General features: G+C 53.7%; 61 protein-coding genes and 1 pseudogene. 44 read left to right on the top strand and 18 right to left on the bottom strand.

Features of this window, described 5'->3' with window-relative positions; translation table 11 throughout:
• Window positions 1-73 precede the first annotated feature (73 nt).
• Entirely contained in the window at window positions 74-1,525 is a 1,452-nt protein-coding gene (locus PM3016_RS16445) for an IS1182 family transposase (RefSeq protein ID WP_014370190.1), read from the bottom strand.
• Between the two features lie 304 nt (window positions 1,526-1,829).
• Here PM3016_RS16445 and PM3016_RS16450 point away from each other — a divergent pair, with 304 nt between their 5' ends.
• Window positions 1,830-3,230, top strand: coding sequence for an MATE family efflux transporter (locus PM3016_RS16450; protein ID WP_014650984.1), 1,401 nt, complete (start codon window positions 1,830-1,832; stop codon window positions 3,228-3,230).
• Window positions 3,231-3,380: 150 nt separating this feature from the next.
• Here the strand turns inward: PM3016_RS16450 and udk are convergent, their stop codons facing one another.
• On the bottom strand, window positions 3,381-3,995 hold the full coding sequence (gene udk, locus PM3016_RS16455) for a uridine kinase (RefSeq protein WP_013916810.1): 615 nt from the start codon (window positions 3,993-3,995) through the stop codon (window positions 3,381-3,383).
• A gap of 248 nt (window positions 3,996-4,243) precedes the next feature.
• On the opposite strand from udk, the gene PM3016_RS16460 reads away from it, so the two are divergent.
• The 8 genes from PM3016_RS16460 (at window position 4,244) to PM3016_RS16495 (ending at window position 12,508) form a co-directional block, all read left to right on the top strand.
• The gene (locus PM3016_RS16460; protein WP_014370192.1) at window positions 4,244-5,059 is read left to right on the top strand and encodes an SDR family oxidoreductase; all 816 of its coding nucleotides are present in this window, start codon (window positions 4,244-4,246) and stop codon (window positions 5,057-5,059) included.
• A gap of 275 nt (window positions 5,060-5,334) precedes the next feature.
• The gene (locus PM3016_RS16465; RefSeq protein WP_014370193.1) at window positions 5,335-5,730 is read left to right on the top strand and encodes a hypothetical protein; all 396 of its coding nucleotides are present in this window, start codon (window positions 5,335-5,337) and stop codon (window positions 5,728-5,730) included.
• Window positions 5,731-6,129: 399 nt separating this feature from the next.
• Window positions 6,130-7,887, top strand: a complete 1,758-nt coding sequence (locus PM3016_RS16470; protein WP_014370194.1) for a glycoside hydrolase family 13 protein — start codon at window positions 6,130-6,132, stop codon at window positions 7,885-7,887.
• Between the two features lie 51 nt (window positions 7,888-7,938).
• Window positions 7,939-9,108, top strand: a complete 1,170-nt coding sequence (locus tag PM3016_RS16475; protein ID WP_014370195.1) for an iron-containing alcohol dehydrogenase — start codon at window positions 7,939-7,941, stop codon at window positions 9,106-9,108.
• Window positions 9,109-9,650: 542 nt separating this feature from the next.
• Entirely contained in the window at window positions 9,651-10,865 is a 1,215-nt protein-coding gene (locus PM3016_RS16480; protein ID WP_014370196.1) for an MFS transporter, read from the top strand.
• Window positions 10,866-10,968: 103 nt separating this feature from the next.
• Window positions 10,969-11,277: a hypothetical protein gene (locus PM3016_RS16485; RefSeq protein WP_014370197.1), complete on the top strand. Its 309-nt coding sequence runs from the start codon at window positions 10,969-10,971 to the stop codon at window positions 11,275-11,277.
• A gap of 265 nt (window positions 11,278-11,542) precedes the next feature.
• Entirely contained in the window at window positions 11,543-11,983 is a 441-nt protein-coding gene (locus PM3016_RS16490) for an HIT family protein (protein WP_014370198.1), read from the top strand.
• Window positions 11,984-12,076: 93 nt separating this feature from the next.
• A complete protein-coding gene (locus PM3016_RS16495) occupies window positions 12,077-12,508 on the top strand; it encodes a GNAT family N-acetyltransferase (protein WP_014370199.1) in 432 nt (143 codons plus the stop codon).
• A gap of 234 nt (window positions 12,509-12,742) precedes the next feature.
• Here PM3016_RS16495 and PM3016_RS16500 read toward each other — a convergent pair whose 3' ends face one another.
• Entirely contained in the window at window positions 12,743-13,432 is a 690-nt protein-coding gene (locus PM3016_RS16500; protein ID WP_014370200.1) for a DUF6022 family protein, read from the bottom strand.
• Window positions 13,433-13,583: 151 nt separating this feature from the next.
• Between PM3016_RS16500 and PM3016_RS16505 the strand changes: the two genes are divergently transcribed.
• Window positions 13,584-14,240, top strand: a complete 657-nt coding sequence (locus tag PM3016_RS16505) for a TetR/AcrR family transcriptional regulator (RefSeq protein ID WP_238540520.1) — start codon at window positions 13,584-13,586, stop codon at window positions 14,238-14,240.
• Between the two features lie 329 nt (window positions 14,241-14,569).
• On the opposite strand, the gene bglS is transcribed toward PM3016_RS16505, so the two are convergent.
• Window positions 14,570-15,301 (bottom strand): beta-glucanase, encoded by a 732-nt coding sequence (bglS, locus tag PM3016_RS16510; RefSeq protein WP_014370202.1) that lies wholly within the window; start codon window positions 15,299-15,301, stop codon window positions 14,570-14,572.
• Window positions 15,302-15,858: 557 nt separating this feature from the next.
• Here bglS and PM3016_RS16515 point away from each other — a divergent pair.
• The 3 genes from PM3016_RS16515 to PM3016_RS16525 are packed head-to-tail and all read left to right on the top strand — an operon-like array spanning window position 15,859 to window position 18,876.
• A complete protein-coding gene (locus PM3016_RS16515; RefSeq protein ID WP_014370203.1) occupies window positions 15,859-16,323 on the top strand; it encodes a tripartite tricarboxylate transporter TctB family protein in 465 nt (154 codons plus the stop codon).
• Window positions 16,324-16,339: 16 nt separating this feature from the next.
• Complete coding sequence (locus PM3016_RS16520) at window positions 16,340-17,857, top strand: tripartite tricarboxylate transporter permease (RefSeq protein WP_014370204.1); 1,518 nt, start codon at window positions 16,340-16,342, stop codon at window positions 17,855-17,857.
• Window positions 17,858-17,877: 20 nt separating this feature from the next.
• On the top strand, window positions 17,878-18,876 hold the full coding sequence (locus tag PM3016_RS16525; protein ID WP_014370205.1) for a tripartite tricarboxylate transporter substrate binding protein: 999 nt from the start codon (window positions 17,878-17,880) through the stop codon (window positions 18,874-18,876).
• 305 nt (window positions 18,877-19,181) lie between these two features.
• On the opposite strand, the gene PM3016_RS38700 is transcribed toward PM3016_RS16525, so the two are convergent.
• Together PM3016_RS38700 and PM3016_RS38705 are read right to left on the bottom strand one after the other, a co-directional pair.
• Window positions 19,182-19,340, bottom strand: coding sequence for a hypothetical protein (locus PM3016_RS38700; RefSeq protein ID WP_013916827.1), 159 nt, complete (start codon window positions 19,338-19,340; stop codon window positions 19,182-19,184).
• A 63-nt stretch (window positions 19,341-19,403) separates the two neighbouring features.
• Window positions 19,404-19,541: a hypothetical protein gene (locus PM3016_RS38705; RefSeq protein ID WP_014370207.1), complete on the bottom strand. Its 138-nt coding sequence runs from the start codon at window positions 19,539-19,541 to the stop codon at window positions 19,404-19,406.
• A gap of 200 nt (window positions 19,542-19,741) precedes the next feature.
• Between PM3016_RS38705 and PM3016_RS39720 the strand changes: the two are divergent.
• The 4 genes and pseudogenes from PM3016_RS39720 to PM3016_RS16545 all read left to right on the top strand — a co-directional run.
• A pseudogene (locus PM3016_RS39720) lies at window positions 19,742-20,171 on the top strand (class I SAM-dependent RNA methyltransferase); the annotation flags it as partial.
• 165 nt (window positions 20,172-20,336) lie between these two features.
• Window positions 20,337-20,477: a hypothetical protein gene (locus PM3016_RS16535; protein WP_014370208.1), complete on the top strand. Its 141-nt coding sequence runs from the start codon at window positions 20,337-20,339 to the stop codon at window positions 20,475-20,477.
• A gap of 12 nt (window positions 20,478-20,489) precedes the next feature.
• Window positions 20,490-20,771 (top strand): barstar family protein, encoded by a 282-nt coding sequence (locus PM3016_RS16540; protein ID WP_274380022.1) that lies wholly within the window; start codon window positions 20,490-20,492, stop codon window positions 20,769-20,771.
• A complete protein-coding gene (locus PM3016_RS16545; protein ID WP_238540521.1) occupies window positions 20,728-21,165 on the top strand; it encodes a hypothetical protein in 438 nt (145 codons plus the stop codon). The genes PM3016_RS16540 and PM3016_RS16545 overlap by 44 nt, the downstream gene beginning before the upstream one ends.
• Before the next feature lie 101 nt (window positions 21,166-21,266).
• Here PM3016_RS16545 and PM3016_RS16550 read toward each other — a convergent pair whose 3' ends face one another.
• The gene (locus PM3016_RS16550; protein WP_014370209.1) at window positions 21,267-22,199 is read right to left on the bottom strand and encodes an AraC family transcriptional regulator; all 933 of its coding nucleotides are present in this window, start codon (window positions 22,197-22,199) and stop codon (window positions 21,267-21,269) included.
• Window positions 22,200-22,451: 252 nt separating this feature from the next.
• Between PM3016_RS16550 and PM3016_RS37395 the strand changes: the two genes are divergently transcribed.
• The 8 genes from PM3016_RS37395 (at window position 22,452) to PM3016_RS16585 (ending at window position 29,857) form a co-directional block, all read left to right on the top strand.
• Window positions 22,452-22,985, top strand: coding sequence for a hypothetical protein (locus PM3016_RS37395; RefSeq protein ID WP_236628706.1), 534 nt, complete (start codon window positions 22,452-22,454; stop codon window positions 22,983-22,985).
• Window positions 22,986-23,118: 133 nt separating this feature from the next.
• Window positions 23,119-23,850, top strand: a complete 732-nt coding sequence (locus tag PM3016_RS16555; protein ID WP_014370211.1) for a FadR/GntR family transcriptional regulator — start codon at window positions 23,119-23,121, stop codon at window positions 23,848-23,850.
• Window positions 23,851-24,115: 265 nt separating this feature from the next.
• Window positions 24,116-25,450, top strand: a complete 1,335-nt coding sequence (locus PM3016_RS16560) for an MFS transporter (RefSeq protein ID WP_013916835.1) — start codon at window positions 24,116-24,118, stop codon at window positions 25,448-25,450.
• Window positions 25,451-25,834: 384 nt separating this feature from the next.
• Window positions 25,835-26,671, top strand: coding sequence for a transketolase (locus tag PM3016_RS16565; RefSeq protein WP_014650997.1), 837 nt, complete (start codon window positions 25,835-25,837; stop codon window positions 26,669-26,671).
• The gene (locus tag PM3016_RS16570) at window positions 26,668-27,621 is read left to right on the top strand and encodes a transketolase family protein (protein WP_014370213.1); all 954 of its coding nucleotides are present in this window, start codon (window positions 26,668-26,670) and stop codon (window positions 27,619-27,621) included. Before PM3016_RS16565 ends, PM3016_RS16570 begins: the two co-directional genes overlap by 4 nt.
• Window positions 27,622-27,673: 52 nt before the next feature.
• Window positions 27,674-28,432, top strand: a complete 759-nt coding sequence (locus PM3016_RS16575) for an SDR family NAD(P)-dependent oxidoreductase (protein WP_014370214.1) — start codon at window positions 27,674-27,676, stop codon at window positions 28,430-28,432.
• A 221-nt stretch (window positions 28,433-28,653) separates the two neighbouring features.
• Window positions 28,654-29,103 (top strand): hypothetical protein, encoded by a 450-nt coding sequence (locus tag PM3016_RS16580; RefSeq protein WP_014650998.1) that lies wholly within the window; start codon window positions 28,654-28,656, stop codon window positions 29,101-29,103.
• Between the two features lie 292 nt (window positions 29,104-29,395).
• Window positions 29,396-29,857 carry a hypothetical protein gene (locus PM3016_RS16585; protein ID WP_014370215.1) on the top strand — a complete coding sequence of 154 codons (462 nt, stop codon included), beginning with the start codon at window positions 29,396-29,398 and terminating at the stop codon, window positions 29,855-29,857.
• 87 nt (window positions 29,858-29,944) lie between these two features.
• Here the strand turns inward: PM3016_RS16585 and PM3016_RS16590 are convergent, their stop codons facing one another.
• Window positions 29,945-31,330, bottom strand: coding sequence for a calcium-binding protein (locus PM3016_RS16590; protein WP_014370216.1), 1,386 nt, complete (start codon window positions 31,328-31,330; stop codon window positions 29,945-29,947).
• A 419-nt stretch (window positions 31,331-31,749) separates the two neighbouring features.
• Here PM3016_RS16590 and PM3016_RS16595 point away from each other — a divergent pair, with 419 nt between their 5' ends.
• On the top strand, window positions 31,750-32,823 hold the full coding sequence (locus tag PM3016_RS16595) for a Gfo/Idh/MocA family protein (protein ID WP_014370217.1): 1,074 nt from the start codon (window positions 31,750-31,752) through the stop codon (window positions 32,821-32,823).
• Between the two features lie 126 nt (window positions 32,824-32,949).
• Here PM3016_RS16595 and PM3016_RS16600 read toward each other — a convergent pair whose 3' ends face one another.
• The 6 genes from PM3016_RS16600 to PM3016_RS16625 form a co-directional block, all read right to left on the bottom strand.
• On the bottom strand, window positions 32,950-33,756 hold the full coding sequence (locus tag PM3016_RS16600; protein ID WP_013916846.1) for an ABC transporter ATP-binding protein: 807 nt from the start codon (window positions 33,754-33,756) through the stop codon (window positions 32,950-32,952).
• Window positions 33,757-34,788: a FecCD family ABC transporter permease gene (locus PM3016_RS16605; RefSeq protein WP_014370218.1), complete on the bottom strand. Its 1,032-nt coding sequence runs from the start codon at window positions 34,786-34,788 to the stop codon at window positions 33,757-33,759.
• On the bottom strand, window positions 34,785-35,825 hold the full coding sequence (locus PM3016_RS16610; RefSeq protein ID WP_013916848.1) for a FecCD family ABC transporter permease: 1,041 nt from the start codon (window positions 35,823-35,825) through the stop codon (window positions 34,785-34,787). The genes PM3016_RS16605 and PM3016_RS16610 overlap by 4 nt, the downstream gene beginning before the upstream one ends.
• Window positions 35,818-36,921 (bottom strand): iron-siderophore ABC transporter substrate-binding protein, encoded by a 1,104-nt coding sequence (locus tag PM3016_RS16615; RefSeq protein WP_014370219.1) that lies wholly within the window; start codon window positions 36,919-36,921, stop codon window positions 35,818-35,820. The genes PM3016_RS16610 and PM3016_RS16615 overlap by 8 nt, the downstream gene beginning before the upstream one ends.
• 140 nt (window positions 36,922-37,061) lie before the next feature.
• The gene (locus PM3016_RS16620) at window positions 37,062-37,724 is read right to left on the bottom strand and encodes a YczE/YyaS/YitT family protein (RefSeq protein ID WP_014370220.1); all 663 of its coding nucleotides are present in this window, start codon (window positions 37,722-37,724) and stop codon (window positions 37,062-37,064) included.
• The gene (locus PM3016_RS16625) at window positions 37,721-38,167 is read right to left on the bottom strand and encodes a GNAT family N-acetyltransferase (protein WP_014370221.1); all 447 of its coding nucleotides are present in this window, start codon (window positions 38,165-38,167) and stop codon (window positions 37,721-37,723) included. The genes PM3016_RS16620 and PM3016_RS16625 overlap by 4 nt, the downstream gene beginning before the upstream one ends.
• A gap of 133 nt (window positions 38,168-38,300) precedes the next feature.
• Between PM3016_RS16625 and PM3016_RS16630 the strand changes: the two genes are divergently transcribed.
• From PM3016_RS16630 to PM3016_RS16670, 9 genes are all read left to right on the top strand, one after another.
• Window positions 38,301-38,753: a MarR family winged helix-turn-helix transcriptional regulator gene (locus PM3016_RS16630; protein WP_013916852.1), complete on the top strand. Its 453-nt coding sequence runs from the start codon at window positions 38,301-38,303 to the stop codon at window positions 38,751-38,753.
• Between the two features lie 369 nt (window positions 38,754-39,122).
• On the top strand, window positions 39,123-39,587 hold the full coding sequence (locus tag PM3016_RS16635; RefSeq protein WP_014370222.1) for a hypothetical protein: 465 nt from the start codon (window positions 39,123-39,125) through the stop codon (window positions 39,585-39,587).
• 263 nt (window positions 39,588-39,850) lie between these two features.
• Window positions 39,851-40,273, top strand: a complete 423-nt coding sequence (locus tag PM3016_RS16640) for a DoxX family protein (RefSeq protein WP_014370223.1) — start codon at window positions 39,851-39,853, stop codon at window positions 40,271-40,273.
• A gap of 83 nt (window positions 40,274-40,356) precedes the next feature.
• The gene (locus PM3016_RS16645) at window positions 40,357-40,686 is read left to right on the top strand and encodes an ArsR/SmtB family transcription factor (RefSeq protein ID WP_014370224.1); all 330 of its coding nucleotides are present in this window, start codon (window positions 40,357-40,359) and stop codon (window positions 40,684-40,686) included.
• Window positions 40,683-41,102 carry an SRPBCC family protein gene (locus PM3016_RS16650; protein ID WP_014370225.1) on the top strand — a complete coding sequence of 140 codons (420 nt, stop codon included), beginning with the start codon at window positions 40,683-40,685 and terminating at the stop codon, window positions 41,100-41,102. Before PM3016_RS16645 ends, PM3016_RS16650 begins: the two co-directional genes overlap by 4 nt.
• Window positions 41,103-41,139: 37 nt before the next feature.
• A complete protein-coding gene (locus PM3016_RS16655) occupies window positions 41,140-41,730 on the top strand; it encodes a YdeI/OmpD-associated family protein (protein WP_014370226.1) in 591 nt (196 codons plus the stop codon).
• Between the two features lie 161 nt (window positions 41,731-41,891).
• Window positions 41,892-42,974 (top strand): DUF4037 domain-containing protein, encoded by a 1,083-nt coding sequence (locus PM3016_RS16660; RefSeq protein ID WP_014370227.1) that lies wholly within the window; start codon window positions 41,892-41,894, stop codon window positions 42,972-42,974.
• 56 nt (window positions 42,975-43,030) lie between these two features.
• A complete protein-coding gene (locus tag PM3016_RS16665) occupies window positions 43,031-43,438 on the top strand; it encodes a MerR family transcriptional regulator (protein ID WP_014370228.1) in 408 nt (135 codons plus the stop codon).
• The gene (locus PM3016_RS16670) at window positions 43,435-44,034 is read left to right on the top strand and encodes an NADPH-dependent F420 reductase (protein ID WP_013916860.1); all 600 of its coding nucleotides are present in this window, start codon (window positions 43,435-43,437) and stop codon (window positions 44,032-44,034) included. The genes PM3016_RS16665 and PM3016_RS16670 overlap by 4 nt, the downstream gene beginning before the upstream one ends.
• 85 nt (window positions 44,035-44,119) lie before the next feature.
• On the opposite strand, the gene PM3016_RS16675 is transcribed toward PM3016_RS16670, so the two are convergent.
• Complete coding sequence (locus PM3016_RS16675) at window positions 44,120-44,668, bottom strand: TetR/AcrR family transcriptional regulator (protein ID WP_013916861.1); 549 nt, start codon at window positions 44,666-44,668, stop codon at window positions 44,120-44,122.
• A 225-nt stretch (window positions 44,669-44,893) separates the two neighbouring features.
• Between PM3016_RS16675 and PM3016_RS16680 the strand changes: the two genes are divergently transcribed.
• The 6 genes from PM3016_RS16680 (at window position 44,894) to PM3016_RS16705 (ending at window position 48,800) form a co-directional block, all read left to right on the top strand.
• The gene (locus PM3016_RS16680) at window positions 44,894-45,943 is read left to right on the top strand and encodes an NAD(P)-dependent alcohol dehydrogenase (protein WP_013916863.1); all 1,050 of its coding nucleotides are present in this window, start codon (window positions 44,894-44,896) and stop codon (window positions 45,941-45,943) included.
• An 85-nt stretch (window positions 45,944-46,028) separates the two neighbouring features.
• Window positions 46,029-46,505 (top strand): cyclophilin-like fold protein, encoded by a 477-nt coding sequence (locus PM3016_RS16685; protein WP_013916864.1) that lies wholly within the window; start codon window positions 46,029-46,031, stop codon window positions 46,503-46,505.
• A complete protein-coding gene (locus PM3016_RS16690) occupies window positions 46,502-46,810 on the top strand; it encodes a hypothetical protein (RefSeq protein WP_041619140.1) in 309 nt (102 codons plus the stop codon). The genes PM3016_RS16685 and PM3016_RS16690 overlap by 4 nt, the downstream gene beginning before the upstream one ends.
• Entirely contained in the window at window positions 46,807-47,238 is a 432-nt protein-coding gene (locus PM3016_RS16695) for a glycerophosphodiester phosphodiesterase family protein (RefSeq protein ID WP_041619142.1), read from the top strand. The genes PM3016_RS16690 and PM3016_RS16695 overlap by 4 nt, the downstream gene beginning before the upstream one ends.
• 77 nt (window positions 47,239-47,315) lie before the next feature.
• The gene (locus tag PM3016_RS16700) at window positions 47,316-47,522 is read left to right on the top strand and encodes a hypothetical protein (RefSeq protein ID WP_013916866.1); all 207 of its coding nucleotides are present in this window, start codon (window positions 47,316-47,318) and stop codon (window positions 47,520-47,522) included.
• Window positions 47,523-47,630: 108 nt separating this feature from the next.
• Window positions 47,631-48,800, top strand: coding sequence for a DUF4317 domain-containing protein (locus PM3016_RS16705; protein WP_014370230.1), 1,170 nt, complete (start codon window positions 47,631-47,633; stop codon window positions 48,798-48,800).
• Here the strand turns inward: PM3016_RS16705 and PM3016_RS16710 are convergent.
• Both PM3016_RS16710 and PM3016_RS16715 read right to left on the bottom strand, forming a co-directional pair.
• On the bottom strand, window positions 48,797-49,351 hold the full coding sequence (locus PM3016_RS16710) for a hypothetical protein (protein WP_014370231.1): 555 nt from the start codon (window positions 49,349-49,351) through the stop codon (window positions 48,797-48,799). The genes PM3016_RS16705 and PM3016_RS16710 overlap by 4 nt on opposite strands.
• A gap of 88 nt (window positions 49,352-49,439) precedes the next feature.
• Window positions 49,440-50,267 carry an AraC family transcriptional regulator gene (locus PM3016_RS16715; protein ID WP_013916869.1) on the bottom strand — a complete coding sequence of 276 codons (828 nt, stop codon included), beginning with the start codon at window positions 50,265-50,267 and terminating at the stop codon, window positions 49,440-49,442.
• Between the two features lie 124 nt (window positions 50,268-50,391).
• Between PM3016_RS16715 and PM3016_RS16720 the strand changes: the two genes are divergently transcribed.
• Window positions 50,392-52,698 carry a glycoside hydrolase family 2 gene (locus PM3016_RS16720; protein WP_014370232.1) on the top strand — a complete coding sequence of 769 codons (2,307 nt, stop codon included), beginning with the start codon at window positions 50,392-50,394 and terminating at the stop codon, window positions 52,696-52,698.
• 226 nt (window positions 52,699-52,924) lie between these two features.
• The gene (locus PM3016_RS16725) at window positions 52,925-54,208 is read left to right on the top strand and encodes a cellulase-like family protein (RefSeq protein ID WP_014370233.1); all 1,284 of its coding nucleotides are present in this window, start codon (window positions 52,925-52,927) and stop codon (window positions 54,206-54,208) included.
• Between the two features lie 55 nt (window positions 54,209-54,263).
• Here PM3016_RS16725 and PM3016_RS16730 read toward each other — a convergent pair whose 3' ends face one another.
• A complete protein-coding gene (locus tag PM3016_RS16730; protein ID WP_014370234.1) occupies window positions 54,264-55,190 on the bottom strand; it encodes an AraC family transcriptional regulator in 927 nt (308 codons plus the stop codon).
• Window positions 55,191-55,270: 80 nt separating this feature from the next.
• Here PM3016_RS16730 and PM3016_RS16735 point away from each other — a divergent pair, with 80 nt between their 5' ends.
• Window positions 55,271-56,053, top strand: a complete 783-nt coding sequence (locus PM3016_RS16735) for an SDR family NAD(P)-dependent oxidoreductase (protein ID WP_014370235.1) — start codon at window positions 55,271-55,273, stop codon at window positions 56,051-56,053.
• Window positions 56,054-56,066: the final 13 nt, after the last annotated feature.

Below are 56,066 nucleotides of genomic sequence, written 5' to 3' on the forward strand. Positions count from 1 at the left end.
GCCATCTACCCCCATTTTTAGGGTCAGATGGCTTTTTTATAGGCTTAAAATTGGTCTGCTCGATACGTTTTTTTCAATCTACCAGCTTCAGTATACGCTTAAGATTTACAGCGAATATGGCCATTGCACCTTGCATTTCTATGCCAATCAGACCCGAAGATGTGGCAACATCATACCCGTGTCTATGTTTGAGTTCGCTGTTTTTCGCTTCGATCTTGTAGCGCTCTTTGGATTTCGCCTTGAAATATTCCGTTTCCTGGAACGCCATCTGTTCCGCGTGTTCATCAGATTTAATCGTTACGGAATAAGTTTTACTCTTGGCGCCTTCTTTGTAACAGCCCTCCTTGAGCGGACAGCTCTTGCAGATCTCTACGTCAAAATAATAGGTATCCTGTTGGTTTTTACCGACGCCTTTTTTGCCTTGCCGGGCCTTTCGAGTCGCCATGTGACCAGCCGGGCATACGTACATGCCGGCATCTTTGTTGAATAGAAATTCCTCTTCTTTCTTACGGCTGCCTTGCGTGATCAGCGGATTGAGTTTTGCTACAAGTTCAATCTCATTGTTCGTTGTGTACAAAATATTATCCTTCTCGGAGTAGGCGGTATCGCCAATGACGGTCTTAACTTGCATTCCTGCTGCATTGCTTTTTTCGATGAGCGTCTGCAGCTGCTTGCCGTCATTCTTCTCGCCTGTTGTAATGACAGCTGCCGTTATGATGCGCTCCTCCGTCATGGCCAGATGAGTTTTATATCCAAAGAATGCAGAATCGGCGCTTTTATGTCCCACTCGAGCATCCGGATCCGCCGTTAGACGAAGCTGTTCGATGTCATCCTCCACCGTTTCCTTCAGCAGGTGTAACGGATTCAAAACCTTTGGTACTTGCGCGATCCCGGATTCCAACTCGATGAAGGTCACAAGCTTTTGACAATACTCGATTTCGTCTTCGAGTACGTCGCTCGTGTTCTTTGCGGGCATTTTGGCTTTGAGCGATTCATCCATCGTGTAAACGGACTTTCGCAGCTTTCGTGCACGGTCTCGCAGAATTTCTAGCGGCGACTTCTGATTGTAGCGCGCTTTTGTATGCGTAGCGTCGACGATTATGGAGTTGCTCTTCAGGATTTTCAGTTCGATAGCGAGGTCTACCGTCTTACCAATGAGCATGTCCAATAAGTTGATGTCTTTGAGCCGCAGTTTGCGGAATTTTGTCAGAGAACTCGGGTCGATGACCGGATCCTCCGGTGCCATGCCCAGGAAATACTTAAACGACAGGTCATACTTAGAACGCTCGACAATATCTACGTCAGATAGTTCAAAGATGGCTTTCAGCAACAAATATTTAAACATTCTGATGGGGTCAATGGCGTTACGTCCGTTGTCCAAACAATATTTTGTCTGCAGTTCTTCAAAGATAAAAGTGAAGTTCACCAGTTCGTTGATTTGACGGAGCATGTTGTCCTTCGGCACGACGATATCATACAGAGCCGCGTAAGGGCTCAGAACCAAGCTTTGTTGTTGTTGAATCATCCGTCTCACCCGCTTTTCGAGATGACTCCATTATACGTCAAAAAAAGCACAGCCTCTTCAATTTTCTTGAAGGGCTGTGCTTTTTTAAGACGGACTTTTTCAGTGGCCTCCCGTGCGGAGGGGGCTTTTTTCGTTGGGAGAGAGTCCATCCGTTCTGGAAGCATGGCCGGATTTGTCAGGGACGCTGTTTCAGCGTTATAATTTTAGGATTAAAACGTTTCATGATGAAATCTTTACAGAGACGGCCGGGCGGGAGGCCTTGCTGGGCGCCTGCAGTGTTCGCAATAACGGGGGAGGGAAGTTGATGGCAAAGGAAATGCCGGCCAAGGCCAACCTTACCGAGGGGCCGATCGGCCGTAATCTGCTGCTGTTCGCGCTGCCGGTGCTGATGGGCAATGTGCTCCAGTCGCTGAACGGAACGATCAATTCGATCTGGGTTGGCAATTATCTGGGGGAGAGCGCTTTCGCGGCGACCTCCAATGCGAACAACATCATGTTTTTTCTGCTCAGTCTCGTGTTCGGGATCGGGATGGCTTCGACGATTCTGATCGGACAGAGCGTCGGGGCGGGGGATGAAGCGAAGGCGAAGCGGGTCGTCGGCACGAGCGCGCTCTTTTTTACCTCGCTGTCGATCGTGATCACAGCGGTTGGCATGCTGTTCTCGGAAGCGATCCTCCGGGGCATGAGCACTCCGGCGGACGCCATGCCGTATGCGGCGGCCTACCTTCGGATCATTTTTCTCGGCGTGCCGTTCATGTTCTTCTATAACTTCGTCATGATGATTCTGCGCGGGGCGGGGGATGCCAAGACGCCGTTCTACTTCCTGCTGCTCTCGACGGTGCTGGATATCGTGCTCAATCCGGTGTTCATCTTCGGCCTCGGGCCGCTGCCCCGGATGGATACGGCAGGCGCCGCGCTCGCATCCGTCATCGCCCAGCTGGTTGCGCTCGTCGGGCTGGTGTGGCATCTGTACCGGCGCAAGCACTTCCTGCGACTTACGGCGGCCGACCGCCACCTGCTCCGCTTCGATCCGCAGATCGTGGGAGCCCTGGTGAAGAAGGGCATCCCGATGGGCCTGCAGATGATGATCGTCTCGACCAGTGCGATCGCCATCGTGCAGCTCGTCAACTCGTTCGGTTCCGTGGCGACGGCGGCTTTCGGGGCGGCGATGCAGATCTCGAGCTACGTGCAGATGCCGGCGATGGCGATCGGCGGGGCGGTGTCCACCCTGGCGGCCCAGAATGTGGGTGCCGGAAAGTGGGACCGCGTGCACAAGACGACGCTGCTGGGCATCCTGTTCAACTTCGTCATGACAGGAACGCTTGTCGGGGTGATCTATCTGTTCAACCGGCAGGCACTCGGGCTGTTCTTACAGGACGAAGCGGCGATCGCGATCGGGATGACGATCAATCACATCACGCTGTGGGCGTTCATCCTCTTCGGCATCACATTCGTCGTATCCGGTGTCGTCCGGGCGACGGGAGCGGTGATGATCCCTCTGCTGACCACCTTCCTGGCCCTCTGGTGCTTCCGCGTACCTCTGGCCTATTATCTCGGCCATGCGTACGGGCTGGATGCGCTCTGGTGGAGCTTCCCGGTCGGTTTCGGCGTGGGGATCGTGCTTTCCTCGATGTACTATCTGTGGGGGAATTGGCGCCAAGCGAAGATGCTGGAGCCGGCAGCGGGAGCCCCTGCGGTCGAGTAGGACGGGGACGAAGCGGATTTCATATGCGGAACAGCGGCAGCAAAAAAACATCCCCGGCTAGTCATAGGACAGCCGGGGATGTTTTTTGGGGGGGTACAGCGGCACCGGAGTGATCTTAAGCTTTCTTTTGCCAAGACCGGTGTCAGTGCGTTAAGCCATCAGGTACTTCTCGGTAAGAATCGAGAGAAGCTGGATGCCGACTTCGTTGTGGCCGCCCTCCGGAATGATGAGATCGGCGTACTTCTTCGACGGCTCGATGAACGCTTCGTGCATCGGCTTGACCGTACCGAGGTACTGGTCATAGACCGACTGGATCGAGCGCCCCCGTTCATTGATGTCGCGCAGCACGCGGCGGAGTATGCGGACGTCGGGGTCCGTGTCCACGAACACCTTGATGTCGAGAATCTCGCGGAGATGCTCGTCCGACAGCACATGCAGCCCTTCGATGATCACGATCTTGTTCGGCCGCAGCTCCACCGTCTTGTCGGCGAACCGGGCATGGTTGGCGAAGTCATAGACCGGCGCGTGAACGGTATCCCCGTTCTTCAGTGCTTTGAGGTTCGCGAGCATCAGGCCGTTGTCGAACGCCAGCGGATGGTCGTAGTTGATCGTCTCCCGTTCTTCCAGCGGAAGATGGGAGTGATCTTTATAATAATTGTCCTGTGAAATAAAAGTAACTTTCTTCGAACCCAGACGGTCGATAACCGAGCGGGCTACCGTAGTTTTGCCGGAACCCGTTCCCCCGGCGATTCCAATAATGAGCATGGTTAAGATGAAGCCTCCCGGTGATTGATGCGATGAACAGATGATGTGGAAATCCCGTGATGCGGATTGATTTTGATATTGTAGCACAATCGCCGTAAGGACAAAAGTCCCACCTCCGCCAAGCAGGCCTTCTCCCCTTAGCTGAGGGAGCTGCGCGTCTTTCTTTTGTCACATATTCTTTGAAGCTTTCGGCAAAATAATCCGGTACATCCAAATCTCCGGGAATTCCCCGAAGGAGCGATTCCATCATGAGTACGCAGACGATTGAAGTGCCGGGCCTGATGCTGCCGGACCTCAAAGATAAAGTGGCCGTGGTAACCGGAGCCGGGTCCGGCATCGGCCGGGCGGCGGCCTTGGAGCTCGGCCGGCAGGGAGCCAGGCTTGTGCTCGTGGACCTCAAGGACGAGCGGAGGGAGCAGGTGAAGGCGGAGCTCGCCGCCATGAAAGCGGAAGCGGTCACCCTGGATGCGGACCTGTCCGACCCGGTGCGGGTGCAATGGGCGTTCGACGAGGCGGCCAGGGCGTGGGGGCGGCTCGACATCGTGTTCGCCAATGCCGGGATCAACGGCGTGCTGACCCCGATCGAGGATATGAAGCCCGAGGACTGGGATCATACGATGTTCGTGAACCTCAAGGGTACGTTCCTCAGCGTGAAGTACGCGATTCCCCATATGAAGGAAAAAGGGGGAAGCATCATCATCACCTCCTCGATCAACGGCTCGCGGGTGTTCTCGAACTTCGGCATGTCCGCCTACAGCACGTCGAAGGCCGGACAGGTCGCCTTTGCCAAGATGGCGGCGCTCGAGCTCGCCCGCTACAAGATCCGCGTCAACGTGATCTGCCCGGGGGCGATCACGACCCATATCGGGGAGAATACGCACTCCACGCCGGAGCTGCGCAAGATCAAGATTCCGGTCCAGTATCCGGAAGGCAGCATGCCGCTCGAGCACGGTCCGGGCAAGCCCGAGCAGGTGGGGGAGCTCGTCGCGTTCCTCGCCTCCGGTGCCTCCAGCCACATCACGGGCACAGAGCTGTTCATCGACGGGGCGGAATCGCTGCTGTAAGGCAGGAAGGATCAAGATTCCGGTAGGGCAGCCGGGGGAGGAAGCATACCGTTCGTGTACGGTCCCCGGGCAGGCCGGAGCATGTGCCGGCCTCGGTGCTTCGGGACACAGGAAGCTGCCTGGAAGCAGGTTCCTAAGGACCCGGGAGTTCATGAAGTGGCGTGTCCCCTCCGAAACATGGTATGCTCTCTTCAAGGTCAGGGAGACATCTGGGCCCCAAGGCCCGTACCACATGCAGGCGTTCGCCCATGACTTGCCAAGGGGAGGGAAGCCGGATGAATGATGATTTTATGCAGATCAAGTCGATGCAGGGGGAACTGAAGATTTCCCACAAGAAGCGGCACTTCGGGCTGACGGTGTCAACCCAGGAGCTCATCTACCAGAAGCCCCATGCGAATTTTTATATCAAGCTTCAGGATATCCTCTCGATCACGCCTTTCGAGGTGCCGGTCGGTTCGCGTCCGATGAGGCTCAGCGCAAGCTCCTCCACCGCCAGCGAAACGGTCTACATGCAGGAGGGCATGCCGCATTACCGCTTTTACGTCAAGGAGGCCCACGTGCATAACCGGAGCGGGATCTTTCATATGGGTCCCTCGCAGTTCATTCTGCCGGTGCATGAGGACCTGCTCCGTGCCATATCGAAATACGGCGGGATGGATGCGTTTGAATAAGACGGAGGGAAGGTGACAATCCGCAGGGGCTGCCCATGTGGCTCCGAACAGTACGGTGTCCCGTCAAGACGGCCCCCGGATCGCTTTTGGCCCTGCAGTACACCTAGGTGTGCTGCGGGGTGTTTTCTTTAAGATATAAGAATGGCCCCGTTTTTCTTACGATTTGATTTTGTTCTCATCCAGGCTCGATGCATCATCGTATATTTCTAATCATCGCTTGTTCTTTATTAAGAACAATCATCTGGGCTCTAACGCATGCTTTATTGCCGCGGCTGGAGGGATAAAACAATTTCCGACACCCTTTTGGTCAATCCTGTCGGTGTTGCCGGCCGTTCCCCGGGGGTACCATGGAGGATACATAGACTCAACCAATCCGCAACCGAAGGAGATCTGATATAGATGAAAACCACATGGTGGAAAGAAAGCGTCGTATACCAAATTTATCCGCGCAGCTTCATGGACGGCAACGGGGACGGGATCGGCGACCTCAGCGGCATTCTCTCGAAGCTGGATTACCTCAAGGGTCTCGGGGTGGACGTTCTCTGGATCTGTCCGATCTACAAATCGCCGAACGACGACAACGGCTACGATATCAGCGACTACTGCGACATCATGGAGGAGTTCGGCACGATGGCCCAGTTCGACGAGCTGCTGGCCGAGGCGCACAAGCGCGGCATCAAGATCATCATGGACCTCGTCATCAACCATACCTCCGACGAGCACCCGTGGTTCGTGGAATCACGCAGCTCCAAGGATAACCCGAAGCGCGATTACTACATCTGGAGACCGCCGGGCAAAACCGGGGAGGAGCCGAACAACTGGGAGTCGATCTTCGGCGGCTCGGCATGGCAGCTGGATGAGTCGACGGGCGAGTACTACATGCACCTGTTCTCGACGAGACAGCCGGACCTGAACTGGGAGAACGAGAAGGTGCGCCGCGACCTCTACGACATGATCAACTGGTGGCTGGACAAAGGCATCGACGGCTTCCGGGTGGACGCCATCACGCACATCAAGAAAATCCAGGCGCTGCCGGATCTGCCGAACCCGCTCGGCAAGAAGTACGTCACTTCCTGGGAGGGCCACCGCAACCGGGAGGGTATCCTTGATTATCTGCGCGAGCTGCGCGATGAGACGTTTGCCAAGTACGACATCATGACCGTAGGGGAAGCCAACGGCGTCGAGCTCGAGCAGGCGGAGGACTTCGTGGGCGAGAAGAACGGCGTGTTCAACATGATGTTCCAGTTCGAGCATATGTCGGTGGATCACGGCCCGGGCGGCAAGTGGGACTACAATCCGGACTGGAAGCTGACGGACCTGAAGGACATTCTGAGCAGGTGGCAAAATGGCCTCGAGAACCGCGGCTGGAATGCACTCTTCCTCGAGAATCACGACGTGCCGCGGTCGGTCTCCCGCTTTGCCAATGACAAGGAGCATCATGCCGCCTCGGCCAAAATGCTCGCAACGCTCTACATGCTCATGCAGGGCACGCCGTACATCTACCAGGGCCAGGAGATCGGGATGACGAACGTGAGCTTCGCGTCGATCGAAGACTACCGCGACGTGGAGATCATGAACCTGCACCGTGACGCTTCGGCCGAAGGCTGGTCCGAGGAGAAGATTCTGGCCGCCGTCGAAGCACAGGGCCGCGACAACGCCCGTACGCCGATGCAGTGGGATGTGAGCGCGAACGCGGGCTTTACGACCGGCACGCCATGGATCGGGGTGAACCCGAACTATACCGAGATCAACGTGCAGGCGCAGATCGGGGACGAGGACTCGATCCTGAACCACTACCGCCGTCTGATTGCGCTGCGCAAATCGTACCCGGTCGCCGTTCACGGCTCCTATGAGCTTCTGCTGCCGGAAGACGAGCGGATCTTCGCTTACCTGCGCCGCCAGGGAGACGAAGCGCTGCTGGTGGTATGCAGCTTCTCGGAGCTGATCACGGCCGGCTCCATGCCGGAAGAGCTTGCGGGCTGCAAGGCCCAGCTGCTGCTGGACAGCGGCAATCCGGCCGCCCAGCTGGCGGATACCGGCGTGCTGCCGGAGGTGCTTCCCCTGCAGCCGTACGAGTCCCGAGTATACTTACTTACCTTGACGAAAGCTGCTCAACCTTTTTTCAGTCATTCTCAATCCTCCGCCGGCACGGTATAATGGGTCCTGTACCCAATTGAAGACCTTAATGGCCAAGGAGGAATCTCCGTAATGAATGCATTCTCTTTTGTGAACCCGACCCGTATTCTCTTCGGCGAAGGGATGGTTGACAAACTTGGCGAGCAGGTGCAGGCGCAGGGCGCCCGCACTGTGCTCCTCGTATATGGCGGCGGCAGCATCAAGAAGAGCGGCCTGTATGACCGCGTGCTCACCCAGCTGGAGCAGGCCGGCGCCCGCGCCGTCGAGCTGCCCGGCGTCGAGCCGAATCCGCGTGTGACCACCGTGCGCAAAGGGATCGAGCTGGCCCGTGCCGAAGGCGTGGACCTGATCCTTGCCGTTGGCGGCGGCAGTGTGCTGGACGCGGCCAAGGCCGTCGCGGTAGGCGTACCGTATGAAGGCGACGTCTGGGACTTCATGATGCGCAAGGCGGAGATCAAGAGCGCTCTGCCGCTCGGCACCGTGCTGACGCTGTCGGCGACGGGCTCCGAGATGAACGGCAACTCCGTCATCACGAACTGGGAAGAGAATCTCAAGAAATCGTTCGGCAGCATCCATGCCTATCCGAAGTTCTCGATTCTCGATCCGACGCTGACCTACTCGGTACCGCGCGACCAGACCGTGAACGGCATCGTCGATACGATGTCCCACGTGTTCGAGCAGTACTTCTCCCCGACCCAGGACACGCCGCTGCAGGAGCGCTTCTGCGAAGGCGTGCTGCAGACGGTCATCGAGAACGGCGAGAAGGCGCTGGCGAAGCCGGATGATTACACGTCCCGCGCCAACCTGATGCTGAGCAGCACGTTCGCGCTGAACGGCGGCCTGATCTCCGTCGGCATGCAGAACGACTGGGCAACGCACATGATCGAGCATGAAGTCAGCGCGATCTACGACATTGCCCACGCGGCCGGCCTGGCGATCCTGTTCCCGAACTGGATGAAGTACGTGTACAGCGAGCGCATCGACCGCTTCGTGCAGTACGCCGTGAGAGTATGGAACGTCGACCCGTCCGGCAAGTCGGACGAGGAAGTGGCGCTGGCCGGCATTCAGGCGACCCGCGATTACTTCACCCGCATCGGGGCGCCGGCGCGTCTGGCGGATCTTGGCATCGGCGAGAAGGACATCGACCGCATGGCGAAAGAGACGGTCCGCTTCGGCCCGGTCGGCGGCTTCAAGCAGCTGAACGAGGAAGACGTGAAGGCGATTCTGCGCCTGAGTCTGTAATGAATAGGAGCCGCAGCTCCCTGCCTGGTAAGGGAGGGGCGCGGCAGTGCGAAATAGCGATGGCTTCCATCGCTATTTCGTGTTGTTTTGGGGCGGCGCCGGGAGCGCGCCCGGTGGGGGCGAGGCGTGGAGCGGGGCCAGGCAGAGGCACGGCAAGAGCCGGCTTGAGTGAAGCGCGATCAGCGATGCTGCGAAGGCGCAGCTGGCACGGTAAAACCGTGCCAGCGTAGGAGAGGAGTGAGCTGTGCAAGTTTGCGCGGTCGTTTAACACGGAAAAACCGTGTTAAATGAGTCCCTAGCGCCGCGAAGCAGCAAATAGCACGGAAAAACCGTGCTATCACAGGCGAGGAGTGGGCTGCGTAAGGCAGCATCGTCATCTAACACGGAAAAACCGTGTTAAATGAGTCCCCTAGCACCGCGAAGCAGCAAATAGCACGGAAAAACCGTGCTATCGCAGGCGTGAACATGTTACCCAAGGCTGCGCGGACCTGTAACACGCGGACCAACGGTTCCCAAAGGAACGAAAGGAGGGCTGTGCCCCGATGAAAACGACGGGCTCGTCCGACCGCATCAATCATGGGCTGTTTGTGGGCGTTACGCTGCTCTACTGGTGTTCGCTCTATGTCTATGTCCCGATCTTGTCTCCCTACCTTGAGCATCTCGGGGCTTCCTACAGTCTGGCCGGCATCGTGCTCGGCAGCTACGGCCTGACGCAGATCCTGCTGCGGCTGCCCCTCGGCATCGCCTCGGACCGGATGAAGCTGCGCAAGCCGTACATTCTGCTCGGCATGCTGGCGACGGCGCTGAGCTGTCTCTGCTTCGCCTGGGGCGAGCAGATCGAGTGGGCGCTAGCCGGCCGCATCCTCTCCGGTGTGGCGGCTTCCACCTGGGTCGCCTTCACCGTTATGTACGCCGGCCTGCACCGGGAGGGCGGGGCGACGCGGGCCATGGGCACGATCTCGCTGCTCACGGCCGGCGGCCAGCTCCTCGGGATGCTGCTGAGCGGCTATCTGCTGAAGACAGGCGGCTGGGCAGCCTCCTTCTGGACGGGCGCACTCATCGGAGCCGCCGGTCTGCTGCTGGCGCTCTTCCTGAAGGAGCCGCGCGGAGGCATCGACCGCACGCCGATGCGGTACGGCGACCTGCTGCCCGTGATGAAAGACGGGCTGCTCTGGCGAGTCTCGACACTCTCCATCCTGGCGCACGGCGTTCTGTTCATCACGATGTTCGGCTTCACGCCGTCCTACGCGCTGCAGCTTGGGGCGGATGAGGCCGGCCTGACGCTGCTCGTCGCCGCCTTCATGGTGCCGCACGCGGTCAGCTCTTATCTGACCGGCCGCGTCCTGGCGCCGAAGTTCGGTGCTTGGAACGTGGTGCTGGCCGGCTTCGTCATTTCGGCGCTGTGCTCAGCGGCCACCTCGGTGGTGCCGACCTTCGGCCTCCTGCTGCTGACGCAGGCGCTGAACGGATGGTTCCAGGGCCTGCATTTTCCGCTGCTGCTCGGGCTCTCCATCGACCATATCGACGAACGCAAACGGGCGACGGCCATGGGCTTCTACCAGGCCGTCTATGCGGTAGGCATGTTCGCAGGGCCTTTCGTCGCCGGTACGCTCAACGAGTGGAGCGGGCTCAAAAGCGGCTTCTATCTGGCCGGTGTGCTGGGGGCCGCCGCTGCCGCATTGACGGTGTTCTGGTTCAAGCGGGAGCGCAGGGCGGAGTCACGGCTGGCCGCAGAAGGACGGACCGACAGCCTGTAGTTCCTTCCGTCCTGCACAAGGCACCACGACAGGCGGCAGAGCGACAGCGACTCATTCTTCCGGGAAACGGGTAAAATATGGAGTACCCAGGAAAAATGAGGTGATGACGCTGTTCCTTCTACTGCTTGCCGTTTCGCTGATCACCCCGGCTTTGATGCTGGCGCTCCGCTTTTTTGTTCCCAAATCCGCCTTCTGGTTCGATGCGGCCGCCCTCGTCAGCATGTATGCTTTCGGCGTCATTGCCGCCGATGCGGTGGCCGGCATCCTGCTCCGCAATACGGTGATGATGACGGAGGTGCACCGCATCTTCTACAATCCGCTGTTTCTTGCGGCCGGCGGCTATCTGGGACTCTACGGGTTCTATCGCAGCTGGAGCGGACTCTTCCGGTACAGCGGCCGCTGGAACGGATGAAAGGGGCCATGGTGCACAACGCGGCCGATCCGCAGTCCCTGTATTCATTCGCAAATCCGCAGTAAATCGGGTACAATGGAACATTCCGTGTGGAATATCAGTTGAAGGTGAGCCCCTGGAAACCCGCGGCAGCGCGGGTTTTTGCCATGTTCTTCCGGAAGTGCGGCGCCGCTCTCCCCAAGGTCTTCCTCCATATGGTAAGGTATACGTAGTAAGGCCGGCGTCCAAAAGGGGAATCTGCCGGTAACGAAGGAGGAAGCGGAGGATGGAGAGGAAACAGGAGGAGAATCATGCTTCGTGTCTTGGCTGCCGGCTTGCCGGTGGACAGGAGCCGGCGGAAATCGTATATGAGGATGAGAGGATCACGGCTTTGCTGGACATTGCCCCGCTCAACGGAGGGCATGTGCTCCTGCTGCCGAAGCGTCATGCCTTGGATCTGGACGGGCTTCACCCGGAAGACCTGCAGGCGCTCAACGAGACCTCGGTACGGATCGCCCGGGTGTTGAAGCGGATGTATGCGCCGGACGGCATCACGACCATGAGCAATGGAGGCCTGTTCAACGATCTGGGCCATGTTCATCTGCATGTATTCCCGCGTTATCAGGGGGATGGCTTCGGATGGAGGGAGCCGGCCGCCCCTCGGGGGACGGACGTGCCCAACCGCGTCATTCGCGACCGGTTGGCGGAGCTCCTCGCATCCGAGTGAGGCGGCAAGCAGGTACTCGTCCTTCCTTTTCCATATCTGCCCAAGGTAAACCGACATACATATCCAGCAAATAGCAAAGGAGCAATGGTCCATATGACGACATTCATTAACCTCAAACCGCGCATCGGTGAAGAAGCGCTGCAGGAACTGCTGTCTTACTCCATGTTTCCCGATCCGGACATGATCGAAGCGGCCATCACGGCATACCATGAGGATCCGACATGGGAGCTCTACGGGCTTGAACAAGAAGGGACCGTTGTGGCGATGATCGGGTTCACGGAGGAAGAGGGCCGTGTGCTGCATATCCGCCATCTCGTGGTTCATCCGGAATTCCGCCGTATCGGCTACGGCCGGGGCGTGATCCTCGAGCTGCTCGAAGCGCGCAAGCCCTCCGCGCTCCGCGCCGAGACGGATGAGGAAGCCGTTGATTTTTATCGGGGGAACGGGTTCTCGGTCGTTTCGCTAGGGGAGCAGTACCCCGGTGTGGAACGGTTCGCCTGCACCTATGATGCGGAAGTGGGCTGATCTTCAAGGAGCAGCAGGCTGACTTGACTATCGCCCTGAGCAGGTTCGGATATCACACAGGGATGAGGCTGAGGGCTGCCTGGTAACTGCAGGGGGAACCAGCTTCCAGTCGAAGGACCAGTCAAGAATCCGAAGAGGTGTCTCCTGCCTTGTATCCCTTCCAAACAACCGACCTCTAAGCAGGTCGGTTGTTTGGCTTCCGGGTGAGCTGGAACGAGTGCCCCCGCCGATCCTTCAGGGAAGGCATGAATCCTGATAGGGCCGCTTGAAGTAGGCGATGGTTTTAGCTCCTGAGGGGACAACGGAAACAAGCTCCCAGCCATATCGGCCCCAGTGGGACAGGGCTTCATCAAGTGCCCAGCTGCTGTGGTCCCCTTCCGTACCGTTCAAGCAGTCGCCCAGAGACACATCGGATGCGTACTCCCACTTCACTGCACCGGACCATTGGCCTTCTGCAGGAGGCAATCGTTCTTCCTTACGGTCCCATCTTACGCGTGTAGAGGCACGGGAGAGCAGAGATAGGATTTCTTCCCGTTCAACCGTCTCCAATTCCAGAAGCCGGGGAGGCCGGGGGATATGGAAGGCGCGATGGGAATGATACACCTGCAGCATCAGGGACCCGATCGGGGCTCCGTCATTCGCGGATAAGGTATACCAGATGCAGCGTTCCCGCTCCTCCGGCGGGCCCCAATTTTCTATGGAGTTCTTGAGTTGAAATCCCGATTTTAACGTGATGCCCTCTTGACTGAAGTGCGCTGCGACCGGACTCATAAAGTCTTGAATCCATGCCCCATATGCGCGGTCGCCATAGGCTTTGAACATCTCCTCGAGCTCGGTTATTCTCCTCTCATACACGGCCTTCCATGAAACGGACAGGACCTGCTCAGCCCGGCGCACGATCTCTTTAAGCTCCATCATTGGCATGTTTGCTAACATCCTCTCGAATTAATCTAACATCGATAAATTATAATTTACTGGTGTTAGATTAATCCAATGTGTTATACTTGTCAAGCAGCAATAGGAGGTTGACATGGCGAGAAGACGAATCTATCCCAGCGAAACACAGAACGGGCCCGTGGAGAAACTGCATACCCCCTTGGACCTGCCGCGTATCCTGAATGCTTTTTTGAGTATGTTGCAGACAGAAGGCCTGGAACCGATCTCGATGCGCAAGATTGCCGATTTTCTTGGGGTAAAAGCAGCTTCCCTGTATTATCATGTGAAGGACAAAGAGCACTTGATTTATTTAATGGGCGAGAAATACCGGTCGGAGGTTGAGCTTCCCGGTCCGGAATTGAATTGGCGGGAAGGGCTGAGGATCTGGGCCTGTAATTTTCGGGATACCTTGAAACTGTACCGGGATTCCGTACAGATCATGAATGCCACCTTCGCCCCAAGCCCCCACCGGCTGGCTCATATTGAATTTTTATATCGGGTCTTTGCCCAGCAGGGCTTTCCTGATCCCCAAATTCCATGGTATTCTTCGATGCTGAAAACTTACGTGCTTGGTTTTGTGGATGAAGAGAACCGCATGCTGAAGCGTTCGATACGAAGGCAGGAGGATGCGGAAGCCTCAGAGGATTCGGCGTTTTCATCCCTTCCCGAAGAGAAGTACCCGCATCTCGTCAGGCTGGCTGAGTATACGGCCTCCACCGATTTTGACAACGAATTTGCAGGCGGGCTCCAGGTATTATTGGATGGGTTCGAGGCTCAGCTGAAGGCAAAAAAGTAGGTTTGGAGGAGAAGGGCGCTGCCACTCCATCGCAATGATTCTAATCCGAAGACATTCCGGCGATAGAGCCGGCGGACGTGATACACCTCCGGCCTCATCACGGGGGTGCCCTCCCGGCCGGCTGAATGGCAACGGTGACACGACTCGCGGCGTCCTGATACCGCGGTGGAAAGTCCTGCCCTTGACACAGGGATCCAAGCTGCCATTATGGGACAAAAGGAGCATTCCTTTCCGGGCCTGGGCAAGCAGCATCAGTGGGAAACCCAATACAAAAGGGTACCGGATCCATCGCGGATCGCCGGTACCCTTCTTTGCGCTTATGCTGCCGCTCAATTGCTCGTATATTTGACCCAGTCGTAGTAGGCAGCCAGCGGATTTTTGCCGTCATACCTGCCAAGCCAGTCATCCACGCCCGTTCCGTTCCAGAGATTCATCATGATTTTGCCAGGGTTGGTTGGGATGTCGGTGGTGGCCGTATGCTTCAGCACACCGTCCACATACCACTTGATGTGACCGGGCTGCCAATCGAAGGCATACGTATGGAATCCCTGTGAAGCGTCGAAGCCGAGATCGACGACTTTCTCATGCCCGCCGACTCCGTTCGTAAAATAATTAAACTGCACCTTGGTCGTATCTTTGCCCAGGAATTCGATATCGATTTCATCCCAGGGGGTTCCGTCGCTCGGACCCGTGTAGGTGAAGAACGAAGAGACAATGCCGACATTCTTCGCAGGCTTCATGCTCACCTCGTATTTGCCGTACCCGTATTTGTTCGTGGAACGGTATTCGCCGCAGTCGAACTTGTTGTACGAAGGGCTGGTGATCTTCAGCTCGAGCTGTCCGGAATTCGTGAAGCCAGGGTTGGCGGCTCTCCAGGTGCAGTTGAACATGCTTCCGTTGGAGTAATTATCCGCTTTTTGCCATGTGCTCGGGTTGTAATAGGTCAGCGGCTCCCAGAATTCCCAGGCTGCCGAAGCAGAGGGAAGAAGGCCCAACGACAGCGTGAAGGCGGTTACAAGCGCCAGATTGAATCTCTTGCGCATAAAGTTGATAAAGTTCATACCATTCCTCCTATCGATTTTGTTTCAGAGATGACGTCGGTCCGGCTGCCACTTGAATAGCCCGGCAGCCCCGTCATCGGGACTATAGGTCAGATTGGATGCCTGGCGAGCTTCGTGCTGCTGCTTTGAGCCAGAGGGAGGGGGAACGTACAGGGTGTTTCATCATTCGAGAGCCTCCTTTTTGTCATAAAAAAGTCCGTGCTGTCACGGTTGGCTGCCCGGGCAGCGTGATTTTCGCGCTTCTCTCCTTTCCACTTGCAGGGTGTACGGCGGGCCGGCGTTCATGAGCATTCCTTCTTCCAGAGTGTTTGGCTGAGCTTACCTGCCTGTCGTCAAGCTTATCTTACCCTCCTTATTTTCCAAATGTAGGGTGCGATTTTTCGGATGGGGTGGGGGGATTTAGGGTGCGGCCTGAGCGTCATGCGGTTGCAGGTGATCCTCCGGTTCCCAGCGGCCGCTTCCGGAACTTCGGAACCCTTAGGGACTGCCGCCCATATACTGGTCAGGAGACAATGAGATCTTCCTCCATTAGGAGATGAATGAAGGAGGGGCTGCGGATGAAGCTGCTCATACGCCTTGGGGCGCACCGGACCGGCGCACTGGCCGCCATGGGTCTCGGGGTGCTGTCTTTGGCGGAGGCGGTACGGCTGTTCCCATACCGGAGCGATGCCTGGGCGGGTGACCATCTCGTTCCCGGCCTGCTGGGCGCGCTGCTTCTTGTGCTGGGTGCGCTGATGCTGAGAGGCGCCGGCCGTCCGGCCGGTCCGGCGGTGTTCCCCCAGGGGACGCTGCGCAAACAGATGCTTCTGGTGTATGCCGCCATGCTGTTGTATACGCTCACGCTTCCTTACCTCGGCTATTTGACCGGCACGTGGATCGCAGGGATGCTGCTGCTCCGCTGGATCGGGGGATACAGGTGGGTCTTTTGTCTGCCGGTGTCGGCTGCCGTTACAGCCGTACTGCACGTGGTCTTTGTGGGCTGGCTTCAGATGAGCTTTCCCGCGGGGATCTTCACGTGGTGAACAAAGGAGGTGCGGCATGGAAGCCTGGACCCTGCTGCTGGGGGGATTGGCCCAAGCACTGACACTTGACAATCTGCTGATGGCCGCCGTCGGTGCGCTGGTCGGCACGTTCGTCGGCGTCCTGCCGGGACTCGGCCCCACCTCGGCCATCGCCATTCTGCTGCCGCTGACGACGGTGCTGGAGCCGACGCAGGGGATGATCATGCTGGCGGGGATCTATTACGGAGCCATGTACGGCGGCTCGACGACCGCGATTCTCATGAACATTCCCGGCGAGGTATCATCGATTCCCACCTGCCTCGACGGGTATCCGCTGGCCCGCAAAGGGCGCGGGGGGCCGGCGCTCGGCATCGCGGCCATCGCTTCCTTCGCGGCCGGGACGCTGGCCCTGTTCGGGCTCGTCGGGTTCGCTCCCTGGCTGGCGGAGCGGGCACTGGCGTTCGGACCTCCGGAGTATACGGCGCTGATGCTGCTCGCACTGACGCTCATCGTGAACTTGTCCGGCCGTTCGCTCGCCAAGGCGCTCGCGATGGGGGCGGCGGGCTTCCTGGCCGCCGCCGTGGGACTCGGCCCGATGAGCGGGATGCCCCGCTTCAGCTACGGAAGCACCTCGCTGACCGGCGGGCTCGAGATGATCAGCGTGATCATCGGACTCTTCGCCGTGACGGAGGTGTTCAAGGGGATGGAAGAGCGCCGGGCGCAGATCACGAACACGAAGCTCGGCCGGATGTATCCGGACCGAAAGGAGCTTGCGCGCTGCACGCCGTCCTTCCTGCGGGGGGGAGCGGTAGGCTTCGTGCTGGGACTGCTGCCGGGCTGCTCGGCGGCCGTGTCCGCTTTTCTGGCCTACGACATGGAGAAAAAGGTGTCCCGCACCCCGGAAGCCTTCGGCAAAGGGGCGATGGAGGGCGTAGCGGCGCCGGAGGCCGCGAACAATGCCACGAGCTCGGCGGGCTTCATTCCGCTGCTCTCGCTCGGCATCCCCTCCTCGCCGCCGCTGGCCGTCCTGCTCGCGGGCCTGATGATCTACGGCCTCGCTCCGGGACCGCTGCTCTTCGAGCAGAACGGGCCGTTCATCTGGACGGTGATTGCCAGCATGTTCGTCGGCAACGCGATGCTGCTGATCCTGAATCTGCCCCTTGTCGGGTTGTGGGCACGGATGACGCGGATTCCGTACGGCATCATGGGCCCTCTGATCCTGCTGCTGAGCACGATCGGAGCGTATACGATCCGCAGCTCGCTGTTTGACGTAGGGGTGGCCCTCGCGTTCGGGGGGCTCGGCTACCTGTTCCACAAATACCAGTGGCCGGTGCTGCCCTTTATTCTCGGCTTCATTCTCGGACCGCTCTTCGAGCAGTCGTTCCTGCAGTCGGTGTCGCTGTCGGGCGGCAGCCTCATGATCTTCCTGGAGCGTCCCATGTCGGCAGGCCTGCTTGCGGCGGCTGTCATCCTGCTCTCGTTCTCGATCCGGCTCAAGAAGCAGACCCAGAAGCGGATATCGGAGGAAGCGGGAGACTTCGAAGAAATCGCTTAGCCCCAAGGAGGTACAAGGCTATGAAAGTGAAATGGAAGGCCGCGGCAGCGGCTGCGGCAGTGCTGGGGATCCTGCTGTCCGCCTGCACGTCGGGGGGGAGCCGGGATGCGGCGAATTATCCGAAGAAGGGAATCGAGTACATTGTTCCCTTCTCTCCCGGCGGCGGGGTGGACCTGGTCGCCAGAGCCGTGGCGGAGTATGCCGGCAAGGCGTGGGGCCAGCCGGTGACGGTAGTGAACAAACCCGGCGGAGGCGGTGCTGTCGGTGCCCAGGCTGCGCTCAAGGGAGCGGCCAAAGACGGATATACGGTGCTCGCGGATAACAATTCGAGTACGAGCATGCTGTCGGCGGGGCTGAGTACGCCGCCGGTGGCGATCACGGACCATCTCTTCGTCTCGAAGATCGTGGAGGACGCCCCTGCGTTCGCTGTCAGCGCGGATGCGCCGTGGGCTGACTTCAAGGCCTTCTCCGACTGGGCCAAGGCCCATCCCGACCAGCTCACCTGGACCAGCGTGGGGCCGTCCGGCTTCTCCTCCTTCGCGGTGGCGGAGTGGATGAAGGCCATCGGCGGGGACTTCTCGAAGTCCCGGATGGTCACGACCAAGGGGGCTTCGGAGTCCGCTCCGATGATCGCCGGCGGCCATGCCGTGCTCGCCGTGCATACGGTGGCGGAGCTGTATCCGCTGGCCCAGGCCGGCAAGATCAAGCTGCTCGCCGTCGTCGCCGATCAGCGCAGCCCGTTCCTGCCGGATGTGCCTACAGCGGATGAGCAGGGGGTGACAGGGCTCACCGTGCGCTGGTGGACCGGTCTGTCTCTGCCGGCCGGAACGCCCGATGAGATCCGTGCGAAGTGGGATGCCTTGATTGCCGAGATGGTGCAGGACCCGGCTTTTCTGGAGAAGCTGAAGAACATGAAAATGGAACCGGCCTACCTGGATTCGGGCAAGTTCAGCGAATGGGTGGGCAACGAATCGAATTACTTGACGGATCTTGCGGCCAAATACGGGATTCGGAAGTAAGCTGGGGAAGAAGTACCAGACAGTGCTTGCCGTGCTATAAGGCAGGGGGAGAGTAAAAGCACTTATTTAGTGACATAAGATTTATTATGTAGCCAAGAGGCGCCGCTGCAAGGGTTGGTCAGCGGGCCTCTTGGTGCTTTTGTCTCTATGTCTTCCGATTAGGGCAGAGCGGCAGACCCAATGGGGGAGTCAGCTGTCCTGCCGCGGCGTCTCGTGCGCATCCACTGCTACGATTTTCACCTTGCCCTGTGTGTTCGGATTGCCCGCGGCGGGGCGTGCTTTGGATTTAGGTTTGGCCATTGTGCTTATCCTTCCTCATCCTGCTTCTCAATGTGCCCCTTGATTGCCGCAATGGCATCGTCGGAGGCGCTCAGGTTCGGGTGGTCAACGTCCGTCACGATCCGGTCATCGCTGTAATCGCGGTTGCGCGGATTTACGGGCAGGTCTTTGTTTTTACGGCTCATGATGGGTTCCTCCTGTAGATGGATTGGCTTTGAATGGATGGAGTTGGGGCAACAATCGGCTGCTTATTTCTTGCTCCGGAAAGCCGTCTTGTCCATGTTCATATGCAGATCATTCTCGTTGCTCTCCTTGGCGCTGAGGGACGGGGTATCCGCGCTGTTCGGCACGTCGGTATTCTTCTGGCGCTTGGATGTCTTGGCCACGGTCGGTCCACCTCCTTCACCTCTTACAGGGTGCGCTTCCCTTCATAGGAACATGCGGGATGGGCGCCCGACAATCGCTGGCAAGAAGCGGTGGAATGTCTAGCGGCGGCGGATGTCTGCGTCCTTCCAAGGGTATACTTGAAGTAACAGGAAAAAGCGGCGGCAGGAAGTAAGGTTCGCGCGATCTATTGGACACACCGGAGCTGGTGATCGATGCCTACTGCGGCACGGGTACGATCGGGTTGTGGCTGGCACCACTTGCCTGTGAGGTGCTGGTGATCGAGCTTCTGCCCGAGGCGGTGCAGGACGCCAGGGCCAATGCGCGTGCGAGCGGCGTGGGCAACGCGAGCTTCTTCGAGGACCGCACGGAGCAGCTGCTGCCAGAGTGGATCGGGCGGGGCATGCGGCCCGATGTGATTCGTCGTGGACCCGCGCGCACGGGCTGCTGCCGTCCGCTGCTGCAGGCTGGTGGAGGCCCGGCCGCCGCGGCTCGTGTACGTGTCGTGCAACCCTGCGACACTTGCGAAGGACTGCCAGGTGCTGCTCGCCGGCGGGTACCGGCTGGAGTGGGTGCAGCCGGTCGACATGTTCCCGCAGATGGCGCATGTGGAGTGTTGTGTGCACTGTTAGTTTGGAACGGAAAGAACGAATGAGAAAGTAATATGGGAATGTCCTCTCTTCATTGAGAGGGCATTTTTTTTCCTATATTTTATAGATACGAAAAGCAAAATAGCAACATATGGTACAATGGGTTATAGAACATTGCTCTGATGAAGTTGTTTGGAGGTTAGGTCGATGGAGCAGGAAGTACTATGGAAGTCGTTGATGATGAACGGTTCTATCGTTATGTTTTGGAGACAAAGCATGCTGGAAAAGTATGTTGAAAACATAAAAAAAGAAGGATTTGACGTATATTCATTTGATTGTGATTCATGAATTGGAAAAAACCTGGATGCTTTTAATGATTGCCTTTCCGATATGTTCCCTGGTAATGAGGGTTTCGTATTCGTCTTCAAGAACTTCGACAAATTCATTCAACGAGATAAAGACACTGCGTTCCATGTGCTGGACATTATCCAAAATAATGCTTGGAGATTACTTGTAGAAAATCAGAAGAAGCTGATGGCTTTCTTGCATTCCAACGATCCTCAGTTACAAATACAATCTGTGGGGGCACTGTCTGTACTTGGGAATAAGGAAGAATGGTTTAATAAGAGCAGAGGTGTTTAGCCAAAAAAGTTTTATTATCCAGAATCGAGGTAACGATATGTCCCTAATCCCCCTTAGAGTACCAATGGGATTTGCTGTTTGTTTCAATAAATTTTCAGATGTTGACCCCATACCTTGTAAGACTGGGGATGGTTTTATTGAAAACTGGGAGTATTTCACCGAAGATATTTTGCAAATAGCAATGATGAAAATAGTAGATGGGAACTGGGTATTACCAAAGTTCGATAAGCTTATCATTGACTTAGGTTGGTATCCAGACAGTCATATCACTGGTCAATACAGACTTATACAAGTTAATGAGTCTTGGGAAGTAATAAGAGAGAAATATTCTAAAGATCGACATGAAATAAAGGATACAATCGAAGCTTGGATGAAAAATCCCATTGTTTCATAGACACCTGTCTAATACTCTGCTGGTGAAGAACGTTGATCTTAGAAAAACTCCCTGCCAATCTGGCAAGGGAGTTTGGGGTCTGCTCAAAAGTAGGATCGTTCTCATTTCAGCTTGACCGGGATGCAAAAATCGATCGGAACCCGATCTTCAGGATCTTGGAACGGGGTACCGTGAAAAATCGCCATCATAGACCGGCTCTCATCCCACTGATAAGGACTGAGGGGAAGCCAGTGAATGTTAGCCATATGTATGAGTTCGTACAGCAAATCGGCAGGTTCATCCAGTGAAAGCACCGCATACTTCCCGCCAGCCGTCTCTATGGGCAGAACCTCCAACGAAGGGGGGATAAGCCTTGTGGTCGTGAAGCACACCGCATACCTTTGCCTCGACGCCGGGGTGACGCAAGGATCGTCGAAGATGAGACCGATTGCCTGACTTGAACCGTCCAGCAGGTCGTGGGCCCGCATCCAATCTTCAAGCCTGCTGAATTTCTCTCCGATCTCCCGGTTGATCCCTCCCTGAACAAGCGTTCCCCGATGATGGATGCATGCGGCACGCCGAACCGGCAGCTGCTTAACTTCGATCTTCATCCTGTGATATTTCTTTTCCAGATCACGCAGTCTTGCGCGTCCGTTCTCACCGGCCATCAGGGTCTCCCGAAACCGCATATATAGAAGATCAAGGCCGTTACGGGCCCGGTAATCGGTTGCGGACAGACCCGTGTATCGGCGGAACGTCCGGGCAAAATGGGCGGGAGTCTGCAGACCGCATTCCAGCGCAATATCTGTCAAGCTTCTCTCCGATTGAAATACAGTCAATTTAGCCGCCTTTTCCACCCTCAGCCGATTAACGAAGTGAAGGACATTCTCGTTCATGGTACGTTTAAAAACACGGTGAAAATGATAGACCGAGAAGGCGGAAACATCCGCGAGTTCCTCAGCGGTAAGCGGGGAAGACAAATGTTCGTCGATATAGCGTACCACCTGGTTCATCCGCATTTGATATTCTTTCTCTAGTAAAGGGATCGTCGACATAATAAACTCCAAAGTTATCATTTTATTCCATTATATCAAAATATCGCAGAAATTGTTAAATCGAGCGCACGAATTGGTAAGACTCACCGGAAGAAATCATTTATCATCAGAAATTGTAAGCGGCCTGTTCACTGTCAAGGAAAGGGGGAACCTGATGACCAAATCTTAATAAAAGAAAAGGGTAAGGCAGAGATTTTCTGGCTCTAAGAAAAATAATGGGTTTTGGTAAACATAACCCGGGAAAAGAGGATAATGATGAAAAAGCTCACATTCTTGTTACTCGCGGTATTCATGCTTCAGTTTTCCATAGTCTCTGCGGCTTTTGCAAAGGACACTCTTGTACCTGGCGAAAAACTTGTAGAGGGGACTTATTTAGTATCTAAAAATGGTGTATTCTCCCTGCACATGCAGTGGGATGGCAATCTGGTGCTTTATAAGAATGGTAGTACGCCTCTTTGGTCTACAGATACCGATGGTGTGAATTATCGATATTTTGATCCACTCGCCGGTCGTTATTTTACTGCTTGGCCGCATCATTTACACTTTGCTTCTACTCCCGACGGAACTGTAATTCGCTTAAGTGATTCGACTGAGAGGGTTCAGTTCTGGAATTCAAATAACAGACCATGGAGCAATAAACATTACTCCTATATTGGTAATATGCCGACAAACCTCAGCGGCGATCTTCTGATCGTTCAAGATGACGGAAATTTGGTTCTTTATAACACCAAGGACACGGCTAGAGGCTGGTATCCTGTCTGGGCTTCAAACACATACGGACGCTAAGAAGAATATCATGATCCGCAAGAGCCGTGCGATGCCGCGGCTCTTTTATCATTTTTCACCCTTCGATGAAAATATGACATCATGTTGTCCTACAAGTACGATAAAGCTATAATGGTTTTGTAGGAGATTTTGCATGAACATACCGCAATTGAAGGAAGGGGTTCTTATCCAATTTAATCGAGTGTCGAGCAACAAGCTGTATATACAAATCTATAACCAGATCCTGTCGCAGATCGAGTCCGGCGCCTTCCAGATCGGCGACAAGCTGCCGACGGAGAAGGAATTATGCGCCCAGTTCGGCGTTAGCCGTGCACCGGTGCGGCAGGCGCTGAGCGCGCTGGAGATGAATGGATATATCTATTCCAGGCAGGGCGAGGGCGTATACGTTAAACAAAACCAGCAACCGGCAGAGAACTCGCAAGCGTCCATTCTGGAAAAGGTATCCCCGGAGGACATTGTCGAAGCCAGAATGAACATGGAGCCGATCATCGCCAAATATGCCGCCGCTCGGGCTACCGAGGAGGATATCGAGGCGCTCCGGAGAACGATCCTGCAGATGGAAGAAGAGACAAAGTCAGGCATCTACTCGCCGGAAACCGACGAGCGGCTGCATATCGAGATTGCGAAGGCTTCGCATAACGACTTATTCATTCAGTTTATGTCCGTGATCGCGAATGCGATGAAGCAGCAGGAGATGTGGACGTTTATCCGCGATCGCACGGTGACTCGCCCGGACTACCGGGATACGAATTTCGCGGAGCACAAGAAGATTATCCAGGCCATCGAGAATCGCGACGAGCAGGAAGCCATGCGGATCATGGCCTTCCATATGACCAATCTATACGACCGTTATTGGAAAGATTAATCATGAAACCTCCCCTGCCATCGAAAGGCCATTTCGGCAGGGGAGGTTTTTGTCATTATCCGCCAAATCATGGGCTTAACGTATTGACATCAATACAAGGCACCTCTATACTGTGTACATAAGGTTACTTAGGATACAAGTTAACAAGTCGAAGGGAGGGATCTCATTATCCTCGCAGCGGTGAAGTGAGAAGGGCTGTAAGGCTGTTAGTGAAAGTGATGAAAGCGGTTTAAAAGAAAGGTCGTAATGAAAGGAAGGAACCTTAATGAACGAACTACACATTGAAAGGTCCACAACGCGGAAGGTTACTCTCAGGCTGCTTCCGTTCCTGTTCCTCTGCTTTACGATATCGATCCTGGATCGGGTCAACATTGGTTTCGCAGCCCTCCAGATGAATCAGGATCTTGGGTTCTCCGATGCGGTATACGGGTTGGGGGCGGGCATTTTTTTCGTCGGTTATTTCCTCTTGGAAGTACCGGGTAGCGCGATGATGGCGCGAATCGGAGCAAGGAAATGGATCAGCCGCATTATGGTGTCGTGGGCATTAATCGCGATCGCCATGGTATTCGTCAAATCGCCGTGGCAGTTTTATACCGCACGCTTTTTGTTGGGTGTGGCGGAAGCCAGCTTTTATCCCTGCATGGTGCATTATTTAAGCGGTTTCTTTCAATCCAAGCATCATGCGAAGGCCATCGCCGGGTTCATGATTGCCATTCCGGCGGCCAATGCGATCGGCGCCCCGATTTCGACGTACCTGCTGCAGATCACTTGGCTCGGCATGGCAGGGTGGCAGTGGCTGTTCATCCTGGAAGCCCTTCCGGCGATCGTACTCGGGATTATCTGCTATTTCTACCTCACGGATCGAATCGAGGACGCGACATGGTTAACGCATGAGGAACGGAAATGGCTGATCGACGTCACGACGAAGGAAGCGGCGGCGAAGCAGAAGGTTAAACATTACACGTTTATGCAAGTATTCAGGGATCGGGATGTATTAATCCTTTCCGCAGGCTACCTCTTCTGGATGTTCGGTTACTATGGGATCAATATGTTTCTGCCGTCCATCTCTCAAGGGCTGAGGGAAGAAACGTCCTTGTCGCTGCAAGGAATGGGGTGGGTGCTCGGCGGCATGTATCTCATCGCCATGGTTGTGATGTATCTGGTCGGCAAAAGCTCGGATCGGACCAACGAACGGAAATACCACGTAGCCGGATGTCTCGGGGTCAGTGCCGTTGCGATGATGATCAGTGTACTCGTGTCGGATGTAAGCGTTATCGTTTCCTTTGTCTTCTTGACGATCAGTCTGTGCGGTGCATTCGGTGCCTATTCGCCCTTCTGGGCCATCCCTCCTTCGTTTATTACGGGAACGGCCGCAGGGGGCGCGATCGCCTTGATCAACAGCATCGGCAATCTTGGGGGCTTCTTCGGTCCTTATGTCGTAGGCTATATTCGGGATGCGACGGGTTCTTACAAGCTCAGCTTGCTGACGCTTGGCATCAGTCTGATCATCAGTGCGTTCGTCATCGTTGTGTTCGTAAGACGGACGGGTGGCAAAGTGGAACAACAAGCGCCGCAAACGGCGTTGGAGAAAGTCGTTTGAGAAGTGGAAACGAATCGTGCTTTGCTAAGGTACCTTATTTTTACGGACAAGAGGTGGCAGGGATGGAAAATCGGAAAGCGCAGCCATTGGGCTTGCTCGTCTGCAAACATTGCGGAGAAGTCCAGGGCTCATTGGATACCGAAGGCGTTCGGATTGTTTACATTGAATGTCGGAGTGAAACGTGCCTTCCCTTGAACAGTGAACGGCCGAATGGATGGGATTATTCGAAATCGGTCATTGACTAACAGAATTGTCAGTTGTAAACTTAGGATACAAGTAACCTTAGTAATATATAAATAGCTCGGCGGGTATATGAAGGTTGGTCATATACTCTTTTTTACCCCACAACTTGTTAGACAAGTATACAAATTTGAGGTGAAGGACATGGAAGCCGTCAGCATTGAGGATCTGAAACAGAAAGCCATCGAATTAAGACAAACTGCACTTACGATGATTTACGAAGCGCAATCCGGGCATCCCGGGGGTTCACTCTCGGCAGCGGACATCATGGCTGTCCTGTATTTCAAAGAAATGAATGTGAATCCCTCGGATCCGAAGTGGGATGACCGGGATCGGTTCGTGTTATCCAAAGGCCATGTGTGCCCGATCCAATACGCTGCACTGCTGCTTCGCGGATTCGTTCCCTACGAGAACATTCATACCTTGAGGCAGTACGGATCGCCGTTCCAAGGGCATCCGGATATGAAGAAGTGTCCGGGTATCGATATCTCGACGGGGTCGCTCGGCCAGGGACTCTCCTGCGCGGTCGGTATGGCGATCGCCGGTCAGCGCGATGAGAAGAGCTACCGGGTGTTCGCGATGGTAGGCGACGGGGAATGCCAGGAAGGGCAGATTTGGGAAGCGGCCCAAGCGGCGAACAAGTATAAGCTCGACAATCTGATCGTCTTCGTGGACGATAACGGCCTGCAGATCGACGGAACTTGCGAGGAAGTGATGCCGAATCTGGATCTGGAGCGGAAATTCGAAGCGTTCGGTTTCGAGACGAAACGAATCAACGGCCATGACATCGAAGAGATCGTCCGCACGCTCGATGAAGTGAAAGCGGCAAAGAACGGGAAACCCAAGTGTCTTGTTTGTAATACCGTCAAGGGCAAAGGCGTGTCGTTCATGGAACACTCGGTCGGGTGGCACGGCGTTGCACCGAAGGAAGAAGATTATCGGCGGGCTATGCTAGAAATCGCGGGGGGGCTGCAGCCATGACAGTAGAGACAAAAGAAAAGAAAGTGAAGATCGCGACCCGGGACGGGTTCGGGCACGAGATCGTAGAGCTCGGTTTGAAAAACAAGAATATCTATGTCGTTGACATCGATATCGGCAAGTCCTGCAAGACGACGGGGTTCATGGAGAAGCTGCCGAAGCAGCACATCAATGTGGGGATCGCGGAGCAGAATGCGGCCGGCATTTCCGCCGGTTTGGCCACAACGGGCAAAATTCCTTTTATCAGCACGTATGCCGTCTTCGGTTCGCTGCGCATGGCCGAGCAAATCAGACAAGAGGTCTGCTATCCGAACCTGAACGTGAAGATCGCCTGCTCTCACGGGGGGCTGACACCGGCGAACGACGGGGGAAGCCATCAGGCGATTGAGGACATGGGCGTGCTGCGGACGTTCCCGAACATGACGGTGATCATGGGCGCCGATTATTACTCCACCCGCAAGCTGGTGGCGCAGGCGGCCGAGCATTACGGTCCCGTATACCTCCGGTTCACCCGCGATGCGGTCCCGGTCATTTATGACGAGAACGAAGAGTTTACGATCGGGAAGGCGAAGAGACTGCGGGAAGGGAATGACCTCGCGGTCATTGCGAACGGCGATACGGTCCATCTCGCGCTCGAGGCGGTTAAGAGACTTGAACAGGAAAGATTCTCTGTCACTCTCCTGGATATGCACACATTGAAGCCGCTCGACCGGGAGGCGGTCGTGGACTGCGCGAAGCTCGGGAAGATCATTACGGTGGAAGATCACAATATTATTAACGGTCTGGGCAGCGCGGTCAGCGAAGTCGTTGCCGAGACCGGGGGCTGCATCGTAAGGCGAATCGGCGTTCAAGACAAGTTCGGAGAGTCGGCGCCCTACGAGAAGCTGATGGAGATGAACGGGATTACCGTCGAGAACATCGTGAATACGGCGAAGGGATTGCTTTCGAGCTGATACAGCCAGCGATTCTCTAGTATAGACAAAAACCAAGGGAGAGAAAAATCGAATGTTTGAGTTGACTGGCCGGGTAGCCATCGTAACAGGGAGCGGATCCGCAAGGGGGATCGGACGAACCATCGCTTTCACTCTAGCGGAGCAGGAAGCGAAAGTGGTCATCGCGGATATGAACAAAGAGGGCATCGAAGAGACGGTCCGGGCGATCCGGGAAGCCGGCGGGGAAGCTATTGGGGTCGAGGTGAACGTCACGGACAAAGCGTCGGTCGACGCGATGGTGGAGCAAGTCCTGGCCGTGTACGGCAGAATCGATATTCTCGTGAATAACGCGGGCATCTCGCAGAAGGTGACCGTGCAGGACATGACGCTCGCGGATATGAACAAAATTTTCAACGTAAACATGTATGGTCTATTCTTATGCTCGCAAGCCGTGTTAGAGCCAATGAAAAGCCGGCAGTACGGCAGGATCGTGAATATCTCCTCCGTATCGGCCAAACGGGGCGGAGGAGTGTTCGGGGGAGCGCACTATTCCGCGTCCAAAGCGGCGGTCCTCGGCTTCTCGAAGAACCTGGCCCGCGAGGTCGCCAAAGACGGGATTACGGTAAACAGCGTAGCGCCGGGATTGGTTAACACCGACATCTGGAAATCGCTCGACGAGCAGTCGGCGGCGTCGGTCATCGCCGGCATCCCGATGGGCAGACCGGGCGAAACCAGAGAGATTGCAGCGGCGATCGCTTTCCTCGCTTCCGAAGAAGCTTCCTACATTACGGGGGAGGAAATCGATATTAACGGCGGCTCGCATATGGATTAAGGTCATCCTTTCCTATGAGGGGACGCAATAAACAGGGAGCGGATAGAAGTTGATCGTGCTTCCCATATGGCAGACAGGTGAGTAGTACCTGCCGCTGTATGGGGAGCTTTTTCGTGTTGGAAAAATACTGCATTGGTTTCATGGCTGAGCCGGTGGAGCAACAAAACAATGAAAATAAGCGTCCATTTGGATGGTACTGAACATGAAAGAGGTGTTAGAGGTTGAGAAAATGGGCTTTTCTTATAGCGCTTCTTGTAGCTGGCTTGGCAATCTCGGGTTATTCCTATTTTAAAGCACAAAAATTACAAACCTCAATCAACAATAGATTTAAGCATGAACTAAGCAGCGTTCTCAGTAATTTGAGCCTGACCATGAATGACGATACTTATCGATCCGTCTTATCGAGTGTTTCCAATGCGGCTTCTATCTCTGATTTAACATCATATGAGGAACAGAATGATAGTTTGGATATCAGTTTAGAGTACTTGTATATTTCTTTGAGGGAAGATAAGTCTAAAGATAAAGTTCTATCCAGAGCAGATGAGTTAAGAGATATATTCTTGGTACTCATGACGGATCCTGCAAGTAAAGAAGCAACGGATAAAATACTCAAAATTACTGAAGAAACTTTTTTAAGAAATGGATGGGAAGGAATGAAGCTGCGCTGCTAATCAATATTTTAGAAGAGCAGCTTCAATGGTAGATGCATAAAGGATCACAGTGGAATAATCAGGGAGCAGTTCGCCATTACGGCAGCTGCTTCCTTTTTGAGTAAAGCAGCTCATTTAGTATTCGTGAACAATTCCTTGACAATAGAACCTGATTTTATTATCGTCTAATTAGATTTATATCTAATTATGTGGTGGGACAAGATGTCGGAACAAGGTATACATGCGCCGTCCAAAAACGAAGGGTCTCGATTAGGGAGTCGCAGCTCTTGACGAATAAGAATGGAGGGACACTTTGCTTAAAAAGAAAGGAATGCTGATCCCTCTGTTCAGCATGATGCTGCTTGCAGGATCTTTGTATCTTGTCACGGATAACATGACGGATCGCCGGGTTTGGAATCAGTTCAAGAACGAACTGAACAATAATCAAGCAGTAAAGGTATTTTTGTTCCCACCGTCCAAAGCAACAGCTTTGTCCAAAGGAACTATTCTTGGCGAGAAAGAGGAAAAAGAGCTGCTAGACTACCTGAGAACATCGAAGTTCGGGAGCAGCATCAGGGAAGGTCATGGTCCGGCGCCGGATGGAACGATTCTCCTGAGATTCACTGATCACGATGTTTCGGTCAGCTATCTCATTGGTGCTTACGGTGTAAGCCCGAGGTTTGTGCTTAGCCCAAGGCACTTAAATTCCGAGACGCAGTTTTATATCGAAAGCGTGCAGGCGGCGAAGTTTATTGAGGTCAAACTGTCTGAGTGAGGTACTTGTCGATGCACAAACAAAATCAGACTGCTATCTCTGAGGTCCCCCTCGGGAAATAGCAGTCTCTAGTACAGCAGGTTCCGATTACAGCTGCGAGGTCCCTTGGCCTGCGAGCAGCAGGGAAAGCATCTCGGGCGCAGGGGAAGCCGTGTTCCCGTCCGCTGTCCCGGCTGCCGTACCGCTTGCCGCCATGGCCTGGATCAGGCTTTCAACCTGCTTGTCCGTCCAGAGCGTGCCGTCGGAGAAGAGGAACTGTTCTACGCGGCTGCCGGCCTTGCCCCAGAAGTCTTCGATGAGCAGCTTCTCCGATTCGCTGTAGATCTGAAGCGCGTTCCCCTGGCGGCCTACCGTGACTTCCGATGCGGAGACCGCTTCGAAAATGACACGATCGGTCTCCCTGACCAGGCCCTCTTCCCGGATCCAGTTCAGCCCGGTATCTTCACCGATTCGATATGTGTCCGAGCCCCTGCCGCCGGACAGCGTGTTATCCGATGTGTCCTGAAGCTTCACGCTCAACTCATCGCTGCCCGCGCCGCCTGTCAACGTGTTATATTTGTCCTTGGCAGAAAGCGTATCATTGCCATCTCCGCCGTCAATCAGGTTAAATCTCCCGCTGGAAACGTGTTCAAATCCAATAATATCGTTGCCCGACTCGCCCTTGAGCACAGCATGGTTCGTCGGTAATGATTCGGCCGCAAGCAGCGTATCGTTCCCCGTTCCCCCCAGGGCTGTCTCTAACTCGCCGGAAACGTAGATCGTATCATTGCCGCCGCCCCCGTAGTAACGGTTGTTGGAGCCGCGGTCGCTTGCGGATTGATCCGTGTAGTTATATATACGGTCATCCCCGAACCCGCCGATAAATGTATTGCCGTGGTTCCAATATTCCTCCACGATGAGGGTGTCGTTGCCCGCGCCCGCGTCAATCCGGCTCTGAGTCACGAAATAAACGGAGACGGTATCATCCCCGCTGCCAGCAAGGACTTGGTTGTTCCAGCCATACAGCCTCAGCTGATCTTGTCCTTCGCCCAGATCAAAGGTGGAGCGGTTACTTTGCTCCCCATAACTCGTGCTCGAATGGCGGATATGATCATCGCCGGCTCCGCCGTGAACGGAAGAACCGTTCACGGCCACCGTCATATCGTCATTCCCGAGCCCGCCGGTCACCAGATGATCATTCCCTTTGACTTGAAACTGATCATCACCTTCATTGCCATGGATCCGGTTTCGATCGTTGCGGACGTTCAGATCATCGTCGCCTCTCTCGCCATACAGGATGTTGGAGAACCCATCTGCCTGGAGCCAATCGTTCCCGTCTCCTCCGTGAAGCACATTGCTGCCGCTGTTCAACGCCAGCAGGTAATCATCACCCGCTCCTGCGATGAGGTGACCTCCTCCCGGCTTGGAAGCGGTCAGCACATCATTGCCTTTCGTGCCAAAGATCATATGCGGCTTCTGAATTTCTTGTCCCATCCATCATCGTCCTCTCCGACATTGAATCGAATCATGACTTTCTTTTTTAGGGTAGCATAACGACCCTGTCTTTTGTGTTATATTTTGTTTATATTTCCAAGTATTTTTCATGCTCCCAAGCAGGGACGCGAGGATCGCGCCCGCCGAGACGGCCGCCGTGATCACAAGCTGCTCTCCAATATCACTCGATAGCTTCCATCTTCCCTATGCGGCTGCCGGCTTTCCGGCTGCCGCTTTTTTTCGTGAAGACGCAACCGTGTTCCTAGTCATACCCGGGGCACAAACAAGTACAATAACCGCAATCCTGTGTTATTTTTCCACCATAACGGAGCACAATTCCAATGCTTGCTCGGCTATTATCTTTGTATGAACCGCATTTGTACGGTTAAACAAAAAGAAAACGCGGAGGTAGTAGGGGAATGCAGAAGAACGACGGAATGAACTATGCACCAAAAGGGAAGCCCAATCCGGTGGTGAAGCCTGGTGAATTTATTATTGCTGCGGTGGCGCTCGACCATGGTCACATTTACGGTATGGTGAATGGTTTGCTTGAAGCCGGTGCAACGCTAAAGTGGGTGTATGACCGCGACCCTGTCAAGGCAGAGGCCTTCGCGCGAACCTACCCCCAGGTTACCATTGCAGCGTCAGAAGAGGAGATTCTTGCAGACCCGCAGGTTCATTTGGTCGCGGGTGCGGCCGTTGCTTCCAAACGCTGCGAGCTGGGACTCAGGGTAATGGACGCAGGGAAGGATTATTTTACGGATAAAGCTCCTTTTACCACGCTGGAGCAGCTGGAAGCGGCCCGTTCGAAGGTTCGAGAAACAGGAAGGAAGTACATGGTTTACTACAGTGAACGGCTGCATGTGGAAGCGGCGGTGTATGCCGGTCAGCTTGTCGAGCAGGGAGCAGTCGGACGTGTGATTCAAGTAACGGGCTTCGGTCCGCACAGGCTGAACGCTCCATCCAGACCGGAATGGTTCTTCCAGAGGGAACATTACGGCGGCATCCTTTGCGATATCGGCAGCCATCAGATCGAACAATTCCTCTTCTATGCCGGTTGTAAGAAGGCGGAGGTACTGCATAGCAAGATAGCAAATTACAATTGCCCTGATTACCCGGAACTGGAAGACTTCGGTGACGCGACCCTGTTAGGAGATAATGGGGCCACGAATTACTTCCGGGTCGACTGGCTTACCCCGGATGGGTTAGGTACATGGGGAGACGGACGTACGGTTATTTTGGGAACAGAGGGCTACATTGAACTAAGGAAATATATCGATATTGCTCGGGACCAATCCAGCAATCATGTGTATTTGGTCAATAAGGAAGGCGAATACCATTTTGAAGTAAATGGCAAGGTGGGATGTCCATTCTTCGGAGAGTTGATTCTGGACTGCTTGCATCGTACGGAAAAAGCCATGACGCAAGAGCATGCTTTCTTGGCGGCGGAATTGTGTCTGAAGGCGCAGCAGATGGCCATGAACATCAATTAAACGAAGAGAGAGGCGCGGAAATCGCCCCCGGGGAGGGAACATTTGTCCCTCCTGCGGGGAGATGCGGTAAGCGGTAGAGAGAAGCTTCATTCTACTAATGGATAGCTAATCATTTAAAGAGTACAGTCATTCCTGATGAACATGATATCGCCCTATGGGTACCACTAGCGGGGAACCCGAGATGGGGTCTTTAATGACGGTGCAGTCCAAATCGAAGATGTCTTTGACCAACGTGCTTGTAATCACTTTGGATGGATCGCCCTCTGCCACTAGTTTTCCTTCGCGCAGCGCAAAGATATGATCTGCATAACGTGCGGACAAGTTGATATCATGAAGAACCATGACAATGGTCGTTCCATGCTTTCGGTTCAGGTCTGTGAGCAGGTCCAGAATTTCCACCTGGTAGGTAATATCCAGGAAGGTGGTAGGCTCATCGAGAAATAAAATGTCGGTTTGCTGCGCCAGTGCCATGGCAATCCAGACGCGCTGTCTTTGGCCGCCTGAAAGCTCGTCAATATTGCGATTTGCAAGCTCTGTAATCTTCATGATTTCCATCGCTTCGGCAACGGCCTCATAGTCCTTTTTGCTCCAGCCGCCGAACCAGGATTGGTGCGGAAATCTTCCTCGCCCAACCAGATCTGCAACAGTAATTCCTTCAGGGACAATGGGGGATTGAGGCAGCAGTCCTACTATCCGAGCCAGTTGTTTTGGCGGGATTGTCTCGATGGGCTTTCCGTCAAGGGTGATTTTTCCGGATGTAGGTTTGATCAGCCTTGCCAGTGTTTTTAGAAGTGTAGATTTTCCGCAGGCGTTGGCCCCGATCATCACGCTGATTTTATGACTTGGGATAACAAGGCTTACTCCCTGAACAACCGTTTTGTTCTCATATCCGGCAACGGTTTGTTCGGCTTGGAATAGATGGGTCGGCTTCATTTATAAATCTCCCTTTCGATTCATCCGGATGAGCAAGAAGATCAGATACGGCGCTCCGAGTATTCCGGTGATGATGCCCACAGGGAATCGGGTCTCAAAAGCAAATTGTCCGAATAAATCGGCCGCCAAAACCAAATTCACGCCAACGAGACCCGCCGGAATGACGCTTGAAAAGCCGGCTCCGACTAATCTTTTGGCTATCGGTCCTGAAAGGAAAGCGACAAAGGCGATTGGACCTGTGGCAGCGGTAGCAAGAGCAATCATGCAGACGGAGCTGAAGATCAGCGCTATTCTTGTTTTGTCCGTATGTACGCCGAGAGAAGCGGCCGACTGCTCGCCCAGCTCCAATATACTTAAGTGTTTTCCAAGCACGATAACGATAGGCGCCAAGACCAGAACCGTGATAACCAGAGACGGAAGCTCATGCATTTGAACGCCATTGAGGCTGCCGCTCAGCCATCTCAGGGCCGCGGGAATATCCTGTTGTGCACCCACCAGCAGAAGATACGAGATCACGGCGCTAAGCATGGCCTGTACGCCGATGCCGACCAGGATTAATCGCCCGACCGAAAATGACGTTCCCCTGGATAATAGATAAATGATGATTACGGTAGCAAGACCGGCAATGACCGAGGCAGCGGAAACCACAGCATCGCTTGTATGAAGGATGAGGATGCAAAAAACAGCTGCTGCGCTCGAGCCGGACGTTATTCCGATTACATTCGGGTTCGCAAGAGGGTTGCGCAGCATGGTCTGAAAGGTGTTTCCGGCAAGACCGAAAGCAAATCCGGCAAAAACACCTGCCAGCATTCTCGGCAGACGAAGGGTATGAACTGCAAAAGACACGCCTTTGATCTGCTCGCCCGCCAGCGCCCGGACGACATCTTTAACCGGATAAATCGTGCTCCCCAGTAAGAGCATGGCACAGCAGAGAAGGCATGAAATGAGCGCAAGTAAGCCGGTAACAAGGATCCCTCGGCGGCGTCTTTGACGTCTGCCCGCCATAATAAACTCAACGGTTGTAGTTTTCATAATGAACGCACTTTCGCTCTCATAGCTAATAGGATCAGGATTGGAGCTCCAATAAATGCTGTAACCACGCCGACCTCAAGCTCACCGGGGCTGCCGATGAGCCTGCCGGTGACATCGGATACCATCAGAATGATCGCTCCTGAGACAGCGGACAACGGAATAACGAAACGCAGATCGGGGCCAAGCATAAGACGTACGACATGCGTTGATAAAAGCCCGACAAACCCAATAGGCCCGGCCAGCGCCGTAGCCGCTCCGCACAAAAGAACACCCGCAAGCGCCGCAGCCAGCCTCAGTATACCTGTGCGGACGCCCAGCCCGGTCGCGGCATCGTCTCCCAGGGCCAGCGCATTCAGCGCCGGGGCCGTAATGATGGCGATCAGTATGCCGACGATCAGAAACGGTGCGAAGGTAGCAATCGCGCTCCAGTTGGCCGACCCGACGCTTCCCACCTGCCAGAACCTGAATTGATCCATGACATAGGAGCGTGGAATCATAATCGCGCTGACCAGCGATGAAAGGGCGGCGCTTGTGGCGGCACCCGCCAGGACAAGCTTAAGGGGCGTAGCACCGCCACGCCCCATGGAGCCGATTCCGAATACGAATACTGCGGTAATCAAAGCCCCGGCCAAAGCCAGCCAAATATATTGATTCGCGGTGCTTATGTTCAAGAACGCAATTCCGCAAACAACGAACAAGGATGCGCCTGTGTTTACTCCCAGGATACTGGGGTCTGCGATCGGATTGCGGGTGACGGCTTGCATCAGTGCTCCGGACACTCCGAGTGCCGCCCCGCAGCATAATCCGAATACGGTTCGGGAGATCCGCTTGCGAACGACGTCTGCCCCATAGGAATCTGCGTTAGGGTGGAATAAACCGTCTATCAGTTCATGAAATCTCACCGGGCGGGAGCCTAAGACCAGAGAGGCCACTACGCATAGGCCGAGCAAAACCAAACAAATCACCAGCACGTTGGTATAATTCCTCGGAATAGGTGAACCCGGATGGGTGTGGTTTGAAACCGATGATCTATTCATTGATCTTTGTAATGGCTCCTCCGATTAATTCCAGATACTCGTCAATGGTATAAGCAATCGAGAGCGGATTCGGGTTTCCGGAGGCGGCCAAAGGCGTGCCGTTGCCAATAAATACAACGGAACCTCTTTGGATCGCCGGAATTTTGCCAAGCAGGGGATCCGCTTTAACCGCTTGGTACAATTTTTCATCGCCATACCCAATCAGCAGATCGGCATCGTTAAGGATGTCGGCATTTTCAGCGCTCAGATTCATGGAGTATTTGGATGGATCCGTAATCTGTTTTGCAACACCTTCCGAATAAACCATTCCCAGCTCGATCAGAAAAGCGCTTCGAGGATCTGCAGGCGTATACAGATTGATTTTGGACAGATCTTTAGCCGAGAAGTTGACCCAGGCCACCTTTTTGCCCTGAAGCTGAGGATATTTGCTTGCTTTTTCCTTAATCAGCTTCTCGGTATCCTTAATGAGCTGTTCGCCCTCCGCTTTCATGCCCATTCCTGCTGCATTATATTGGATCTGCTCCCGCCAAGTGGTTACCCAAGGCGTGGTCTGATAGGCCACAACCGGTGCAATTTTGGTGAGAATATCATAGTCTTCCTTGGTTATGCCGGAGTAGGCTGCAAGAATGACATCCGGTTTGGCATCGGAAATCGCTTCAAAATCAAGGCCGTCCGTATCCTGAAAAATATTAGGCTTCTCTACACCGAGCTCCTTGAGCTTCTTAGCTGTCCAAGGCAAAAGACCGCTGCCGTCCTGAACGCCGTAATTCGCCGCCGAGAAGCCTGCAGGCACAACTCCGAGAGCGATAGCGACATCATGATTAGCCCATTGAATGGTAACCACCCGTTCCGGCTTGCTTTCAATAACCGCCTCACCAAAAGCATGCTTGATCTTGATCGGATATGGGGAATTGGCATCCTGGGAGGCAGGTGTTTCCGTTTTAGTCGTTACCGTACTTGCAGAAGCATCTACGGACGGTGCAGGTGTTGGGCTTGCTTGCTGGCCGGAACAACCAACGAGTGGAATCATCAGCGCTGCCGAAATCAGTAGTGTTTTGATTGAGAGGTTTCGTTTTGCCTTCATGTGCATGTACATACCCTTCCTCAGCATAGTTGATAATGATTATCATCATCAATATATAGTCCCTTTGACGGGTTGTCAATGAAAACTTTGTAAAGACGATTTACGAAGTGCTATACAAGGACGCATAGCCGGAACAAAAGCAAAAAACCATCCTATCGTGGATGGCTCCGGATTGAAGTATCGTTGGCTGCTGAATCCCCATTGGTTAGCAAGGGATCCAGGGCTTTTTGGGTAAGCGGCATGAAGGAATTGAGAATGATGCCGCCTAGGCATACGGTCAGTAAAGTCCCAATCCCAATGGGTCCACGGAATAGTACCGCCAGGATCAAGAAGAAGAGATAAATGAATGTACGCGAAAGCAGGATATTCGTCCGGGTTAATGCTTGGAGTATTAATGTCAGCCGGTCCACCGGTATGGGGGCAATATGGGTGTGCAAGTAGATGGAAGTACCCAATCCTATGACAAGCAAGCCTGCTCCAAAACAAAAGAGCTTGCCGAACCACGTTGCGGGCTCGATCCAATCGTTGACAAAAAATAGCCACATATCAATACCCACGCCTGTTATCAACGCAGTGACCAGCCCTGATATTTCCGGTCTTTGTCTGCTTAGCAGCGAATTACAGCATAGCAGGAGTACGGCCAGTATCACTTCCCAGCTCCCCACCGTAAGTCCGACATGCTCCGATAGACCGACCAAAAGCGCATCAAAAGGGGAGGTGCCAAGGTCGGATTGGATCGTCAAAGAGACGCCGAGTGTTAGAATGAAAATCCCGCAGCTATAGAGGAGAAATCTTGTTTTCCTCATCCTTTTCATTGTTCCGCTTTAGATAATTCTTTTCTCATCAGAATATGAGGTATGCCATCTTCCATAAACTCCTCCGACGAAACCCGATAGCCGAGTTTTTCATAGAACCCCTGTGCCTGCGTTTGTCCGTGTAATTGAACCAGTTGTGCTCCCTTTTCTTCTGCAATCCCTTCCAACGTGCGAATGATTATTTTCCCGATCCCATGGTTACGGTAAGGCTCCAGGATGCAGATCCGCTCCAATTTGGCGAATCCATGAAGCAGGCGTACTCTTCCCGTCCCGGCCGGCTGCCCGTCGAAGCAGGCTACGATGTGCTCGCATGGTCCATCCAGCGTATCCCATTCATCAAACTCATCTTCAAGTGCTACACCTTGTTCCTCGACAAATACTTTCGTTCGAATCGTAAATGCGGTCTCCAATTCCTCGGGTTGGGTGACTCTTAGGGGATTCATTCATTCTCAGCCTTTCCGGATTTATTTTTTATGCAAAAATCGTCATAATGGACTAGACGTTATGAACAGAGTATAATACAAAACTAATATTGTTGTAAATGCAACAATAATGCATCCGGAGAGTGGTGATCGAATGAGAGAGATCCTTCGTGAGATTGGGATGATCGCAAGAGCATTGGATTCGATAAGCAATATGGAGTTTAAGGAAATTGACCTTACCAAAGGACAGTATTTATACCTGGTTCGAATCTATGAGAATCCAGGGATTATTCAAGATAAGCTGGCGGAAATGATAAAGGTCGACCGAACCACCGCGGCCCGTGCGATCCAAAAGCTGGAAATGCAAGGTTTTATTGAAAAGAAAGACGATGAAACGAATAAAAAAATTAAAAGGCTGTTTACAACGGAGAAAGGGAAGCAAGCCTATCCTTTCCTAAAGAGAGAAGGGGACCATTCCAACTCAGTTGCGTTAGCTGGATTCTCCGAAGAAGAGACGGAAATCTTGTTTCATCTTTTGCAAAGAGTTAGAAAAAATGTAGAGGTCGACTGGGAGTTTGTAAAAAAGGGGAATAAACGAGAATACTGATGGTTGTTATAGGGCTCGGGAGGGATTAAGATTACATTGTTTTTTGCGATTGCAGTTTATTGTGGGGTCATGCTTTTTGTACTCTGCCGAATGATTCAAAGTATCAAAACAGCTCCGGTAAGAGTCGTGGAAACAAGCTATATGCTAGTTTCAAGTGGGATCCTTGCGTATGTCATTGGTGGAATTAGAAAAGATGTGGGAAGTATCTTTCTGGCAATAAGTGCCGTTTTGTTAACTCTTTACGCAATACTCCTGATGATAAAGAGAAAAAAGGGAAGAGAGTAGTATCTTATCAAAATGTGTTATTTCGCAAAAGAAAGCCAGGCAGCCGCGGCTGCCTTTTTAGTTATTAAGTAAGCAGGTGATGAAGTGAGTCTCTCTCATGATTTTTTTCTGATTCCCGAGGAAGTCATTATAGAAGACGGAGTGGAGTGGTACCTCAACAATCGTGACACTTGGACCTATAAAGTACATATTTCGGATTTAATCATGGATTATATGTTTGATACGTTTCAGTGGATTCCGACTTATAATCCTATAACAGGTGCAGAAGAGAACGGCTTGAATATTTACGATCTGACCTGGATTAAGGAGCCGGGAATAAACAAAATGATCCGAATATTGAGCCATTGGATCGGACTTATGCGAGAGGCGCCCGATTCCTTTTGTATCGGGGGTAAAGCCATATGGAAAGAAGACGGACCAGAGGGATTCTGGGAAGAGGCGAAATATAAAATAGACAAACCGGAAATCATACATCAACTTACTGCATTACACGACCTGGCCATTCAGGGAGCAAAAGGAAAAAGCTGTATACTGCATTATGGCATATGAGCTTTGAGATGCTGCCGGCTGAGAAAAGACGAATCAATTCAAATCCTTGAAGTAACGGAGGCAGCCGGTCAGAGCGACAGGCTGCCTTCGCTGGGCAAACGGGGCAATATCCAACAAACCGCAGTTTCCAAATGCTGTTGACAGGACACCAAAAGGTGTCGTATAATCAAATTGTCACCAAATGGTGTCCAATTGGAAGTCAGTCATCCGGAACGTTGGAAGCCGAATAAGTTTCACTTGAAACCAGGATGAGGAGGCAGCAAATGGCTAAGATGATCGGTGCGGGAGCAGCCGCGAGAGTAGTAACCCAGGCCCGGGGGAGAAGGACTGCTTATTGGTCCGTCACATCACTGCTCGCAGCAGCTGTGATGTTAAGTGGAATCGGGCAGCTCATGCAACTTGGGGGGAACGTCGAGTTAGTGACGAAGCTGGGGTACCCGTTATACGTCATGACCATTCTCGGGATTTGGAAAGTGCTTGGAGCTATCGCTGTCGTCGTGCCGGGTTTTCCCCGTCTTAATGAATGGGCTCACGCCGGTATTTTCTTTTTAATGACCGGAGCGGCTTTATCTCATGCATTTGCTGACGATTATGGCCCTTACGGGTTTTATATGATCCTTCCGCTTTTCTATGCCGCGCTGAATATCGTCTCGTGGGCACTTCGTCCGAAGAGCCGCATCCTATAAGGAGGTGTTGATCATACCGGCTGTCCCTTCGTGCCACATAATAGATTTCCACTACATAAAATAATCAATTGGAGAGGGTAGCTGTGAGCGAGAACAACCCGCTGCGGGATGTATTTGACGCCATTGCAGATCCAACGAGGCGCCAGCTGATTCGTTTGTTAGCAGAGGCAGAGGAGATCCCGCTTCATGAATTAACGGCACAGTTCCAAATGGGCCGTACAGCGGTTTCCAAGCATCTGACCATCCTTAAGGAGGCCGGGCTGGTCCTTGACCGGAAAGTCGGCAGAGAAACGCGGTTTCGGCTAAACGCCTCGCCGCTCAGAGAAATTCAAGAGTGGGTGGCTTTCTACAGCAAGTTCTGGAGTGCGAATATGCTGCGCCTGAGCCAGCTATTAGAGGAGGAAGAAGAATGAGTCTCACCTTATCCATGGATTTTCAGTTTACGACATCGATCGAGAAGCTTTGGTCCGCCTTAACCGATTCAAGCAAGCTTGCCAAGTGGGTGGCCAACATCCACACCGGCCAAGCGATGGAGAATGATTTTAAACCCGTCGTAGGACACCGATTTCAGTTTCGAACTCAGCCGAACGAATTCTGGAACGGGATTATTGAAGGCGAAGTGCTTATCGTGGAGGAGCCCCATCGCTTGTCTTATACTTGGTCCAGCGGAGAGAAGCACACGGTTACCTGGACGCTGCGGGCTATAGGGGACGGGAAGGTTAACCTTCATCTCGAACAAACGGGAATCTCAAACGCTCAAGCACTGGGTGGAGCGAAGTATGGCTGGAGTAAATGGTGCGGCGAGCTGGAGAAGATGCTGGAACAATAGCTGCATGCGAAGAATGGAAGAGGAGTGTACCTTGACGATGAATCGGAGAATGAATCCTAAGGTAGATGCTTATTTAGGCAAAGTCAAAGAGTGGAAGGAAGAATTCGTGAAGTTGAGAGAGATCGTTCTTGACTGCGGGCTGACCGAAGAAATCAAGTGGATGCATCCTTGTTACACGTTGGAGAATAAAAACATCGTCTTAATCCACGGATTCAAAGAGTATTGTGCCCTCCTGTTTCACAAGGGCGCTTTGATGAAGGATCCCCACGGGATTCTCATCCAACAAACGGAGAATGTACAGGCGGCGCGCCAGATCCGGTTCACCCATGCCCAACAAATCGTTGAAATGGAATCCATCCTGAGAGACTATATTTATGAAGCCATCGAAGTGGAAAAAGCCGGTTTGGAAGTGGCCTATAAAAAGAATACGGATTACACCATTCCCGAAGAATTTCAAAACAAACTCGATGACATGCCTGACTTGAAAACGGCTTTTGAAGCATTGACGCCGGGACGGCAGAGAGCATACCTTCTTTTTTTTTCTCAACCGAAGCAATCCAAAACCCGGGAATCAAGGGTTGAAAAATGTATGGAGCAAATCCTGGCTGGAAAGGGCTTGAATGATTAGAATCCCCATTCCCACTCCGTATAAAATGGAAATCACAAAGTAAATTCAATGCAAAACAGATGAAAACCTCTCATTGGAGTCACCTTGGATGACAAAGGCCTAATGAGGGGTTTTTGCATGAAGATCATTAAGAAGCCCGCTTACCGAAAGGAGAAACGATCGTGAACGACCATATCCCCGGGATTCAGGTAAGCCGCGCGTTTCATGACAATTACATCGCACCGCGGCTCGCGTCCTGCATGCCTGCGCTCCCGTACGCATCAGCGCTGGTCGGCCCGGGCAGCGAAGTGCTTGGCTTCGACACCTCGATGTCGCGTGACCACGACTGGGGGCCGCGTGTGTTGATCTTCATCCGTGAATCAGACGTATTGCAGCAAGAAAAGGTCCTTGCAGCCCTACACAAGGATGCCCCGGCAGCGTTTCATGGCTTTCCTGTGCATATCGAACAGACCGTGGTTACAACCGTACCGGCTTATTACAGCGGAAGACTCGGCGTCTGCCCGTCCAAAGTGCTGGAGGGTTTGGAACTGCTCGATTGGCTGACGATACCTTCTCAGACGCTGGCGGAGCTTACGGGCGGAGCTGTATTCCGCGACGATATCGGCGAGTTAACGGCGGCCCGCGGCCGGCTGGGTTATTATCCGCAGGATGTGTGGCTGTTCCTGATGGCCTCGGTATGGAACCGGATCGGGCAGGAGGAGCATCTGATGCCAAGAGCAGGCTTCATGGAAGATGAACTGGGGGCAGCCCTTATTGCGTCCCGTCTCCTAACGGACGTCATGAGCCTTTGTTTCCTTATCGAGCGACGGTATGCCCCTTATCCCAAATGGTTCGGCACCGCCTTCCGGCAGCTTGCTTGTGCATCCGAACTGATGCCCCAGCTGCTGGCGGCACAACAGGCAGCAGCTTGGCGGGAGCGAGAGCAAGCGCTGGCGGCTGCCTACCGGCTCGTCGCACGGCTGCATAACGGACTGCAGCTGACAGAACCGCTTGAGGTAGAGCCGCGCCTCTTTTTTGATCGGCCATTTACGGTCATCGGCGGCGGTCGTTTTGCGGAGGCACTGATAAGCAGGATCGGGGAACCTGCGTTACGCAAGCTTTCCGACTTTAGATTCGGCGGTATGGACCAAATCAGTGACAACACCGATTTTCGCCTCCTCCACCAGCGTTTCCCCCGAACTCCTGAAGGGAAAAGCCCGCTTCGTGTGTTCTTTGACCACTTGATGCAGGGAATCGGGTGTTGACCTGGAGTCGGCTCCAGCCTTTAGAATAATAATCATCAGAGAAGGGAGGAGATCCGATGTATTCGATCGGGCAAGCGGCGGAGCTCTCGGGGTTCAGCATCGACACACTCCGGTATTACGAGAAAATCGGCTTGACCAAGCCGCCCGGGAGAGGTCCAGGGGGCGTAAGATTGTACAGTGAAGACGATGTTCGGCTGCTGTCATCTTTGCACTGTCTCAAGAGGACGGGGTTGTCGCTGGAAGAAATGAAGGCGTTCCTGCAGGAAGGACGATGTTTCGCGAATCCTGCTTTCCCGCTAAGCGATGAAGACAGGGAGACTATCGCAGGCCGAACACAAATTCTGTCAGAGCATCTGGCCCGAATGGAGGCGCAGTACCTGGCCTTGGCGGGTATCATCGGGCAGACGAAAGAGAAGTTGGACTTCTACCACAGGCTGTTGGAAAAGGAGGCGGCGGCAAGATGAAGATCGCTGCAATAGGTTCAGGGAATATGGGGGGAACTCTGGGGAAACGATGGGCGGCACTTGGGCACCAAGTGATGTTCGGCTCACGGGATCCCCACAGCCAGAAGATCAAGCTGCTGCTGCAGGACGCGGGCACCAACGCACAAGCCGGCACGATCAGGGAAGCGGCAGCGTTCGGCGAGGTCATCCTGCTGGCCGTGCTGCCCGACGATGTGGAGCGCGTGCTTGCCGAGGCGGGCGATCTGAAGGGAAAGATCCTCATCAACTGCACCAACAGATACGACGGCAAATCCGCGGATGCGGAGGTCCGGCGTCTGGCTCCGAATGCTCACGTAGTCCGGGCTTTTCATACGCTGCCTTGGGAAGTGCTGGCTGACCCGCGCTATGATGCCGGCACCGCGGCGGCTTTCTTGAGCGGGGATGATCCCGCAGCTACCGCAACCGTTGCCCATTTGATATCCGAGATGGGACTCGATCCGGTAGAAGTCGGTGTTCCGGACGGTATGGCCCAAGTGGAGACCGCGGTGGGGACGCTCTGGAGCGTACTCGCTCCCAGGTTCGGGCGGGAATACAGTCTAAGCGTGCTCAGACGTTAGCGTGGCCCCGTAACTAGACAAGAGATCAGGCAAGGCAAGCCCCAAGAGCGTCTCAGCGATGAAGCTGGACGCTCTTGGTTTTGGATTACAGGCTTCGCTCCAGCAAGGCTCCAACCTGCCTGGCCATGACCCGCGGCGGATAGGGCATACCGTTCCTGATCCACCATTCGATGACTCCTACATAAGCAGTACCCGCGTATTGTATGATCACGTCTTCGCTTAAATCCGTATTCCTGCCGCTTTCCCTGTCAATCTCCCCTTTGAACCCTTCCATAAAGGAAGCAAGAAGCCGGGTACGAAAGGATGAGGGAGTCCCTTTGCTGGCCAGCATGGTCGAGAAAAACAAATAATTCTTCTCGAAATATTCAAAATAAGGCACCAGCGCATCGACCCAATCCATCTGGCACGCCCACGTATCCATCTCCCCCATTTCATTAATGTGAGTTTCGATCAGTTTATCCAACAAATCATATTTGTCCTGATAATGAAGATATATGGTTCCGCGATTTACGTTTGCCCGGTCTGCGATATCCTGAATGGTAATGTCATCGAAATTTTTTTCGGTCATGAGTTCAATGACCGCTTTTTTCAAGGATTCCTGCGTTTTCAGAATTCTCCGGTCCACCTTTGCCATCGTACTCCACCAATCTTTCTTAAATAATAAACAGTTTCGACTCTTTTGTTGATATATCAACAATTCGCATGGATTTAACCATTGAATGAAAGTCTCTTACTCCTATAATAATAGACAAAGGTTGATTAAACAATTCATTTTGTTTATGGGCTTTTTGTTTCATTGGAGTGAGTGGAATGCACTCGACAAAAACGATATTTCATGAATCGCAGGAGGTAATAGCAGATGATTACTGCCAAGGCACGAGCCGTATTCAGCCCCGAAGGTCCGTTCAAACCAACCACGATAGAGCGCAGAGATCTCGAGGCGCATGATGTCCTCATTGAGATCAAGTACGCGGGCATATGCCACTCGGACATCCATACAGCCCGCGCCGAGTGGGGACCGGTGAACTATCCTCTCGTTCCGGGACACGAGATCGCCGGAATCGTTACCCAGGTGGGTCCGGAAGTCACGAAATATGCCGTTGGCGACCGGGTAGGGGTAGGCTGTATGGTTGACTCCTGCAGAGAATGCCATCACTGCCATCAAGGAGAAGAGCAGTACTGCCTGGGGGGAATGACGGGCACCTATGGGGCGGTCGACAGGTACGGGCAGTATACGCAGGGGGGTTATTCTACCCACATCGTCGTAACGGAAGACTTCGTGGTTCGAATTCCTGACGGTATGGAGCTTGACGCGGCGGCACCGCTTCTGTGCGCAGGCATCACCACGTATTCACCGCTGCGTCACTGGGGGGCCGCTCCGGGCAAGAAGGTGGCTGTTGTGGGCTTGGGCGGGCTTGGACACATGGCTGTGAAGCTCGCTCATGCCATGGGGGCGGAGGTTACGGTTTTATCACAATCATTGAAAAAGAAAGAAGACGGCTTGCGGCTTGGCGCGGACCATTACTATGCCACGAGCGATCCGGAGACATTTCAGAAACTGGCCGGTTCGTTCGATCTCATCGTCAATACCGTAAGTGCGAAGATCGATATCAGTGCCTATCTTTCACTGCTGGCGCTGGACGGTACACTGGTCAATGTGGGTGCTCCCTCGGACCCGTTATCCGTGAATGTATTCTCACTGATCATGCACCGCCGGTCGTTTGCCGGATCGATGATCGGCGGCATCCGCGAAACGCAGGAGATGCTTGATTTTTGCGCAGAACACCGGATCACTCCCGAGATCGAGGTTATTTCCGCCAGCCGGATTGATGAAGCCTGGGAGCGTGTCCTGGCTTCGGATGTCCGGTATCGATTTGTGATCGACATCAGCACGATGGGGAATGAATAACGAAGTATCCCGGCAGCAACTTGGGGCACGCCTTCACCGGGGTGCCTCTTTCCGTGGAAGAGGAATAAAAGAAGCGGTGACCTAGATGAAAAATGTGATTACGCTATCTGCCGCGGCGGCCATCGTCCTTGCTTCTTGTGGAGGGGACACCGGCAGCAAGCGTCTTAAGGGAGGGAGTACCGTGAGCAGTGAGGTCAGAATCAAAATGTCTTTCCATAACCAAGAGGTTATTGTCAAGATGGATGATCATCCGACCAGCAGGGATTTTATCAATCAGCTTCCACTAACGTTGACCTTTGAAGATTACGCAGGCACCGAGAAAATAAGCATGCTTACGAGAAGGCTGAACACTGAATCCGCACCGTCGGGCTTCGATCCGGCAGCCGGCGATTTTACCTATTACTCTCCGTGGGGAAACCTGGCCCTTTTTTATCGGGACTTCGGTTATTCCAGCGGCCTCATCAAATTGGGTCATATCGAATCCGGAAGGGAAAAGCTTGCCGATCTAAACGGCGAGGTCACGCTGCAAAGGGTAGAAACCGGAGGGGGCGAATCGGAGTGAGGAAGGGCGTGGCACTGCATTCCATTCCAACGATCAGGCGCATTTTCGAGAAAGTGCTGGGTTTATCTTTGAAAGCTGTCATGCTGCTTTATTTCATTGTATCCATGCCTTCCTTAGCAAACGCGCAGGAAGCGGGGTTTCTAAGCAAGCCGATGATTGCCCATGCCATGGGGGGAATCAATGGACACCCTAACACCAACAGTTACGAGGCCTGGCAGGTGAACTATAACAAAGGGTTCCGTTTTTTTGAAGCCGATCTGATCAGTATTCGCCGCTTGATTTCAGGTGTATTGCACAGATCATGAAGCATTATCCTGACATGTATCTGGATATCGATACCAAAGAATTGGATCCTGCCGCGATAAAGAAGCAGTATTCGATGATCAAGCAGATTGCGGAGGAAGTGGATCCCGAAATTCTGGACAGGATCATTCCCGAGATCTATACGCCCGACATGTATGACATGGTCATAAACATCATCCCGTTCCAACATGTAATCTATTCGATTTATATGATTAACGACGATGACGACACCATCATCCGGTTTATGAATCAGCATCAGATCCGTGTGCTGGCAACCGATCCGGCAAGGCTGACAGGCGATTTTCTGAACAAGTTGAAAGAGAACAGCATCACCGTATATGCATTCACAGTGAACAGCCAAAGTGATTTCGCATCCTTGAAGGCAGCGGGCGTTCATGGTGTGTATACGGACTTCTTGCCGCCTTGTTAGCAGGAGGTATTGGATTGAAAAAAGGGGATTGAATTTGGCGCGGTCCGAATACAATTGGATTGGAGGTGACCAAGTGAATGTCCTCAGAAAAATACATAGTACAGGTGGAATTGTTGGTTGATAGCAGTCCCGCTTACCTTCAGGAGAAGGTAAATGCGTTTTTGTCCAAAATTCCCGGTCAGCATATTGTTGATATTAAAGGCTGGAGTACGGGGGATGATTTTTCGGACAGCCCGGTCAATTCATACGATGTCATTCTTGTAAGTTATAAGAAGTTTACCTAGGAATGAGCGGGCATGAAGTGAAACTTTGAGATTCCGTGTGAAGCAAAATGGGCTCCTATCGTTTATACTAATAAGGTCATAACTTTCATAGGAGCTGTCGAACCGATTATGAATAAAAAAGAAATCGCGCACATTCGCAAGCAATTCAAACTGGACCATGATCTGCTCAAGCTTTTCGATATTCTCAATGTATATGTCACAAAGGACAGCAGCGAAATCTATCATTACGAGTGTCTGCCGTTCGGCATGCTGGACAGAGAGAAGCAGGAACTCTATATGGGCAATTTCAAGAAACTGCTGACCGGCGAGCTGGATCAGAAGCTGTTCGAGTTACGATTTCAAGAGGAAGCGGAGGAGCCTACGAAGGTTCTTCTTCATCAAGCACTGTCGAGCGAAACGGAAGACTGGATGAACCTGATGCTCTTGCTGGTGGAGAAAATGCTGGCGGATACCAAGTATGAACGGGATACAGTGATCACGTTTGTCCGCGGGGAGTACTTCCGGCCGACCAAGAGCAGGAACGAGGAAGCCGAAGTGAGCGAGCGGGACGAGGTGTACGCGCATCCGTTCATTCTGGGCAGCGTGAACAGCACGGAACAGCAGCGCAAATCGCTGATATTCGATTATGTCGAGAGGGAATTCAAGTACAATTATATTGTAGATCCCATCATCAAATTAAGTGCGCCGGAGCAGGGATTCTTTTACCCCAGCGTGACGGACAACGCATCCGACGTTAACCACATTTTGTACTGCGCGGGCAAAGCCAATGAACTGAACCCGCACTTCATCGAACAGGTATTGAATGCGGAGAAGACGGTAACGGCGCAGGAAGAGCGATTCATTTTCGAAGAAATCGTGAAGGAAGTGGCGGGAGATCAGCTCGACGCGGCAACATTAGCTCATGTGTACGAGGAGATCAACCGGGTGATCGAAACGAACGAGGAGGAAGAACCTCCTAAGCTGGATTATAAAGATCTGGAACGTGTGCTGACCGCCAGCGGCGTGGAGGATGTCACATCGGAGAAGGTGGAGCAGGCGTTCCAGACGGTCGTCGATGACAGGAACTTTGAACTCAAAGCCAGCAGCGTGATTCCGAAGTTCACCTCGAAGTCGATCAAGATCGATACGAAGGTGGCCACCATCTCGGTCAGCCCGCAGGATTTAAGGTATGTAAGACAAGTGAATTATCAAGGGAAACGCTGCATTTTGATCGAGGTGGATGAAGACGCCGTCATCGAAGGGTTTACGCTCAATACGGAGACGCTGCAGCTTGACTAGAGAACTTCTTCGAGCTCTTCCTGAGGGAATGGAGCAGGAGTACATACCAGTTCGTTGGTCATATGTTCATACCAGACGACCCAATCATTGTCGGTGAGGATTTGGTAACCCGCCTCTTTCGTAATCCCGCCCGACTTCATCTTGTCTATGAGGTCGAACAGGGCCAGCACTTCCCAGCCCGGCGTATCCGCTGTTATCAGGCCTGCAGATCTGCAGGCCTGTTTCTTTTGCAGGCTCCGCTCCTCGTCTTCACTCTCTGGCTGGAGCCGATCTGCCATTCGAACCATCAGCTCCTGCAGCAGCCTGCCCTCCGCGGCCTCTTCCATGACCCTCAGTTCCCCTATCAGATCAAGGATCAACCGATCTCTTTCCCTTAGTTTCCCGGGCAGCAGCGGCTTCAGGGAGGAGGCTGGGATTTCCCAGCGGCTCTTTCTCCCTTTCCTCTGGTAGCCCGTCAGCTCCCCCAGTGCCAGCCACTGATAGATTTGGCGGGGTTCCTTGCCCAGCATCACGGCCGTTTCTTCCACAGTAAAGAACTGTTCCATCGACATAACATCCCTCCTGACAGCGATTCTTCCGGAATGGAATTGGTATATTCATAGCTATGCCGCCGGCCTCGCTCTTATTCTTAGCTGCTTTTTAATAATGATGAATCTTCCTGAACTGGTTGGGACTCAGCTGTTCCTGTTTTTTGAAGACGGAGCAGAAATAGTTCGCATCGCCAAAACCGGTCAAATAGGCGATTTCCTTAATCTGCATCTGGGGGTGCTGCAAGAGGAGCTCTTTGCTTTTTTTGATTCGGACGGAGTTAATATATTGAAAAATGCGGTTATTGGTCGTTTTTTTGAATACCGTACATAAATGCTGCGGCGTAATTCCGGCAATCTCGGCCATCTCCTCCAGCGCAAGCGGCTTGTCATAGTTCTGTTCAATATACTCGAAGACGGGCTTGAGTTTGAAATTCAGGCTGGTGGCGCTGTTGTTCGGATGAATGGAGGTATACTGCACGATGTCCGTCAGAAGAGAGTAGATCATGCTGGAGCACTGCAGGCTTTGCAGCGTTCCCTCGGTTTGCAGGATATCCATGACGCTTTGGATCTTGGATGCAAAGATATCGGGTCTGGATACATAAAGAGCGCCTGAGGTTGGAATCCCCGCCGTCCGCTTCAAAAACGGCTCTACCTGATGGCCGTCGAACACGATCCAATCCACAGTCCAGGAAGGGCTTATGGCGTAATACTCATGGGGCACCCCTTTGAGAAGGAGCATAGCCATACCCTCTTTCACCCGATAGGTTCTTCCCCCGGTCAGCAGCTCGCCTTCGCCTTCCACGCATTGAATCCACTGGTGCAGATATCCATTCGGACGCACGACATGCTCCTGATTCCAGTTCGATCCCACATCCACCAGATAATACGGTAACTCCTTATCCGAATCCGTAATGACGGGTATGCGCCTTTTATACATAGAATCACCTTAATATTTTGATATAGGACTTAATATTGTTAGATTGTTTGGCTTATTGAGCGAATCTATAATTTGAATATAACAAAGACGCAGCCGTTAAGGCAACGAAAGGAGTTCATATTTGATGAGCCGGATAGAGACCGACATCATGCACGGTTGGGAGTTTACATTAAAAGAACCGGAAGATGAAAACTTCGAGGGGGTTCAGCTGCCGCACGATTGGGCCATCCACGCCCCGGTCAATCCCAATATGAAGCAGGGGGCCGCTCAGGGTTTCAGAGACCGATGGGGGATCGGCTGGTACAGGAGAAATTTGGCATTGGAAGAAATCAAGGAAGGTACTGTTTACCAGCTGCAGTTTGACGGGGTGTATGAAAACAGTACGGTATGGGTGAACGGGAAAGAGGCCGGCGGGCGCAAATATGGATACTCCAGGTTCACGCTGGATATCACGGAGTACATTCACGAAGGAGACAATCAGATCCTGGTGAAGGTGGACAACACGTCTTTTCCGGCCGACCGATGGTATTCCGGGGCAGGCATCTACCGCACCGTCAAGCTGCTGGAATTGAATCGGAATCACCTTCAACCGGAAGAAATTCAAGTAAAAACCGCCATCCATGGAGATATGGGCATTGTTACCATCACCACAGGGGTGTCCTCCTCCGTAAAAGCATGCCTTTCTGATGAGCATGTGCGGATTACAGGTGTATCCGCTCAAGACGGAACGATCCGCGTCGAGATCCCAAGCGTCAAGCTGTGGAGCCCGGAACAGCCGCATTTGTACCATGTGGAATTAGCCCTGTATGAGGGAAGCCAGATCGTGGATACCTATGGACTGCGCATCGGTGTCAGAGACATCCAAATGAAGGCCGGCAAAGGGATGTATATCAACGGCCGGAGGACAAAGATCAAGGGATTTTGCATTCACCAGGATGCGGGCTGCCTCGGCATTGCCGTCCGTCCGGAGATATGGAAGGACCGGCTGATGGCATTCAAAGCCATGGGCTGCAACGCGATCCGAACGGCTCACCACATGCCCGCATCGGAGCTTCTCGATCTGTGCGATGAACTCGGGCTGCTCGTCTATGAAGAGCCGTTCGATAAATGGACCGGCGGCTCATACCGAAGGTATTTTGCGACGGAATGGCAGGCCGACCTGGAATGTATGGTGAAGAGGGACCGCAATCATCCGTGTATCTTCATGTGGGGCGTCGGCAACGAAGTCGAATATCAAGGGCAGGCTTCCATGCTCGAGATCTTGAAGATGCTGAAAGATCATCTGCTCACGCTCGATGATACCCGGCCGGTCACCTATGCGATGAACCCGCACTTTAAATACGAGAGTAATGCAGATCTCTCCCAAGTGAAGGATATTCAACAGTTTGTGGATGAAGTCAGCGATACGGAAATCTATGATGGGGATGAAAGAGTGGAGCGGATCCGGCGAATTGCCGAGATCGTCGATGTGATCAGCTGCAATTACCAGGAGCAGTGGTATCCCGCCATCCACGAGGCCGTTCCGGATAAACTGATTTTGGGAACGGAGACCTACCAGTTTTTCAGAGGGCACTCCGATCAGATGCAGAATTTCAGTGACGAAGTTCCATGGATGGATGTGGAAAAGCACGATTATGTCATCGGAGGGATGCTCTGGACGGGGATCGATTATCTGGGCGAGTCGATGGGATATCCGGCCAAAGGATGGGCGGGCTCCTTATTCTGGACGAACAATGAGCGTAAGCCGCTTTCTTATCTGTATGAGAGCTATTGGTCGGAGGAACCGATGGTCTATTTGGCCGTCATGGACTATTCGCTTCAGGATGAAGGGGTGAAGGAGCATTGGGATACGCCAAGATATGCGAGCCATTGGAATTTTCCGCAGTTCAACAAGACCGTCATTCCCTATATGATCGCCACGAATTGTGAGGAAGTCACCGTGGAGCTGGGCGATAAGCGGATGTATGTGAATAAACCTTCCTCCTATCCGAACCGGATGATTACAGGCTATCTCCCTTACCTGCCGGGAACGATCACGGTCCGGGGCTTTATCCGCGGACAAGAGGTATGTCAGTATGCGGTGAAGACAGCGGGGCCGGCTGTGAGACTTGGGTTTGATAGGGAAGAACTCCAACTGGCAGCCAAGGCGGGTTATCAAAAGCTGTTCACCGTCCGGGCAAAGGACAGCGAGGGAACACCGGTATTTCGGGACAGCTCCAAAGTCACGTTCCACGTGAGCGGACCGGCGGTGATCCTTGCTGTAGATAATGGGGATCTCAGTTCAAGTGAGTCTTACGACGCTCATTGGATGCATATGTACCGGGGATGTGTCAGCACGGTCATCCGGTTCACGGGAGAACCGGGGCGTGTCGTATTGTCCGCGTACTCGGAAGGAATGCATCCTGCCGAGCTTGTCATCCATGTGATATAGCAAGATGAAATCGAGTCCTGGCGAGATAGGAATTCATATATTGTAAGCAAAGCCGATGGTTCTAGTAACCCATCGGCTTTTGACATATGATTTACTGTTCAAAAGTGGACGAATCCGAATTTTGTCCATATCCAAAGGACCATTTGCTATGGTGATGGGGCCTGTTCGGTAGTAGTGTAAGAGAAGGCAAATCTACTAGACCGAATCAGGCCCTGAGGTGAATGAGATGAACGACAAGGCTGCGCATCTTCCGCGCAAACTGACCTTAACGATGTGGGATTTCTCCTGGTATACGATGACGATGCCCGGTGAGCCCTACCATGACCTGAAGGCGCGCTTCGAAGAAGCGGTCGACCGGGGATACAATACGATCCGGGTCTGCGCCATGCCGTACCTGCTCTTTACGGCCGAAGGCAAGCGGCCGGGCCCGCTGCGGTTCGGCAGTCTCGGCAAGGTCGGACAGCGTACCCGCTGGTACAACTGCCAGGGGGGCGCGGAGCTCGACGGGCATGCGCACCTGCTCGAGCTGTTCAAGCAGGCGAAGGCCCACGACTGTTATCTGATTCTCACGTCCTGGGAGTATCAGCAAAGTCCCAGCTTCCTGGCGGAGCCTGAGCTGTCCGGCAAGCTGCTCGGCATCCCCCCGAAGGAACGGTTCCTGGCCCTGGCCCGATCGATGCACAGGCTGCTCCAGTTTGTGAAGGCAGCGGGCTATGCGGATCGAATCGCCTATGTTGAGCTGCACAACGAAGTGGAATTCGGCCGGCTGACGCAGGTCGCCCTGGATCAGGGGATCGAGGCCTCGGATGTGTCGGGCACGGTAGAGGTCATGCAGCCGTACATCGAGGAGGCGGTCGGTTATCTGCGCGAACGTCATCCCGATCTGCTGATTACGGGTTGTTACACGCTCAACGAGCCGTATTCCAAGCAGTATGTGGCCCGTAACATGCAGGTGGCCCATTTTCATCTGTATATCAAAGGTGTGCTGCAGGAGCTGATGGATGCGGCCGGCATCACGGACGAAGCGGCGCCGTTCCCCAATAGGCTCGTCCGGTCGCTGCTCCGGGACGATGCCCCGCCGGTGGAGAGCTGGACCCTGCCTCCAGGCGAAGCATGGCGGATGGAAGGCAATCCGGTCGGTCTGAGGCTCTTGTACCTGCACGATTGGGCGGATCCGGTCAAGTGGGATTTGTATCTCTATGACCGGTACGGCGATCACAAGCTCGCCATGCTGCAGAAGGCCGACAGCCGGCTGGGGGAGCTCGAGGAGTGGGTCAGACGATCGGGGCTGCCCGTAGTGATCGGCGAAGGGTACGTCGGCTACACCCCTTTATATGCGCAGTTCGAGGAAGGCCCCGTAGGGAAGTTCATTGCGGAATATGCGATTAGGAAGGGCATGAAGCTGGGCTTCTGGGGGATGACGCTGGGCTCCAACTGCGCGCCTCACCATCCGTTCTGGAATGATATCGAATGGCAGCGGAAGTGGAACCGGTACATATTGGAATCGTGAGAATACATGGAATGGACCTTCCTGGGCAGGAAGGTCCATTTGTGTAATTGCCGCCCTAGCCTTTCATCTTCTCCCGGTAGGTGGAGGGAGAGACGCCGATGCTTTTGCGGAACGCCCGGGAGAAATAGAGAGGGTCCTTGAAGCCTACCCGGCCGCTGATCTCCTTGATGCTCCAATCGGTTAAGTCCAGGTAGGTGCAGGCTTGCTGGATTTTGAGCTGCTGAAAATAGTGGGCCGGCGATTGGCCGGTTACGCTCTTGAACACGGACAGATAATGAGAGCGGGAGAGGTTCGCCTGCTCCGACAGCTGGGCCAGGCTGAGATTCTCGGCGATGGACTGTTTCATATAGCGGATCGATTGTTCCACGTACCCGTTCGACAGCTGATCGGCTTCCGACGGGCGCTGGAGAGCAAGCATCCCCAGAATCTGCCCCATGAATTGATTGGCATGCAGGCAGTGGGGAAGGGAGTAGCCTTTCTCCGACAATAACGTGTAACAAGCCTGAAACCATTCAGTCAAGCGGAGCGCGTCCTGGGCGTCCAGCCGGAGGAGACTGCGCGAGAGAGGGAGCAGGTCGATATAATGCTGAGCCTGGTCTCCGCGGAAGTGGAACCAGTAAATGCTCCAGGGGAGGGTGTCTGAAGCGCCGTAGGCATGCGGGACATTCGCCGGGATGACCAGCAAATCGTACTTTTTGACCAGCTGTGGGGGTTGATCTTCGATCCGGACCCAGCCTTCACCGCCCGAACAAAAAATAAGAATATAGGCTTCACAGCCTTCCTTTCGTTCACGGTAATGATGCCTGGCATGCGGGAAATAGCCGATATCCGTCACAAACAGGCCGCCCGCCAGCGGATGCTCCGCATAGTCCCGCACAAACTGCTCCGGCAGCACAAGCAGCATCTCCGACTGGAAGCCGTCCTTTTTGCGCGTCATGGCGTTCGGTCCCTTCATCAGACTTTTGTCCATCATCTTCATCATATTGTGAATTCTACTTGACCCTGCCGGAGAAGTAAAGTGAAGGTACGCTATCAATGAAGCCTGCTAAGGAGAGAGTGCGAATGCGGTTGGAGGAACAAGTGGTGATCGTGACCGGCGCCGGCAAAGGAATCGGGAGGGGGATTGCCGAGCAGTTCGCTTCGGAAGGGGCGATGGTGATCGTGGCCACCCTGGTTCCCGAGGAAGGAAGAGAGACGGAATCGGCTATTCGTGAGAGGGGAGGGAAAGCGATATTTATCGAGACGGATGTGAGCTCGGAAATCAGCATCATTCGCATGATGGATCATACGGCCCGTACCTGCGGACGCATCGATGTGCTGGTGAATAACGCGGGCATCACCGTCTTTAAGCCTCTGCTGGAAGCGACGGTTGAAGAGTGGGAGAAGGTGATGAATATCGACCTTCGGGGCGTCTTCCTGTGCAGCAAGTACGCAGCGCTTCAGATGAAGAAGCAGGGGAAGGGGGCGATCATCAACATCTCATCGAATCACGCCAAAGCCACGCTGCCGGATACGGAAATGTACGCAGCGGCGAAAGCGGGCGTGAACGGAATGACACGCAGCATGGCCCTGAGTCTCGGGAAGCACGGGATCCGCGTGAATGCGATATGTCCCGGGTTCACGGATACGCCCCATTACCGGAAGTGGCTTCAGGCAAGCGGCCATGCGTCCGTTGTAGAGGAGGAAGTGCTTGCGCTGCATGCCGGCAGCCGGATCAGCACGCCCGGGGATATTGCCCGGCTGGCGGTATTTCTGGCCTCGGACGATGCTGAGATGATTACCGGCACGGAGATGCTGATCGACGGCGGGATGTCCGCCCGGCTGTATAACTCCAGGCTGTGTTAAAACTAGGAGGGTG

The sequence above is a fragment of the Paenibacillus mucilaginosus 3016 genome (assembly GCF_000250655.1).
In the GTDB taxonomy this organism is placed as follows: domain Bacteria; phylum Bacillota; class Bacilli; order Paenibacillales; family NBRC-103111; genus Paenibacillus_G; species Paenibacillus_G mucilaginosus.

Bases quoted from the DNA above. Each gene is read 5' to 3' on its own strand.
- PM3016_RS16555 (WP_014370211.1), top strand. From the start codon at position 23,119: ATGAACATACCGCAATTGAAGGAAGGGGTTCTTATCCAATTTAATCGA.
- PM3016_RS16460 (WP_014370192.1), top strand. From the start codon at position 4,244: ATGAGTACGCAGACGATTGAAGTGCCGGGCCTGATGCTGCCGGACCTC.
- PM3016_RS16570 (WP_014370213.1), top strand. From the start codon at position 26,668: ATGACAGTAGAGACAAAAGAAAAGAAAGTGAAGATCGCGACCCGGGAC.
- bglS (WP_014370202.1), bottom strand. From the start codon at position 15,301: ATGAACTTTATCAACTTTATGCGCAAGAGATTCAATCTGGCGCTTGTA.
- PM3016_RS16730 (WP_014370234.1), bottom strand. From the start codon at position 55,190: ATGATGAAGATGATGGACAAAAGTCTGATGAAGGGACCGAACGCCATG.
- PM3016_RS16445 (WP_014370190.1), bottom strand. From the start codon at position 1,525: ATGATTCAACAACAACAAAGCTTGGTTCTGAGCCCTTACGCGGCTCTG.
- PM3016_RS16655 (WP_014370226.1), top strand. From the start codon at position 41,140: ATGAATCGGAGAATGAATCCTAAGGTAGATGCTTATTTAGGCAAAGTC.
- PM3016_RS16725 (WP_014370233.1), top strand. From the start codon at position 52,925: ATGAACGACAAGGCTGCGCATCTTCCGCGCAAACTGACCTTAACGATG.
- PM3016_RS16610 (WP_013916848.1), bottom strand. From the start codon at position 35,825: ATGAATAGATCATCGGTTTCAAACCACACCCATCCGGGTTCACCTATT.
- PM3016_RS16640 (WP_014370223.1), top strand. From the start codon at position 39,851: ATGGCTAAGATGATCGGTGCGGGAGCAGCCGCGAGAGTAGTAACCCAG.
- PM3016_RS16685 (WP_013916864.1), top strand. From the start codon at position 46,029: ATGAAAAATGTGATTACGCTATCTGCCGCGGCGGCCATCGTCCTTGCT.
- PM3016_RS16615 (WP_014370219.1), bottom strand. From the start codon at position 36,921: ATGTACATGCACATGAAGGCAAAACGAAACCTCTCAATCAAAACACTA.
- PM3016_RS16600 (WP_013916846.1), bottom strand. From the start codon at position 33,756: ATGAAGCCGACCCATCTATTCCAAGCCGAACAAACCGTTGCCGGATAT.
- PM3016_RS16575 (WP_014370214.1), top strand. From the start codon at position 27,674: ATGTTTGAGTTGACTGGCCGGGTAGCCATCGTAACAGGGAGCGGATCC.
- PM3016_RS16605 (WP_014370218.1), bottom strand. From the start codon at position 34,788: ATGAAAACTACAACCGTTGAGTTTATTATGGCGGGCAGACGTCAAAGA.
- PM3016_RS16720 (WP_014370232.1), top strand. From the start codon at position 50,392: ATGAGCCGGATAGAGACCGACATCATGCACGGTTGGGAGTTTACATTA.
- PM3016_RS16565 (WP_014650997.1), top strand. From the start codon at position 25,835: ATGGAAGCCGTCAGCATTGAGGATCTGAAACAGAAAGCCATCGAATTA.
- PM3016_RS16665 (WP_014370228.1), top strand. From the start codon at position 43,031: ATGTATTCGATCGGGCAAGCGGCGGAGCTCTCGGGGTTCAGCATCGAC.
- PM3016_RS38700 (WP_013916827.1), bottom strand. From the start codon at position 19,340: ATGAGCCGTAAAAACAAAGACCTGCCCGTAAATCCGCGCAACCGCGAT.
- PM3016_RS16625 (WP_014370221.1), bottom strand. From the start codon at position 38,167: ATGAATCCCCTAAGAGTCACCCAACCCGAGGAATTGGAGACCGCATTT.
- PM3016_RS16595 (WP_014370217.1), top strand. From the start codon at position 31,750: ATGCAGAAGAACGACGGAATGAACTATGCACCAAAAGGGAAGCCCAAT.
- PM3016_RS16735 (WP_014370235.1), top strand. From the start codon at position 55,271: ATGCGGTTGGAGGAACAAGTGGTGATCGTGACCGGCGCCGGCAAAGGA.
- PM3016_RS16525 (WP_014370205.1), top strand. From the start codon at position 17,878: ATGAAAGTGAAATGGAAGGCCGCGGCAGCGGCTGCGGCAGTGCTGGGG.
- PM3016_RS16470 (WP_014370194.1), top strand. From the start codon at position 6,130: ATGAAAACCACATGGTGGAAAGAAAGCGTCGTATACCAAATTTATCCG.
- PM3016_RS16700 (WP_013916866.1), top strand. From the start codon at position 47,316: ATGTCCTCAGAAAAATACATAGTACAGGTGGAATTGTTGGTTGATAGC.
- PM3016_RS16450 (WP_014650984.1), top strand. From the start codon at position 1,830: ATGGCAAAGGAAATGCCGGCCAAGGCCAACCTTACCGAGGGGCCGATC.
- PM3016_RS16490 (WP_014370198.1), top strand. From the start codon at position 11,543: ATGGAGAGGAAACAGGAGGAGAATCATGCTTCGTGTCTTGGCTGCCGG.
- PM3016_RS16630 (WP_013916852.1), top strand. From the start codon at position 38,301: ATGAGAGAGATCCTTCGTGAGATTGGGATGATCGCAAGAGCATTGGAT.
- PM3016_RS16620 (WP_014370220.1), bottom strand. From the start codon at position 37,724: ATGAAAAGGATGAGGAAAACAAGATTTCTCCTCTATAGCTGCGGGATT.
- PM3016_RS16475 (WP_014370195.1), top strand. From the start codon at position 7,939: ATGAATGCATTCTCTTTTGTGAACCCGACCCGTATTCTCTTCGGCGAA.
- PM3016_RS16535 (WP_014370208.1), top strand. From the start codon at position 20,337: ATGGAGCAGGAAGTACTATGGAAGTCGTTGATGATGAACGGTTCTATC.
- PM3016_RS16515 (WP_014370203.1), top strand. From the start codon at position 15,859: ATGAAGCTGCTCATACGCCTTGGGGCGCACCGGACCGGCGCACTGGCC.
- PM3016_RS16670 (WP_013916860.1), top strand. From the start codon at position 43,435: ATGAAGATCGCTGCAATAGGTTCAGGGAATATGGGGGGAACTCTGGGG.
- PM3016_RS16520 (WP_014370204.1), top strand. From the start codon at position 16,340: ATGGAAGCCTGGACCCTGCTGCTGGGGGGATTGGCCCAAGCACTGACA.
- PM3016_RS16675 (WP_013916861.1), bottom strand. From the start codon at position 44,668: ATGGCAAAGGTGGACCGGAGAATTCTGAAAACGCAGGAATCCTTGAAA.
- PM3016_RS16485 (WP_014370197.1), top strand. From the start codon at position 10,969: ATGACGCTGTTCCTTCTACTGCTTGCCGTTTCGCTGATCACCCCGGCT.
- PM3016_RS16680 (WP_013916863.1), top strand. From the start codon at position 44,894: ATGATTACTGCCAAGGCACGAGCCGTATTCAGCCCCGAAGGTCCGTTC.
- PM3016_RS37395 (WP_236628706.1), top strand. From the start codon at position 22,452: ATGATGAAAAAGCTCACATTCTTGTTACTCGCGGTATTCATGCTTCAG.
- PM3016_RS16650 (WP_014370225.1), top strand. From the start codon at position 40,683: ATGAGTCTCACCTTATCCATGGATTTTCAGTTTACGACATCGATCGAG.
- PM3016_RS16705 (WP_014370230.1), top strand. From the start codon at position 47,631: ATGAATAAAAAAGAAATCGCGCACATTCGCAAGCAATTCAAACTGGAC.
- PM3016_RS16550 (WP_014370209.1), bottom strand. From the start codon at position 22,199: ATGTCGACGATCCCTTTACTAGAGAAAGAATATCAAATGCGGATGAAC.
- PM3016_RS16715 (WP_013916869.1), bottom strand. From the start codon at position 50,267: ATGTATAAAAGGCGCATACCCGTCATTACGGATTCGGATAAGGAGTTA.
- PM3016_RS16560 (WP_013916835.1), top strand. From the start codon at position 24,116: ATGAACGAACTACACATTGAAAGGTCCACAACGCGGAAGGTTACTCTC.
- udk (WP_013916810.1), bottom strand. From the start codon at position 3,995: ATGCTCATTATTGGAATCGCCGGGGGAACGGGTTCCGGCAAAACTACG.
- PM3016_RS16500 (WP_014370200.1), bottom strand. From the start codon at position 13,432: ATGCCAATGATGGAGCTTAAAGAGATCGTGCGCCGGGCTGAGCAGGTC.
- PM3016_RS16465 (WP_014370193.1), top strand. From the start codon at position 5,335: ATGAATGATGATTTTATGCAGATCAAGTCGATGCAGGGGGAACTGAAG.
- PM3016_RS16590 (WP_014370216.1), bottom strand. From the start codon at position 31,330: ATGGGACAAGAAATTCAGAAGCCGCATATGATCTTTGGCACGAAAGGC.
- PM3016_RS16710 (WP_014370231.1), bottom strand. From the start codon at position 49,351: ATGTCGATGGAACAGTTCTTTACTGTGGAAGAAACGGCCGTGATGCTG.
- PM3016_RS16495 (WP_014370199.1), top strand. From the start codon at position 12,077: ATGACGACATTCATTAACCTCAAACCGCGCATCGGTGAAGAAGCGCTG.
- PM3016_RS16695 (WP_041619142.1), top strand. From the start codon at position 46,807: ATGAAGCATTATCCTGACATGTATCTGGATATCGATACCAAAGAATTG.
- PM3016_RS16480 (WP_014370196.1), top strand. From the start codon at position 9,651: ATGAAAACGACGGGCTCGTCCGACCGCATCAATCATGGGCTGTTTGTG.